45 protein-coding genes, 1 tRNA gene and 4 pseudogenes (2 of these 50 only partly in view) are annotated in these 57,671 nt (G+C 66.4%); 22 read left to right on the top strand and 28 right to left on the bottom strand.

The window, feature by feature from the left end; translation table 11 throughout:
* The 3 genes from ASF08_RS05395 to ASF08_RS05385 all read right to left on the bottom strand — a co-directional run.
* On the bottom strand, positions 1–1,070 hold the 5' portion of the coding sequence (locus tag ASF08_RS05395; RefSeq protein ID WP_162238942.1) for a protein-disulfide reductase DsbD family protein. The gene continues 952 nt to the left of window position 1, outside the view; 1,070 of the gene's 2,022 nt are visible here — the first part of the coding sequence; it begins with the start codon at positions 1,068–1,070; its stop codon lies beyond the left edge, outside the window.
* A 74-nt stretch (positions 1,071–1,144) separates the two neighbouring features.
* Positions 1,145–1,783: an NrsF family protein gene (locus ASF08_RS05390; RefSeq protein WP_056142305.1), complete on the bottom strand. Its 639-nt coding sequence runs from the start codon at positions 1,781–1,783 to the stop codon at positions 1,145–1,147.
* A gap of 27 nt (positions 1,784–1,810) precedes the next feature.
* Positions 1,811–2,506, bottom strand: a complete 696-nt coding sequence (locus ASF08_RS05385) for a DUF1223 domain-containing protein (RefSeq protein ID WP_056142302.1) — start codon at positions 2,504–2,506, stop codon at positions 1,811–1,813.
* A gap of 325 nt (positions 2,507–2,831) precedes the next feature.
* Between ASF08_RS05385 and ASF08_RS05380 the strand changes: the two genes are divergently transcribed.
* From ASF08_RS05380 to ASF08_RS05345, 8 genes and pseudogenes are all read left to right on the top strand, one after another.
* The gene (locus tag ASF08_RS05380) at positions 2,832–3,398 is read left to right on the top strand and encodes a fasciclin domain-containing protein (protein ID WP_056142522.1); all 567 of its coding nucleotides are present in this window, start codon (positions 2,832–2,834) and stop codon (positions 3,396–3,398) included.
* A gap of 219 nt (positions 3,399–3,617) precedes the next feature.
* Positions 3,618–4,847, top strand: a complete 1,230-nt coding sequence (locus tag ASF08_RS05375) for a DUF3095 domain-containing protein (protein WP_244474461.1) — start codon at positions 3,618–3,620, stop codon at positions 4,845–4,847.
* A complete protein-coding gene (locus ASF08_RS05370; RefSeq protein WP_056142295.1) occupies positions 4,844–6,589 on the top strand; it encodes a patatin-like phospholipase family protein in 1,746 nt (581 codons plus the stop codon). The genes ASF08_RS05375 and ASF08_RS05370 overlap by 4 nt, the downstream gene beginning before the upstream one ends.
* Positions 6,590–6,705: 116 nt before the next feature.
* A complete protein-coding gene (locus tag ASF08_RS05365; protein WP_056142293.1) occupies positions 6,706–7,995 on the top strand; it encodes a nucleotide disphospho-sugar-binding domain-containing protein in 1,290 nt (429 codons plus the stop codon).
* Between the two features lie 258 nt (positions 7,996–8,253).
* Complete coding sequence (locus ASF08_RS05360; RefSeq protein ID WP_056142520.1) at positions 8,254–8,460, top strand: ferredoxin; 207 nt, start codon at positions 8,254–8,256, stop codon at positions 8,458–8,460.
* On the top strand, positions 8,457–9,776 hold the full coding sequence (locus ASF08_RS05355; protein ID WP_056142290.1) for an NAD(P)/FAD-dependent oxidoreductase: 1,320 nt from the start codon (positions 8,457–8,459) through the stop codon (positions 9,774–9,776). Before ASF08_RS05360 ends, ASF08_RS05355 begins: the two co-directional genes overlap by 4 nt.
* Positions 9,769–11,037 carry a cytochrome P450 gene (locus ASF08_RS05350; protein WP_056142288.1) on the top strand — a complete coding sequence of 423 codons (1,269 nt, stop codon included), beginning with the start codon at positions 9,769–9,771 and terminating at the stop codon, positions 11,035–11,037. Before ASF08_RS05355 ends, ASF08_RS05350 begins: the two co-directional genes overlap by 8 nt.
* A 151-nt stretch (positions 11,038–11,188) precedes the next feature.
* Positions 11,189–11,647, top strand: a pseudogene (locus ASF08_RS05345) (IS66 family transposase); the annotation flags it as partial.
* Between the two features lie 130 nt (positions 11,648–11,777).
* Here the strand turns inward: ASF08_RS05345 and ASF08_RS05340 are convergent.
* Positions 11,778–11,853, bottom strand: a tRNA-Lys gene (locus ASF08_RS05340).
* 86 nt (positions 11,854–11,939) lie between these two features.
* Complete coding sequence (tgt, locus tag ASF08_RS05335) at positions 11,940–13,118, bottom strand: tRNA guanosine(34) transglycosylase Tgt (protein WP_018043987.1); 1,179 nt, start codon at positions 13,116–13,118, stop codon at positions 11,940–11,942.
* Positions 13,119–13,401: 283 nt separating this feature from the next.
* Between tgt and ASF08_RS05330 the strand changes: the two genes are divergently transcribed.
* Positions 13,402–14,196, top strand: coding sequence for a bestrophin-like domain (locus tag ASF08_RS05330; protein WP_056142283.1), 795 nt, complete (start codon positions 13,402–13,404; stop codon positions 14,194–14,196).
* A 41-nt stretch (positions 14,197–14,237) separates the two neighbouring features.
* On the opposite strand, the gene queA is transcribed toward ASF08_RS05330, so the two are convergent.
* The gene (gene queA, locus ASF08_RS05325; protein ID WP_056142280.1) at positions 14,238–15,326 is read right to left on the bottom strand and encodes a tRNA preQ1(34) S-adenosylmethionine ribosyltransferase-isomerase QueA; all 1,089 of its coding nucleotides are present in this window, start codon (positions 15,324–15,326) and stop codon (positions 14,238–14,240) included.
* Positions 15,327–15,598: 272 nt separating this feature from the next.
* On the opposite strand from queA, the gene ASF08_RS05320 reads away from it, so the two are divergent.
* The 3 genes from ASF08_RS05320 (at position 15,599) to ASF08_RS05310 (ending at position 18,839) form a co-directional block, all read left to right on the top strand.
* Positions 15,599–15,865, top strand: a complete 267-nt coding sequence (locus ASF08_RS05320) for a hypothetical protein (protein WP_051074403.1) — start codon at positions 15,599–15,601, stop codon at positions 15,863–15,865.
* A gap of 135 nt (positions 15,866–16,000) precedes the next feature.
* A complete protein-coding gene (locus ASF08_RS05315) occupies positions 16,001–16,888 on the top strand; it encodes a cation diffusion facilitator family transporter (RefSeq protein ID WP_056142277.1) in 888 nt (295 codons plus the stop codon).
* 142 nt (positions 16,889–17,030) lie between these two features.
* Positions 17,031–18,839 carry a hypothetical protein gene (locus tag ASF08_RS05310; protein ID WP_056142275.1) on the top strand — a complete coding sequence of 603 codons (1,809 nt, stop codon included), beginning with the start codon at positions 17,031–17,033 and terminating at the stop codon, positions 18,837–18,839.
* Between the two features lie 294 nt (positions 18,840–19,133).
* Here ASF08_RS05310 and ASF08_RS05305 read toward each other — a convergent pair whose 3' ends face one another.
* The 3 genes and pseudogenes from ASF08_RS05305 to ASF08_RS05295 form a co-directional block, all read right to left on the bottom strand.
* Complete coding sequence (locus tag ASF08_RS05305; protein ID WP_338011741.1) at positions 19,134–21,113, bottom strand: methyl-accepting chemotaxis protein; 1,980 nt, start codon at positions 21,111–21,113, stop codon at positions 19,134–19,136.
* A gap of 556 nt (positions 21,114–21,669) precedes the next feature.
* Positions 21,670–21,894 (bottom strand): annotated as a pseudogene (locus ASF08_RS05300) (transposase); the annotation flags it as partial.
* Between the two features lie 19 nt (positions 21,895–21,913).
* Positions 21,914–22,234, bottom strand: a complete 321-nt coding sequence (locus ASF08_RS05295; protein ID WP_056142267.1) for a hypothetical protein — start codon at positions 22,232–22,234, stop codon at positions 21,914–21,916.
* A gap of 310 nt (positions 22,235–22,544) precedes the next feature.
* Here ASF08_RS05295 and ASF08_RS23790 point away from each other — a divergent pair, with 310 nt between their 5' ends.
* Together ASF08_RS23790 and ASF08_RS23785 are read left to right on the top strand one after the other, a co-directional pair.
* Positions 22,545–24,020 (top strand): glycosyltransferase family 61 protein, encoded by a 1,476-nt coding sequence (locus ASF08_RS23790; protein ID WP_156629468.1) that lies wholly within the window; start codon positions 22,545–22,547, stop codon positions 24,018–24,020.
* Between the two features lie 66 nt (positions 24,021–24,086).
* Entirely contained in the window at positions 24,087–25,085 is a 999-nt protein-coding gene (locus ASF08_RS23785; protein WP_082473075.1) for a polysaccharide pyruvyl transferase family protein, read from the top strand.
* 104 nt (positions 25,086–25,189) lie between these two features.
* On the opposite strand, the pseudogene ASF08_RS25680 reads toward ASF08_RS23785, so the two are convergent.
* The 9 genes and pseudogenes from ASF08_RS25680 to dctA all read right to left on the bottom strand — a co-directional run.
* Positions 25,190–25,433: pseudogene (locus tag ASF08_RS25680) on the bottom strand (IS630 family transposase); the annotation flags it as partial.
* A 220-nt stretch (positions 25,434–25,653) separates the two neighbouring features.
* Positions 25,654–25,755, bottom strand: a pseudogene (locus ASF08_RS25675) (IS5/IS1182 family transposase); the annotation flags it as partial.
* A 64-nt stretch (positions 25,756–25,819) separates the two neighbouring features.
* Positions 25,820–26,296, bottom strand: a complete 477-nt coding sequence (locus ASF08_RS05285; RefSeq protein WP_056142264.1) for a RidA family protein — start codon at positions 26,294–26,296, stop codon at positions 25,820–25,822.
* A 16-nt stretch (positions 26,297–26,312) separates the two neighbouring features.
* Positions 26,313–27,383 (bottom strand): NAD(P)/FAD-dependent oxidoreductase, encoded by a 1,071-nt coding sequence (locus tag ASF08_RS05280; protein ID WP_056142262.1) that lies wholly within the window; start codon positions 27,381–27,383, stop codon positions 26,313–26,315.
* A gap of 11 nt (positions 27,384–27,394) precedes the next feature.
* Positions 27,395–29,359, bottom strand: coding sequence for a CTQ-dependent glycine oxidase GoxA (gene goxA, locus ASF08_RS05275; protein ID WP_056142259.1), 1,965 nt, complete (start codon positions 29,357–29,359; stop codon positions 27,395–27,397).
* 305 nt (positions 29,360–29,664) lie between these two features.
* Entirely contained in the window at positions 29,665–30,738 is a 1,074-nt protein-coding gene (locus ASF08_RS05270) for a tartrate dehydrogenase (RefSeq protein WP_056142257.1), read from the bottom strand.
* A gap of 41 nt (positions 30,739–30,779) precedes the next feature.
* Positions 30,780–31,754: a 2-hydroxyacid dehydrogenase gene (locus tag ASF08_RS05265; protein WP_056142255.1), complete on the bottom strand. Its 975-nt coding sequence runs from the start codon at positions 31,752–31,754 to the stop codon at positions 30,780–30,782.
* Between the two features lie 430 nt (positions 31,755–32,184).
* Positions 32,185–33,348 carry a mandelate racemase/muconate lactonizing enzyme family protein gene (locus tag ASF08_RS05255; RefSeq protein WP_018043975.1) on the bottom strand — a complete coding sequence of 388 codons (1,164 nt, stop codon included), beginning with the start codon at positions 33,346–33,348 and terminating at the stop codon, positions 32,185–32,187.
* Between the two features lie 70 nt (positions 33,349–33,418).
* Positions 33,419–34,750, bottom strand: a complete 1,332-nt coding sequence (dctA, locus tag ASF08_RS05250; RefSeq protein WP_056142250.1) for a C4-dicarboxylate transporter DctA — start codon at positions 34,748–34,750, stop codon at positions 33,419–33,421.
* A 172-nt stretch (positions 34,751–34,922) separates the two neighbouring features.
* Between dctA and ASF08_RS05245 the strand changes: the two genes are divergently transcribed.
* A complete protein-coding gene (locus ASF08_RS05245) occupies positions 34,923–35,822 on the top strand; it encodes a LysR family transcriptional regulator (RefSeq protein WP_056142245.1) in 900 nt (299 codons plus the stop codon).
* Between the two features lie 138 nt (positions 35,823–35,960).
* Here the strand turns inward: ASF08_RS05245 and ASF08_RS05240 are convergent, their stop codons facing one another.
* Both ASF08_RS05240 and ASF08_RS05235 read right to left on the bottom strand, forming a co-directional pair.
* On the bottom strand, positions 35,961–37,094 hold the full coding sequence (locus ASF08_RS05240) for an aminomethyltransferase family protein (RefSeq protein WP_056142242.1): 1,134 nt from the start codon (positions 37,092–37,094) through the stop codon (positions 35,961–35,963).
* 200 nt (positions 37,095–37,294) lie between these two features.
* Entirely contained in the window at positions 37,295–39,046 is a 1,752-nt protein-coding gene (locus tag ASF08_RS05235; protein WP_082473073.1) for an APC family permease, read from the bottom strand.
* Positions 39,047–40,036: 990 nt separating this feature from the next.
* Here ASF08_RS05235 and ASF08_RS05230 point away from each other — a divergent pair.
* The 3 genes from ASF08_RS05230 (at position 40,037) to ASF08_RS05220 (ending at position 42,707) form a co-directional block, all read left to right on the top strand.
* Positions 40,037–40,606: a dimethylamine monooxygenase subunit DmmA family protein gene (locus ASF08_RS05230; protein WP_056142239.1), complete on the top strand. Its 570-nt coding sequence runs from the start codon at positions 40,037–40,039 to the stop codon at positions 40,604–40,606.
* Positions 40,603–41,556: a PDR/VanB family oxidoreductase gene (locus tag ASF08_RS05225; RefSeq protein WP_056142235.1), complete on the top strand. Its 954-nt coding sequence runs from the start codon at positions 40,603–40,605 to the stop codon at positions 41,554–41,556. Before ASF08_RS05230 ends, ASF08_RS05225 begins: the two co-directional genes overlap by 4 nt.
* 92 nt (positions 41,557–41,648) lie before the next feature.
* Positions 41,649–42,707 (top strand): heme-dependent oxidative N-demethylase family protein, encoded by a 1,059-nt coding sequence (locus ASF08_RS05220; RefSeq protein ID WP_056142232.1) that lies wholly within the window; start codon positions 41,649–41,651, stop codon positions 42,705–42,707.
* Positions 42,708–42,958: 251 nt separating this feature from the next.
* On the opposite strand, the gene ASF08_RS05215 is transcribed toward ASF08_RS05220, so the two are convergent.
* Positions 42,959–43,837 (bottom strand): SDR family oxidoreductase, encoded by an 879-nt coding sequence (locus ASF08_RS05215; RefSeq protein ID WP_026175962.1) that lies wholly within the window; start codon positions 43,835–43,837, stop codon positions 42,959–42,961.
* A gap of 212 nt (positions 43,838–44,049) precedes the next feature.
* Here ASF08_RS05215 and ASF08_RS05210 point away from each other — a divergent pair, with 212 nt between their 5' ends.
* Positions 44,050–45,081: a LysR family transcriptional regulator gene (locus ASF08_RS05210; protein ID WP_056142229.1), complete on the top strand. Its 1,032-nt coding sequence runs from the start codon at positions 44,050–44,052 to the stop codon at positions 45,079–45,081.
* Between the two features lie 69 nt (positions 45,082–45,150).
* Here the strand turns inward: ASF08_RS05210 and ASF08_RS05205 are convergent, their stop codons facing one another.
* The gene (locus ASF08_RS05205; RefSeq protein WP_056142226.1) at positions 45,151–46,209 is read right to left on the bottom strand and encodes a helix-turn-helix transcriptional regulator; all 1,059 of its coding nucleotides are present in this window, start codon (positions 46,207–46,209) and stop codon (positions 45,151–45,153) included.
* Positions 46,210–46,635: 426 nt separating this feature from the next.
* On the opposite strand from ASF08_RS05205, the gene ASF08_RS05200 reads away from it, so the two are divergent.
* From ASF08_RS05200 to ASF08_RS25975, 3 genes are all read left to right on the top strand, one after another.
* Positions 46,636–47,991: an NAD(P)-binding domain-containing protein gene (locus ASF08_RS05200; RefSeq protein WP_018043964.1), complete on the top strand. Its 1,356-nt coding sequence runs from the start codon at positions 46,636–46,638 to the stop codon at positions 47,989–47,991.
* 366 nt (positions 47,992–48,357) lie between these two features.
* On the top strand, positions 48,358–50,736 hold the full coding sequence (locus tag ASF08_RS05195) for a DUF1989 domain-containing protein (protein ID WP_056142224.1): 2,379 nt from the start codon (positions 48,358–48,360) through the stop codon (positions 50,734–50,736).
* Between the two features lie 188 nt (positions 50,737–50,924).
* Complete coding sequence (locus ASF08_RS25975) at positions 50,925–51,671, top strand: methyl-accepting chemotaxis protein (protein WP_200931833.1); 747 nt, start codon at positions 50,925–50,927, stop codon at positions 51,669–51,671.
* A gap of 119 nt (positions 51,672–51,790) precedes the next feature.
* Here the strand turns inward: ASF08_RS25975 and urtA are convergent, their stop codons facing one another.
* From urtA to ASF08_RS05160, 6 genes are all read right to left on the bottom strand, one after another.
* Positions 51,791–53,041 (bottom strand): urea ABC transporter substrate-binding protein, encoded by a 1,251-nt coding sequence (gene urtA / locus ASF08_RS05185; protein WP_056142219.1) that lies wholly within the window; start codon positions 53,039–53,041, stop codon positions 51,791–51,793.
* A gap of 179 nt (positions 53,042–53,220) precedes the next feature.
* Positions 53,221–54,081 (bottom strand): urease accessory protein UreD, encoded by an 861-nt coding sequence (locus ASF08_RS05180; protein ID WP_056142215.1) that lies wholly within the window; start codon positions 54,079–54,081, stop codon positions 53,221–53,223.
* Positions 54,082–54,086: 5 nt separating this feature from the next.
* Positions 54,087–54,722, bottom strand: coding sequence for an urease accessory protein UreG (gene ureG / locus ASF08_RS05175; protein WP_056142512.1), 636 nt, complete (start codon positions 54,720–54,722; stop codon positions 54,087–54,089).
* Positions 54,723–54,736: 14 nt separating this feature from the next.
* On the bottom strand, positions 54,737–56,449 hold the full coding sequence (gene ureC, locus ASF08_RS05170) for an urease subunit alpha (RefSeq protein WP_056142508.1): 1,713 nt from the start codon (positions 56,447–56,449) through the stop codon (positions 54,737–54,739).
* 144 nt (positions 56,450–56,593) lie between these two features.
* Positions 56,594–57,289, bottom strand: coding sequence for an urease subunit beta (locus tag ASF08_RS05165; protein ID WP_056142213.1), 696 nt, complete (start codon positions 57,287–57,289; stop codon positions 56,594–56,596).
* 59 nt (positions 57,290–57,348) lie between these two features.
* Positions 57,349–57,671 carry the final stretch of an urease accessory protein UreF gene (locus ASF08_RS05160; RefSeq protein WP_056142211.1) on the bottom strand. The gene runs 376 nt beyond the window's last position, so only the last 323 of its 699 coding nucleotides appear in the window; the start codon falls outside the window, past its right edge; its stop codon occupies positions 57,349–57,351.

Here is a 57,671-nt window from a genome sequence, read left to right as displayed (position 1 = left end):
AACAGCACCGTGAGCAGGGCCATGCCGGCGAGAAACCACGGCGCCTGGAACTGGATGCCCCAGCCGATACTGGCGCCCGAGGCCTTCAGGACGATCAGAACCAGGGCGATGGCGAGGAAGGACGCGACGATGCCCGCCGCCGTGGCGAGGAGTTCGGCCCGGACGCCTCGCTGATCCGCTCCGGCTGCCCGCGTCAACGCGAAGACCTTCAGGGACAGGACCGGCAGGACGCAAGGCATCGCATTGAGGACGAGGCCTCCGATCAGGGCCGTCGCCAAGATGGCGAGCCACCCACCCCAGCCGATGCCATCCATGGGCGAAACCGTGAATTCGGCGCTGCGCAGGCCATCGACCAGGGTGACGCGGAGATCGGTATCCGCGACGTCCGGCGACAGATCCAGGGCGAGCCGGGCCGTGTGCCCACCGTCGGACAGGGCAACCGCCGGAGGGGTGGTCACGGCCCCCTTCGGACCCTCGACGAACACGTCCGGCGCCATGAAGGCGCTGCCTTCGCTGGTCACCCGCAGGACCAGGCGCCGATCGTCCGGCGGTCCCTCGCGGGCCTGCCCGACGACGGCGAAACCCGCAGCCTCCGGGGGGCCAGGGATGCGCGCGTGCGCGGCATTGATCAGTCCCGCCTCCGCCGAGGGCCGATCCGTTCCCGCTGGTAGCGCGAGGTCGAGGGTCGCACGATAGGGCACGCAGACCTCGCCGCAGACCGCGTGCACGAGGCGCAGGTGAAGGTGCGCGGCCCCGTCGCCGCGCCGTGCGAACCGGAGGGGCAGGACGGTCCCAGATTCGTACACGAACGTCTGGAGGTCGCCGACGGTGAGGCGTCGCGGTGCGGGCCAGGCGATGGAGTCGAGCACGACCCCTTCCGATCCGCTCCCGTCGAAGGTCGGGGCGAGACCGGCATCGCCCGGGCTACGCCATGCCCCGTGCCAGCCGTCACCGAACCGAAACTCGAGGGCCGCCTCGACGGGCGATCCACGGCTCGCGGCGTCCGTGGCCGTCACGAGCCGCACCGCCGCCCTATCGTCGCCGATCCACGCGGTGGACGCCGCGCGCACCGGGAAAGCTCCGAGAAGGAAGAGGGCGAGGCACGCGAGCAGCCTTCGCCGAACGGGGTCGCGCAGGACCATCGTCAGGCGCTCGCGCGGAGCAGGCGCCGGCCGAAACCGGCACCGGCTCCGGAGAGCAGCGCCACCGCGAGCGCGTGCAGGGCGAGGTCGTTCAGCGCCATGGCGAGGGTGTGGAACAGGCCCAGGATCGACGCCGCGGCGGAGGCCGCCGCTAGACCCGCGAGGCCGCCGCTCAAGGATGGATGGAGGGCGTAGCCGCCTTTCAGGATCGCGGCGAAGAGCAGCGCGAAGGGAACGCCGATCCCCAGGATGAATCCGACGCAGGCGCAGGCTTCCGACAGGGAGATCGGCGCTCCGTGCTCCGCGCCTGAGACACTCGCCCCGATCCAGAGCGCGAGGCTCGGCGCGGGCAGAATGGCCCAGCGCGGATCACGGTCGGGCAGTGTCGCGAGGATCGCGGCGGCCGCCGCCGTCACGGCGGTGGCGATCGATCCGATGGCCGCCAGAACGAGGTCCGGGTCTGCGGCGTGGCGCGAAAGCGCGCCCCGCAGGTCGGCGACCGCCGCGAGGCCGGCGCCCGGGAAGGCGACGACGAGGAGCCAGCCGAGCACGCGCCGGAGCGGTGAGCCCAGAGGCCGTACCGGGACGAGCCCTCCGGCCAGCCTGTCGATCAAGCGCGTATGCGGCGAGCCGGCGGGCATTGGCGCCTCGTCCCGAAAGGCCATCGCTTAAGCGCCCGGCACAAGGCGTGCGGCTCCGAGGATGCGGCCGTCCGATTGCTGGACGATCACGGCAGCATCCTGCCCGGCCGGCAGCGCCTCGCTGAACTCCAGTGGCTCGCCCGACCAAGTGCCGAGGGTGCGCAGCGAGCGCACGACGTTGGCCTGCACGAGGGTGCGTCCGCTGTTCTCGCCCCGTGCCACGGGGGTGCGTAGGGACCGGTCGAAGCCGACGAGGAACACCTTGGCGCTACCCTTACCGGCCCCAACCGTCACGGCAAAGCGGCCGTTCCGGCGCACGATCGCGATCTCGGTTTCGGCGCCCATCTCGGCCCGGGCTGCCGCGACCGCCGAGGTAGCCTCCGTGCGGCGCGAACCCACAACGCTCCTGCGTCCGTCGATCACGAGCTGCGGCGTGAAGTTTCCCTCGCCAAGATGCCCCGCATAGGTCGCCTGCCGCTCGGTCGCGCCCTCAAAGGACGCGGTGTCCTTCCAGCCGAGATCGTCCCAGTAAGTGACGTGGAATCCCAGCGCCAAGAGGTCGTCGCGGCCAGCGAGCTCGCCGAGCAGCGCTTCCGCCGGCGGGCAGGACGAGCACCCTTGCGACGTGAAAAGTTCAACCACCACTGGCCGGGCCAGCGCAGGGCCGGACACGAGCAGGACCGGTCCCAGCGCGAGGAGTAGAGGAATGAGGCGGGACGACATGGCGTGCTCCGGGACGATGCGGGATACAAGTCATTCGTCGGAGGCGAAGCCTGGTTACAGGCCTTTTATGACGAGGGAAATCTTAGACCCATCGTCCGTCCACTTCCCCAAGTCACGCTTTGTGTCTCATCGCTCCTCGGCCGCGACGAGCCTCGCTCACGGCAGGGACATCACTTCGAAGAACAAGAAACTTTCCCTCTTCAAGGCGGCCAGGATGAAATCATTCTCCCCAGCAAGGCTTGCCTGAAACTTCTCCGTACCTCCGGCCGTAACGATCGACGACCCCGCACGACGGGGCCGACAATCGGAGTTACGCATGACACGCATGTTCAAGGTCGCAAGCCTCACCGTCGCCATGGCACTCACCGGCGCCGGCGCATTCGGCACGGCGGCCCAGGCGGCGGAAGAGAAGACGGTGATGGTCGGTGGCGCGCCGATGTACCCGTCGAAGACCATCGTCGAGAACGCGGTCAACTCGAAGGACCACACCACCCTCGTCGCCGCGGTCAAGGCCGCCGGTCTCGTCGAGACGCTCTCGGGCAAGGGTCCGTTCACGGTGTTCGCGCCCACGAACGCCGCCTTCGCCAAGCTGCCGGCCGGCACGGTCGATACGCTGGTGAAGCCCGAGAACAAGGCGACGCTCACCAAGATCCTGACCTACCACGTGGTGGCCGGCACCATGACGGCGGCCGATCTCCAGAAGGCGATCAAGGCCGGCGGTGGCAAGGCCATGCTGAAGACGGTCGAGGGTGGCAGCCTCACCGCCGAGGAGAAGGCCGGCAAGATCGAACTCGTCGATGGCAAGGGCGGCATGTCGACCGTCACGATCGCCGACGTGATGCAGTCGAACGGCGTCATCCACGTGGTCGATACCGTCCTGATGCCGAAGTAAATTTCGCGTTTCACCGCCTTTCGAGGCTGTCCGGATCTCGTCCGGGCAGCTTTTTTTGTGTCGATTGCGTGAATTCCAGTAATGCGGAACGAGGTGCTCCGACCGAAAGATTCATGGTGGCCGCGTAACCGAGTCGGGTAACGTGGCGAAACCCAATGGCGGCCGCTCGCCAAAAATCTTGCCCCGCGGAAGATGTCGAAGGCGAAAGGATGCTCGGCGATGCCTGCGCGCCACGCCCTAACGGACGTCGAAGCCGGGCCGGGCTCGCCTACATGCCCGCAGATGGGTCAGGCCGAGGCGAGCGTGTCGGTTCCTTTTCGCTACGCCGACGTGCCACGTTTCACACGATTTTCCGACGTCCTCGACGAAACCCGTTACGTCCCGGTGCCGGACACATGGTGGATCGCCCTGTGCGACGTGGTGATGTCGACCCGGGCCATCGAGGATGGGCGCTATCGATCGGTCAACATCGCCGGCGCCGCCCTGATCACGGCCGTGAAGAACGCCCTTCCTGGCGCCGACCTGCCGTTCGTCTTCGGCGGTGACGGTGCGACCCTTCTCGTCCCACCCGAACATCGCGCCACGGTCGAGGCGGTGCTGGCCGAGACGGTGACGTGGGTGCGCGAGGCCCTCGGGCTCGATCTGCGGGCCGCGCTGATCCCGGTCGCGGCGGTGCGCGAGGCTGGCCGGGACCTCCGTGTCGCGCGCTACGCGGCCTCCGCCCATGTCGACTACGCGATGTTCTTGGGCGGCGGCCTCGCCTACGCGGATGCCGCGATGAAGCGCGGGCTCGACGCGATCCCGGCGGCTCCGGCCGGTGCGAAGCCTGATCTCACCGGCCTGTCCTGCCGGTTCGAGGCCGTGCCCGCGCGGGATGGGCTGGTCCTGTCCCTGATCGTCGTGCCCGGAGAGGGCGCGGATCGAGAAGCCCTCCTTGCCACCCTCGGCGCCATCCTGGCCGAGGTCGATGCGAGCCCCGGCATGGGGCGCCCTCTGCCGGAATCGGGACCACCGATGCGACCGCCCTGGTCAGGCCTCGTCGCTGACGCGCGGGCGGAAGGGACGCTGGCGGGCTCGGGGCTCCTGCGCGGGGCAGCGATGTTCGTGACGCGCGGCGCCGCCTTCGCGCTGTTCAGTCTCGGCCTGCCGTTCGGACGCTTCTCGCCACGTCGCTATCGACGGCGGCTCGCCGCCAATGCCGATTTCCGGAAATACGACGACGGGCTCCGCCTCACCGTGGCCTGTCCCGTCGCCACGGCGGATCGGATCGAGACCCGCCTCGCCCTCGCGCAAGAGGCGGGGTTGGTGCGCTACGGCATCCACCGACAGGATGCCGCCGTCGTGACCTGTGTCAGCCCCTCGGTCCTGCACGACGACCACGTCCATTTCGTCGATGGTGCCGATGGCGGTTACGCGCGGGCGGCCGCCATGCTCAAGCGACGGCCATGACGGGACCGGAGATTCCGTTCCTTGGCGGATTGGACGTCGAGGCCGCTGCCGCGGTGCGCGCGCGCATGGTCCCGGTCTCGGTGGCCGGAGGCAGCACGCTGTTCGCGCAGGGCGAGGCCGGGGATGCGCTCTACACCCTGGTCTCCGGTGCCATCGGGATTTCCGCCGATGCCACCATGGGCTCGCCACGCCGGATCGCCCGCCTGCGTCCACCCGAAAGTTTCGGCGAGATGGCGCTGCTGTCGCCGGCCCCTCGGTCGGCCACGGCCACGGCCCTTCGCGATTCGTGTCTGCTGCGGCTGACGCGGGCGGATTTCGAGGAGGTGGTCGAGCACCATCCCCGGATGCTGCTCTATTTCGCCCGGCTGCTCGCCGAGCGCATGCGCGCGACGCAGATGGGCGAGGCGGTTCGCCACGCATCGCGCAGCGTCGCCGTGCTCGCCGTCACCGAAGGGCTCGATGCGGCCGCCTTCGGGCAGGCCCTGGCCAGCGCCTTTGACGACACCATGACCGGGACCACGGGATGCCTCACCTGCTGGCCGGATGGGGCCGACGAGGCATGGTTCCACGACTACGAAAACCGTCACGCCCGCACGATCTTTGTGGCCCACGAGGTCGGCTGTCCGTGGTGCCGCCTGTGCCTGCGCCACGCGGACCATGTCCTGCTGCTGGCCGAGCCCGGCCGGCCACCGCGACCCGGGGCCGCCGCCTGGCTCGGGAGCCTCAGATCGGACTGGATCCGGATGGATCTCGCCGTCCCGCAGACGGCAGACGCAATCCTGCCCCGTGCCCTTCACCCGGACGTCGCCGCGTTGCCTGCGGCTCTCCGCATTCCGGTGCGGGCAGGCAACGCGGACGATCTCCGCCGGCTCGCGCGTCTCGCGAGCGGCACGGCGCGCGGCCTCGTCCTCGGCGGCGGCGGTGCGCGCGGGCTCGCCCATCTCGGCGTGCTGCAGGCCCTGGACGAGGCCGGCTGCGCTCCCGACTTCGTCGGCGGCACCAGCATGGGGGCCGTCGTCGCCGCGAGCCTCGCCATGGGGTGGAGCATCGAGCGGATCCGCGCGCGGACCCTCGACTTCTTCGTCGGGCACAATCCCCTCAACGACTACACGCTGCCCTATCACGCGCTGACCCGCGGGGCGAAGGTCGATGCGGGCTTGGCCGCATGGTTCGGCGGCGCGCGGATCGAGGATCTCTGGCTCCCTTTCCTGTGCGTCTCCTCGAACCTGACGACGGGCTCGGCGATGGTCCATCGCTCCGGCGACCTGCCGGGGGCGTTGCGCGCCAGCATCGCGATTCCGGGCCTGCTCCCGCCGGTCTGCACCGAGGAGGGTGTGCTGGTGGACGGTGGGATGATGAACAACCTGCCGGCCGACGTGATGGCCGGCCTGGAGCGGGGGCCGGTGCTCGCCATCGATGTCGGCAGCGACCGCGCCTTCGGCGACATGCCGGCGCGCTCCTGGCGCGGCCGCATGATCCGGCGGATGCTCGGTGTCCCCGATGCCATGCCGGGCATCGCGCCCCTGCTGTTGCGGGCGGCGACGGTCTCGGGGGACGCGCAATCGATGATGGCGGTGGGCCACGCCGCCGCCCTGCTCAAGCCGCCCCTCGCCGGCATCGACCTGCGGGCCTGGTCGAGCTTCGAGGCGATCGCCGAGATCGGCTACCGGCACACCAGGGAGGCGATCGCAGAGGGCCGGCTGCGGGCATGGACGGAGGGCGTCGGCCTGCGGCGGACATGAGCGCCGCTGGGAAGAACGGTGCGCAGGCGCACGCGCCCGGAGGCTCGGCATGTAACCCTTGGGTGCGCCGCAGCGATTGCCTTGCATCGCAACCGACGCATCGAGGACGTACCGCCATGAAGGTACTGATCGCCGCCACGGCCCTCACAGGGCACATTACCCCGCTCCTCGCCGCCGGCCGGCTTCTCGCCGCACGCGGGGACAGCGTCGTCATGACCACCGCAGAGGAGTTCCGCGATAAGATCGAGTCCGCTGGCCTGCGCTTCGCGCCCATCGACGACGGCCATGCCGCGGAATACCGCGAGACCGGCCTGCCCGCAGGGCCCGAGCGCTACCGGCGCGAGTTCGCGCGGCGCTTCATCGACCCGATCCCAGTCCAGTTCGAGGCCCTGAGCCGGCTCGTCGAGGCGGAGCGGCCTGACGTGATCGTCGCCGGAAGCCTGTTCCTCGGCGTGCTGCCCCTGCTGCTCGGCTCCCGGCCGCGTCCGCCCATCGTCGTCCTGAACGTCAGCTTCCTGTTCCTCGACAGGCCCGACGACGCACCGGTCGGCCTCGGTTTGCCGCCGGCCCGAACGGAAACGGAGCGCGCCCATTACGCCTTACTGAAGGCCGGCATGGACGCCGCCTTCGTCGATCCCGTGCGTGCCTATGCGGATGCGCAACTGGCTCGGCTCGGCCTGCCGCCCCTGCCGGCATCGCTTCCGCATTCCATCGCCATTCTCCCGGACCTGTTCCTCCAGCCGACCGTCCCCGAGTTCGAGTACGATTACGGGACGCTGCCGCCCAATCTTCGCTTCACCGGCCTGCTGCCGGTTCCCCCGACACATGCGCCGCTTCCGGATTGGTGGCGTGCCCGCGACGTGACCAAGCGTGTCGTCCTGGTCACCCAAGGGACCCTGGCCAACGCGGATTTCGGCGAACTGATCGAGCCGACCTTGGCGGCCCTGGCGGATCGCGACGACCTTCTCGTGGTCGCGACCACCGGCGGTCGCCCGGTCGAAGCCCTGAGCGGGCCTCTGCCCGGCAATGCCCGGGTCGCGCCGTTCCTTCCGTTCGACGCGATGCTTCCGGACATCAGCCTCCTCGTCACGAACGGAGGATACGGCAGCGTCTCGCAGGCGCTCGCGGACGGGGTGCCCATCGTCTCGGCGGGACTGACCGAGGACAAGGCGGAGATCGGAGGGCGCATCGGCTGGTCGGGCGCTGGCTTCAACCTCGCGACCAATAATCCGACGGCCCGCGCACTCCGCGAGGCGATCGATACGGTGCTCGGGCAACCCCACTTCCGGGCGCGGGCCGCGTCCCTCGCGCGGGCCTTCGCGGGACTGGATTCGGGTCGGGCCGTTCTCGCCGGGATCGACGACGTAGTTCGGGGCGGGCCGATCGTCCGGGGGATCGCCGCATGACCGCGATATCGATTTCCGGCCGCCCCCGGACCGCATCGGTCCAAGATCGCCCGCACGATGCCAGGGCACGAACGCCCCGGATGATCGCGTTCGCCGCCAACCTCATGCTCGCCGCGACGACCGGCCTGCCCATGAGATCCGTCGCCACCCTGATGCCGCAGGCGGACGACCGCGACGATCCGTTCCTCGGCATCTGACGAGCAGCGAGGCATCGCCATGACCCATCCCACCGAGACCGCTTCGAGCAGGACGACTCCCCTGCGCGTCGTGGTCGATCTCAACCGATGCCAGGGCTACGCGCAATGCTGCTACGCGGCGCCCAGCGCCTTCGAGGTCCGGGGACACGAGATCCTGTTCTACGACCCCGCGCCACCCCGCGCCCGACGAGGCGAGATCGAGCGGGCGGTGCAGGCCTGCCCCGTCCGCGCCATCAGCCTGCAGGCCGATGACGGAGAGACGCCGTGAGTGCCGCCGCAGATGCCGGCATCGTCGTCGTCGGCGCGTCGCTGGCCGGCCTTCGCGGGGCGGAGGCCCTGCGCCGAAACGGCTATGCGGGTCGGCTCACCCTCATCGGCGACGAGCCGCATCGCCCCTACGACCGGCCGCCGCTGTCGAAGCACGTCCTGTCCGGCGAATTGGCGCTAGACGCGACGGAACTGCCACTGCTCGTCGCCCTCGACGCAGATTGGCGATTGGGCCACGCGGCAGTCGGTCTCGATCGCGTCGCGCGGACCATCCGCCTCGCGGACGGGGCGGTGCTCGCCTACGACAGGCTGCTCATCACCACGGGCGCCCAGGCGCGCCCCTGGCCGGCCGCGTCGGGCGGCGCCCTCGCCAATATCTTCACCCTGCGCGGCCGGGACGATGCCGCGCACTTGCGGGCAGCGTTGGCCCGGGGCCCGCGCCGTGTCCTCATCGTCGGTGCCGGCCTAATCGGCTGCGAGGCGGCCTCCTGCTGCCGCGATCTCGGTCTGCCCGTCACCCTGCTCGATCCCAATCCGACGCCGCTCGCCCGATCCCTCGGCACCTGGATCGGCGGCATGATCGCAGAATGCCTGAAGGATTCCGGCGTTGCGTTTCATCCGAGCGCACGGGTGCTCCGCTTCGAGGGCGATGCGTCAGGACGCGTGGTTCGCGCCGATCTCGCGGACGGGCGTACCATCGAGGCCGACCTCGTCATCGTGGCGCTCGGCGCGACCCGGGCCACGGACTGGCTGCGTGATGCGGGCCTGATGGCGGATGCCGGCGGGGTGACCTGCGACGGCGCCTGCCGCGTCCTCGCCGCCGATGGCACGACCTGCCCCGACATCTACGCCGCCGGCGACGTGGCACGCTGGCCGAACCCGCTCTATGGCGGCCGGCTGGTCTCGGTGGAGCATTGGGGCAATGCCGTCGCGCAGGGCGCGCATGCGGCGCGCAACATGGTGGCGCCGGCCGAAGACCAGCATGGCTACGACCATCTCCCGGCGTTCTGGTCGAGCCAGTTCGGGATCAACATCAAGGCCGTGGGCCTGAGCGAGGGCGCGGATTCGGTGGCGATCGTACAGGGTTCGCGCGCATCGCGACGCTTCCTCGCCGTCTACGGCCGTGCCGGCCGCAGCATCGCCGCCGTGTCGTTCGACCAGGCCCGCTGGCTCCCGGCCTATGCCGAGGCGATCATGGCCGGCAGCCCCTACCCACCGATCCGCGATGCCAGCGACCAGGGCCGGTTCGCCACCAGGGAGCCCGGCTTCCCGCCACCGCGCGCCGCTTCCCACGCCGACGAGGCCCGTCATGTCTGAAAACACGCTGTTTTCCGAGGTGCTGGACCCGGCCAACCGGGCCGATCCCTATCCGATCTACGCGCGTCTGCGCGAGAACCCGGTCTCGCCTCAGCGCGACGGCAGCGTCGTGGTGAGCACGCATGCAGCGATCCGCAGCCTGATCTTCGATCCGCGCCTCAGCTCCGAGGATCTGCCTCCGTCCCACCGCCCCCGCACCGGCAATCCCCTGAAGGACTGGCTCCTCAATCCGATCAAGGACCGCATCGCCACCGCGCACCGCCCGCTGATCTTCCGCGATCCGCCCGATCACGACACCCTGCGCAGCGTCGTCATGCGGGAATTCACGGTGGCGCGGGTGCTGGCGCTGAAGCAGCGCGTCGTCCGCGACGTGGACGCGCTGATCGATGCCTGCCGGGGACGCGACGAAGTCTGCCTCGTGGAGGACCTGTCCTACCCACTGCCCGTCGCGGTGATCTGCGACATGCTGGGCGTACCCGAGGTGGACGAACCGCAATTCCAGCGCTGGGCGACGCAACTCGCCACCGCCCTGGAGCCCGATGCCCGCCATGACGAGGCCAGCCGCCACGAAACGGTCGCCGCTTTCGATGCGATCTCCGGCTACATGCGCGCCTTGATCCGCGAGAAGCGCCGGCGGCCGGGGCCCGACATGCTCAGTGCTCTCGCCAATCCGATCACCACCAAGCCCGGCCCCGGCGGCAAGGCCGCGATGGGCGATTTCGACCTCATCTCGACGGCGATCCTGCTGCTGGTGGCGGGCCATGAGACGACGGTGAACCTGATCACCAACGGTATGCTCACCTTGCTGCGCCACCCCCATGAACTGGACCGGCTGCGCGCCGATCCCGAGCGCGCGCCGCGTGTCATCGAGGAGCTGCTCCGCTACGAGCCGCCCGTGCACTTTAGGACCCGCAAGGCGCTGGGTACCATCGAGATCGCGGGGCACACCATCCGCAAGGGCGCGCCGGTCATCCTGCTCTTCGCCGCGGCGAACCGCGACCCCGCCCGTTTCGCCGATCCGGACCGCTTCGATCCGGATCGGGAGGACGTCCAGCATTTCGGTTTCGGCGGCGGTCTGCACTATTGTATGGGGGCGCCGCTCGCCCGTATCGAGGCCGAGATCGCCCTGGTGGCCCTCAGCCGCCGACTGATCGCGCCGCGATTACTGGCCGATCCGCCGCCCTACCGGCCAGGCGCCTCGCTACGTGGTCCCGAGAGGCTCGGCATCGGGATCAACGGAATTGCCGCTCGTTCAACATAGAAAATTCGGCCGAAACCAAATTTTTCATCGTCTGCTTCTTCAAATAATCTACCGGAAGCAGACCGTTGCAAAACCACCCAACCAGGACATTGCCATCGCTGAAAACAGTCGGTCGGTCTGGCCTCTCTGATCACCCGATACACCTGCATACGAGATCGCCGGACAGCCACCCGATCGACGACACCGACAGCGCCAGGACCGATCCCGGCCGCGCGCCGATGCCTTGAGAACCTGGGCCGAGGCGATCCTGCCCCAGCTCTCCGGCCCCTCGGATCTGGCCAAGGCGTTCCGCTACGTGCTGAGCCGCTGGCGGGCGCTGACCCGGGTGTTCGACGACGGGCGTATCGGGCTCGACAACAACCCGGCCGAGCGGGCGCTGCGCGGCGTCGCGGTCGGGCGCAAGAACTACCTCTTCGCTGGCTCGGATCGGGGCGCCGAGCGGGCGGCCGCCTTTTACACCCTGATCGAAACGGCCAAGCTGAACGGCCTCGACACCGAAGCCTACCTGCGGGACGTCCTCACCCGCATCGCCGAATATCCGGCCCGACGCCTCGGCGACCTGCTGCCGTGGAATTGGGGCCCGTTTACGGCCCTCGATCAGGCCGCCTGACCCAAAAGCCCTCCCACCGAGCGCTTACACTACAACGCAAGCGGGGAAATGACTGCAACACCCTGGTAGCTATGTGGTTGCTAGCCTTTTTCTGAAGGCTAGCAACCGGCAGCTAAATCGTTGTGATTGTTGGTGAGCGCGCTGGGACTCGAACCCAGGACCTACAGATTAAAAGTCCGTTGCTCTACCAGCTGAGCTACGCGCTCGCTTGCTCAGAAGGGCCTGGCTCGATGACGATCGGGCCGGCTGTCGTGAGAAGCGTGGCTCGCAATAGGGGGTTGGGTCGAAGGGGTCAACCGGCCAGATTCGCGCTGGCGCGCTCGGCCTCTGCGCGAGCCCAGGCCTCGCGAGTCTCGCCGGCGAAATCCGCAAGGCGGCCCGCCGCGATCGCCCCCCGCATTCCGGACATCAGATCCTGGTAATAGGACAGATTGTTCCAAGTGAGCAGCATCATGCCCAGGATCTCGTCGGTGCGCACGAGATGGTGGAGGTAGGCGCGGGAATAGTCGCGCGCCGCCGGGCAGGCGGAGGTCTCGTCGAGGGGGCGGGTATCCTCGGCGAACCGGGCATTGCGCAGGTTGATCCGTCCAAAGCGGGTATAGGCGAGGCCGTGGCGGCCGGCGCGGGTCGGCATCACGCAGTCGAACATGTCGATGCCGCGTGCCACCGATCGCATGAGATCGTCGGGCGTGCCGACGCCCATGAGGTAGCGCGGCTTGTCCCTGGGCAGATGCGGCTCCACCGTCTCGATCATCGCCAGCATCACCGCCTGTGGCTCGCCCACGGCGAGGCCACCGATGGCGTAGCCCTTGAGGTCGAGATCGACGAGGCCCCTGGCGCTCTCGACGCGCAGGTCCGCCAAGTCGCCGCCCTGGACGATGCCGAACATCGCCTTGCCCGGCTGCTCGCCGAACTGAAGCCGGCAGCGCTCGGCCCAGCGCAGGGACAATCGCATCGCGCTCTCGATGGCCGGCCGCTCGGCGGGGAGCCGCACGCATTCATCGAGCTGCATCTGGATGTCGGAGCCGAGGAGCCCCTGGATCTCGATGCTGCGCTCCGGGCTCATGTGGTGGGCCGAGCCGTCCACATGCGAGCGGAAAGTGACGCCCTGCTCGTCGAGTTTCCTCAAGGCGGAGAGAGACATCACCTGGAAACCGCCGGAATCGGTGAGGATCGGGTGCGGCCAGTTCATGAAATGGTGGAGGCCGCCGAGTCGCTCCATGCGCTCGGGGCCGGGACGCAGCATCAGGTGGTAGGTGTTGCCGAGCACCACGTCGGCGCCGAGGTCGCGAACCTGGCCCGGATACATCGCCTTGACGGTGGCCGCCGTCCCAACCGGCATGAAGGCCGGTGTACGGATCGTCCCGCGCGGCATCGAGATCGCCCCGGTGCGGGCCTGCCCGTCGGTGGCGTCGACGCGGAAGGTGAAATGCTCGGAAGCGTTGCTGCGAAGGGAGGGAGTCTCGGACATGGGCATGGTGTTTAGAGCATCGGCCGGAAAAGTGGATGCCGGTTCTCGGCAAAAGCCGATGCGGGAGGACGTGCGCTCGTGACCGGAAGTATCGGCGCCAGACGGGGCGACCCGTGCCGGGGCGGTGGTCGTCGATCCGGGCACTGGCCCACAGCACATTCAAGGAGTATCGGAGATCCGCCAACCACCCGGACATTCCGACTAGGTTTCCTCAAAACGAGGACTCTTCCAGAAGAGGGCTCTTCCGCGCGGCCGGCTCACCATATGATCGCGAGGTCTATCGATGCTCCTAGGACTCTGGCTCGATCAGCCGATCTGGCTGATGATCGTCATTCTCGCCTCACTATTTGCGACAGTCTCGATTGTCCTGGTCGTCCTGACGAACGTCCCCTACACCCGGACCCATCTGCTCAACAACGTCGGCGGCATCGTCGCGTCGTTCTTCAGCTCGATCGGAATTCTCCTCGCCCTGCTGACCGGTTTCGTGGCGAACGATGCCTGGGAGCGGCAGGGCAAGGCGTCGCGCATCGTTCAGACGGAGCGGGCCAACCTGATCGCCGCCTACGATCTCAGCGAGGCCACGGTCTCGGACATGTCCGACATTCAGAAGGCGCTGCTCGCCTATGCGGATGCGGTCATCGCCGACGAGTTCCCCAAGATGGGAACGAAGACGCCCTATTCCAGCGAGGCGGGGGCGGCGCTCAGCAGGCTCATGAAGATGGTGGCCGACCCGGTTCAGACCAGCGCATCCGGTGTCGTCGCTCATACCGCCCTGATGACCACGGTCATGAACCTGCGGGAGGCGCGCGGCGAGCGGCTGGCCCTGAGCGCGAGCGAGAGCGACGATTCGAAGTGGATGACGTTGCTGTTTCTCTGCACTCTGACGCTGATCTCAATCGGCATCGTCCACGTCGACAAGCCGCGCGCTCAGGTCATCACGCTCGTCATCTTCTCCACGGCGATGGTCGGGACGCTGTCGGTCATCGCGCTCCACGAGCGCCCCTTCGACGGCCCTTTCGCCCTCGGTCCCGCGGCCTTCGAGCGCGCCAAGAGCATGATGACGACCCATATGGAATGACCCTCCGATCGATGGGGGAGGCGGGGCGCCGCCAGGGACGTTCACTTGGATGGTGCGGGAAACAGCAGGCTCGAATCCCCATACGAGTAGAACCGATAGCCGCCCTCGACGGCATGCGCATAGGCCGCCCGCATCGTCTCCAAGCCCGAGAAGGCAGAGACCAGCATGAACAGGGTCGAGCGCGGCAGGTGGAAGTTGGTCATCAGCGCGTCCACGGCACGGATTCGGGTGCCCGGCGTGATGAAGATGTCGGTGGGGCCGGCAAAGGCGCGAAGCCGGCCGTCTCCGTCCGCCGCGCTTTCGAGAAGGCGCAGGGCCGTGGTCCCGACCGCGACGATGCGACCGCCCGCGGCACGCATGGCATTGAGCGCCTCGGCTGTCGCCTGATCGAGGAGGCCGATCTCGGCATGCATGCGGTGGTCGTCGGTGTCATCGGCCTTAACGGGGAGGAAGGTGCCCGCGCCCACATGCAGGGTCACGCTGTGACGCGCGATCCCGGCGGCGTCGATGCGGGCGAGGAGGTCGTCGGTAAAGTGCAGGCCCGCGGTGGGGGCGGCCACGGCTCCGGCCTCGCGGGCGTACACCGTCTGGTAATCCACCGTGTCCCGCGCGTCGGTGCTACGCTTGCCCGCGATGTAGGGCGGCAGCGGCAGCTCGCCGACAAGCGCGATGGCCTCGTCTAGGGCAGGGCCGGAGAGCTCGAAGCGCAGCACGATCTCGCCCCCCGCCCCCTTCTCCGCGATGGTGGCGTCGAGGAGGCCGAGGGTGCAGGCGTCGCCTTCGCCATCCCGTCCGAAGCGGACCCTGTCGCCGACGGCGAGGCGCTTGCCCGGCCGGGCGAAGGCGCGCCAGCATTCGGGTGCTTCGCGTAGGTGGAGCATCGCCTCCATGCGAAGGCCCGGCGAACCGGGGCGATGGCGGATGCCGCGAAGCCGGGCCGGGATCACGCGAGTGTCGTTGAAGACGAGGGCATCGCCCGGTCTCAGCAGATCGGCGAGGTCGCGCACGGCGCGGTCCTCCAGCGCCTCGCCGGGACGGACCACGAGCAGTCGCCCGGCATCGCGAGGCTGCGGCGGCCTGAGGGCGATGCTCGCTTCGGGCAGATCGAAATCGAAGAGGTCGACGCGCATCGCGCGCCAACAGCACGGTTCCTGGCCCGGGATCAATGGCCGATGACAGCCTTCCAGCCCGATGACGGTGCGAAGGAATGTTGTGGCGCAGGCGGAAGCCGCAGGACGGAGAGGGGCCAACAATGCGTGGCCTGCATGGCTCGTGCTTCTTTGCGTGCCAACAACCTTCACACGCGCCGCATTGTTACAGATCTACGTTGAAAACAACCTTGACCACCCCGAGGCAAATCGGCGTGGTCTCCAAGCAATCTTGCTCCAATGCGGTTCGTTTGATGATTGAAAACCTCAAGAATGGCGCGACCAACATCAAGGTTCCGCGCCGTCGGGTCACGTTGGACTCGCAGTTGATGTCCTATTGGGAGCGCGAAGCCCGGCGTCTCGACGTGATGGCGGCCAATGCCCGCTGGGGGTGGATGGCCCGGACTTATGCGCGCAAGGCCGAGCGGGCACGAGCCCAGGGCGCACGCAGCGCCGCGCGCGAAGCGGAGCGTCGGGCGGGTGCGGCGCCCGGTCCGCAGGAGGGTGAGCCCCAGACATAGCCACGACTAAACCCTTCACCGGTGGGTTCAACCTTTGCCGTGGCCTTCCCGGCGGGGATGATCGTATGGGCGGGGCCGCCTAGCGCCACGCCCTGCTCCTTTACCCGGCGGGCCCGTCACGGATCGGCACCGGAAATGGACCGCACCCAGAAAGCCGCCCTCGCGAGCGCCGGAATCGGCGCTTTCGTGATGGCGCTCAAATTCGCCGCCTATTGGCTCACCGGCAGTCTCGCGCTCTATTCCGACGCGCTGGAGAGCATCATCAACGTGGCGGCGGCGGCCTTCGCCTTCATTGCCTTGCGTGTGGCCGCTGCGCCCGCCGATGACGACCACCAGTTCGGGCACCACAAGGCCGAGTATTTCTCGGCGGTGATCGAGGGCGCCCTCATCATCGTGGCGGCGATCCTCATCCTGCGTGAATCCTATTACGGCCTCCTCGCCCCGAAGCCCCTCGATGCGCCGATTCTGGGCCTGGCCGTCAGCGCGATTGGCACGGCCATCAACGGCGCCTGGGCCGTCGCGCTTCTGAGTCGCGGCAGGGCGTGGCGGTCGCCCGCCCTGGTCGCCGATGCGCGTCATGTGATGTCGGACGTGGTCACTTCGGGCGGGGTCCTGATCGGCGTCGCCCTGGTGGCCGTCACCGGAACCCTGATCCTCGACCCGCTCATCGCCGGCCTCGTCGCCCTGAACATCCTGTGGTCGGGCTGGACCATGGTGCGCGATTCCGTGAGCGGCCTCCTCGACAAGGCGGCGCCCGCCGAGATGGTGACCCAGATCCGCACGTTGATCTCGGATCACGGGGAGGGCGCCCTGGAGGCGCACGACGTGCGCACGCGCCATGCAGGGCAGGCGACCTTCATCGACTTCCACCTCGTGGTGCCCGGCGAGATGACCGTGAAGGACTCGCACGACATCTGCGACCGTCTGGAAAGTGCCATCGAGAGCGCCATCGAGGGGGCCGTCGTCGTCATCCACGTGGAGCCGGCCGAGCATGCCAAGGGACGCGGCGTGCCGGTGGTGTAGGGTCGAGCCCCCCGGAATCCGGCAGGAATCCAACGCCACGCGCACCGTCGTTCGAGCGTCATCCGCCCCCCCTAATGTCCGCCACGCCCGGTGATTTGACGTCCGCCCGTCCGCGGACGCGTCCGGCCGAGGATGAGACCGCATGACCGCCCATTCCGTCGCGAACGGCACCACGCAGACGGGCCGTATCACCCTGGCCGGCGCGGACACCCTGCAGGTGGACGGAACCCTTTCTGTCTCCGCAAACGCTCAGTCCGTGCGCTTCACCTCCGCCCCCGACGGCGCCGAGATCCACAATGACGGCCTGATCGAGAACACCACCGACGGCGGCCGGGCGATCCGCTTCGAGAGCGGAATCGGCGCGACCCTGACCGCGACGATCGACAATGGCGGCACCATCCGCTCCGACGACGACGCCGTGCAGATCCAGTCCGGCACCGTCGCCGCCGGCACGCTCACGATCGTCACGGAAGCCGACTCCACCATCGTCTCCGCCGAAGGCCAGGCCCTCGACCTCGCCGCGACCACGGGCGAATTCCTCGCCGAGATCGACAATGCGGGATCGCTGCTGGCGCTGGCAGCCGACGGCGTGAAGATCGGCGCGACCCTCGATCTCGTCAACAGCGGCACCATCCAGGGCGGCTCCGCCACCGGCTATGTTCAGGGCGCCGACGGCATCCAGTTCGAGGACGGGGCGAGCGGGACGATCCGCAACACGGCCGGCGGCGCCATCCTCGGCGACCGCCACGGAATCAATATGGGCGAGGACAGCCTCGTCACGGTGACGAACGAGGCCGGAGCCCGCATCCTCGGCGGCAACGGCTCCGGCATCGGCTCCGACGGCACCGCGACCGTGATCAATCACGGGATCATCACGGGCTCCTTTGCCGATGCGGCCAATTCCGACGTCAACGGCGCGACGCCCGGTGCCGAGGATGGCGGCGGCCCGGACGGCATCAACGATGGCGACGGCGACGGGATCGACATCGATTTCCGTGCGACGATCGAGAACCACGGAACCATTCGCGGCCTCGGTGCCGGCGGCACGGGCTCCGACGGCCTGCCCAACACGGCGGAGGGCATCGCGGCGGGCGGCGGCGACATCGTCAACCTCGCCGGCGCGCGGATCTACGGCGCCGGCCTCGGCATCCTGATCGACGACTCGTCGCAGGGGGACGCGCCCTTCGTGACGAGCATCGACAATGCGGGGCTCATCCAGGGCGGCTCGGGCATCGCGATCAGAATCGTCAGCGCGCTCGACGACGTGGTCGTCAATGCGGGCCGCATCCTCGGCGGGGGCGGCACCGCGATCCAGTTCGGCTCCGGCGACAACACCCTGGCCATCGAGACGGGCTCGGCCATCCGCGGCCTGAGCCTGGGCGGCGACGGCACCGACACCCTCGACTATTCGGAGTTCGGCGCGTCGGCGCGCGCGCTGTTCGAGAGCGGCCGGGCCACGGGCACCGGCGGCGTCTCCGGCTTCGAGATCGTGAAAGGCTCGGCCTTCGCCGATTCCATGAGGGGCGATGCCGGGGCCAACCAGTTCCTCGGCGGCGCGGGCGACGACCGCCTGTTCGGCGGCGATGGTGACGATATCCTGACCGGCGGCACGGGGACGGATGTCCTGCGCGGCGATGCCGGGGCCGACGCCTTCGTGTTCGATGTCGTGCCGCCGGCCGGCGAAAAGGACCGGATCGTCGATTTCAGCCACGGCGAGGACAGGCTCGTCCTCGATGCGGGCGTCTTCACGGCCCTGACCGCTGGCCAGCTGACGGACGAGGCCTTCGCCCTCGGCGCCGCGACCACGGAAGACCACCGCATCGTCTACGACGCGGCCAAGGGCCATCTCTACTACGACGCGGACGGCTCCGGCGGCGCCCAGGATGCCATCCTGCTGGCGACCCTCCTCGACAAGCCGGCGCTCACCGCCTCGGACGTGCTGGTGGTCTGACACGGGCAGCGGGCGCGGGGTTCGAGGAATCTTCCCCAAAGCGGGCCTTGGCCACAGGCCCGTCGGCCTCTGCGCCCGGCGCGCGCCCGCGGCTCCACCGGGCGGGAGGGATCGGCGATCGCGCCGAACGGCCTTCCCGAACGCGCGGCCGGGACGCGACACCGGGTGAATGGGTGCAGCACGCGTTGCCGTAGGGGTGCCTCACGACCTTCCGATCACGGTCGGTTCCCGCTCCGAGCATGACGGCGCAGCGGGAGTTTCGTGAGGCACTTTCGGTCGCCGGGGACGCAAGCTCTAAACGGCGACGGAACGCACTGGCTTCGCATCTGAAGATTGAAGGAACTGCACGTTCATGCTCGCGCCGGAGCGATGCCGTACGAGGCAGTCGAACCGGCGTCCGTCCGCATCGGCGATGAGGACGAACCGTTCCGGCACCGAGGCATGCAGGCGCACATGCAACCGTGCGCCGCCGTCCGACAGGTCGCGGATCGAGCAGGCGATGCGGCCGCCGTCCGAGACATGAATGTGAGCAGGCAGCAGGATACGCGTTCGGCGATCGGCGCGCCGTTCCTCCATCCCAACGGTCCAATTGTCCAAGCCCGTGCTGATGCTCGACACACCGTCGGCAGCCTGCTGCATGCTGGCCAGGATCTCACCCGTGGCATGCGCCTGCTGATCCATCGAAGCAGCAACGCCATCGACATGCTGACTGATCGTACCGATCGCCGCAGTGATCGAGGCCAGGGTGGCCGCGACCTCGCTCGAGACAGCCTGCATGCCCGTGATTTCGCTGCTGATCCGGTTCGTGGCCGCTGCGGCCTGACCAGCCAGGTTCTTCACTTCGGTCGCGACCACAGCAAAGCCGCGCCCTGCCTCGCCGGCCCGTGCCGCCTCGATCGTCGCGTTCAACGCCAGCAGATTGATCTGTTGCGCAATGTCCGTGATCAGGGTGGCAACGCCGCTCATCGAATGCGCTGCCGAACGCAGCCGCTCGGTGGCGGCATCCGCCTCGCCGGCTCGACCATGGATGTCGTCCACGACGGTCTTGGACTGAATCATGCTGCGAGAGATCGAGAGCGCCGACGCATTCATGGCGTCCGCCGCATCCGTGACCGCCTGAACGTTATCGAGAGTGCGCTCGGCGGCCTCCACCGCGACCGACCGCGCCTCCATGTTGGCGGTGACGTCGGAAGCGTACTTGACGATCTTGATCAATCGGCCGCTCGGGTCGAAGATCGGGTTGTAGCTGGCCTGGATCCAGACGGCACGGTCGCCCTTGCCGAAGCGCTGGAACATGCCCGATGAGAAACTGCCGCCTCTCAGGCGGTCCCAGAACGCGGCGTAGTCCGCCGTCTGTGCGTAGCCTGGCTCCACGAAGATGGCGTGCGGTCGCCCCCTGATCTCCTCGATCCCGTAGCCGAGCGACTTCAGGAAATTCGCATTGGCATCGAGGACCGTCGTGTCGGGAGCGAACTCGATGACGGCCTGTGAGCGATTGACCGCCGCCAGCTGAGCCATGGCATCCGCGACCTGCAGTTTCTGCCCGGTAATGTCGGTGGCGAACTTCACGACCTTGATCGGAACACCATCCCGATCACGGATCGGATTGTAGGTTGCCTGGATCCAGACTTCGCGACCGCCCTTGGCAATCCGCTTGAACTCCCCTGAGCTGAACTCGCCTTTGCCCAGAGCGGACCAGAACTCACGATAGGCCTCACCCTCGCGCTCGGCCGGTTCCACGAACATGCTGTGATGACGACCTTGGACCTCGTCGAGCGCGTAGCCCACGGCTGAAAGGAAGTTGGCGTTGGCATCCAGGATCGTGCCATCGAGTGCGAACGCGATGACGGCCTGTGAGCGCTGCAGAGCTCCGAGCTGTCCGTCATTGTCGATGTTGCGCAAGACCTGCTTCGTCACATCTGTCGCGAACTTGACCACTCGGATCACCCGTCCGGCACGGTCGAGGACGGGATTGTATGTGGCCTGGATCCAGACCTCGCGACCATCCCTCGCGAAACGCTTGAACTCGCGCGTCTGCGGCTCGCCATGACGCAGCGCTTCCCAGAACGCTCGATAAGCCTCACTGCCTTGCTCCGCGGCAGAGACGAATCGAGCGTGGTTCTGCCCCTTCAGGTCGGAAAGGGTATAGCCCATCAGCTCGAGAAAGAGAGTGTTGGCAGTGAGCACGGTGCCGTCAGGAGCAAACTCGATCCGAGCTGTTGACGTGTCGACCGCGGCCATGAGCGCACGCAGATCAGTATCAAAAAACGGCACGTCGCTGTCCCCACGATGCCTCGTTCGCATTCCCTTCTGGTTGGCAGCCTTTCGTTAAACAAAACTGAAACAACTTTTATGCGCGCTACGATTTTTTTAATATCAGCAACAAATACCAGTCAAACAATAACACTAAAATACAAACAGTGAAGCGAACGACTGCGACTTCCGACATTGAGCATCGCTGATGCTTGCCTTGGCATATCGAAGAGGAAGCGATCTGTATTAAATTGCATTTTTATTTGTGATGACTTCGTGAGATTACACCAAATATATCTCATCGAGACCCCGGCATGTATTTAAATGCATTTTCTCCAGCCGTCGCAGGGGCATATCGGTTTGATTGAGTCGACGCATGGACCGGCCGATGTCGATTCAATTTTCCATTTTGTTCCACCCCACTGTCTGCCGGTAAGCCGATCCTCGATCACCGTACCGACTATTCCTCACGGCCATGCAATGTCCGGCTCATACCAATCGGCACGGATCATCACCGATAGGCCCAGTCGCGCAGTCCGAGGGACATGCAGCATCAATCGGGAATGTCCTCGTGGGAGCCGCAGCCCATCTCGGCCGGCAGCATCTCCCACGGCAGACCCGAGCGCAGTACGAACAGGATGCCCGTCAATGCGGCCCGGTTCGCGATCGGACGACGCCCGCCCTTGGGACGGGGCCGAGGCGGCGGGAGGAGCGGAGCGATCTCATCCCAGAGATCATCGGGGAGAAGCGTCTGGCCATGCCAAACCCATGCTCGACATCCGACTCGATGCCGTTCTGTCAGGCGCTCTAAGCTGCCGAGCCTAACATGCCCGTTTTGGGATGGCCGCTACCCAAGCTTCCGCAAAGCCGGGATCTATAATGTAGGCCTCGCTGGCATAGGCGTGCTGATACCAGCCGCCTTCCCGAGGGACTTTGCCCTTCCCGTGAACCGCCGTCGTGACGTGGCCCAGGATGGTTGCAACGAAATCGGGTGACCCGTAGCTCTGCATCTCGGCCTTCGTTGTGGCACCCTTTTGAGCGAAAGAATCGATCAGCTTCAGGGACTCGTCGACCGTGAACTTCCGCTTTCGAGCTCCAAAATGGTCAAGCACAGCCTGAACTCTTGCGTTCCAATCCATCATATCAATTTCCTAGCTCCCCGCCTGCTTGCGGGTTCCTGGAAAAGGGGGCCACAATGTCTCACGGCGGCGGCACCGGCGATACTGCCATGACATCCGATCGCCATCACAGGTCCTTGTAGGCCAGAACAGAACCAGCAGAAAACTAATATTGATGATTATTAAACACACTTTAACGATGCCATGCTATTATCGATATAATGCACTCCTTCTATAGGCGTTTACATAATAATTAATTTTGACCGTGAGACCAGATTGAACGATTTCGCCTGTGCTATATGCGACCGCAATCCTCTGCATCTGGGAAATTGAGATGACTGCCCATGGAACGGACAACAAGATCTCATCGGAAGACAAGCGCCTACTTAAAAAATGTCGCGCGGACATGGAGAGACTCAGGTGGGAAGACATCATTGAGAAAACATCCAATAAGAACTTTAATGATTCTAACTGTCAAATTCTAATGATCAGACTCCATGCGGCGATCGAATTGAAAGCCCTGGACATAATTGAGGACACAGTAAGAGTTGCAATCAATTCTGACATAAGAAACAATGTAAAATTTGCTATCGTAAGAATATTAGCGAACAAGCACCATGGAGATGCAGCGGCATTAATTTTAACATCAGACGTAAAATTGCCCGGGGACGTCTTATTTTTAAGGCTTATCATTCGGTATCTTCCATTTGTCACAGACAAGTTGCTCAGGCATAAAGTCAGGGTATTGATTAACAAGGTCAGTCTCGGGGGATATAAGATCAAGCCCAATCCGTCGGAGTTTCATTTTGCCTCCCAGCCTCAAAGTAACGTTTGGGGCAGTCTTGTTATTGCCTCGTCATCAGAAGCAGATAAGCATCACACCAGGGGTATTAGAAAAGAAATCGCACTTTTGAGAAGGCTAGTTGAAAAACCGGATCAGCCACAAATATCACAATTAAAGAATGTCTTTATAGACTCTTATGGTCAGATATGGAACGAGCGAGGTCAGATAATCACCACATGCGGAATGCCGATTGGCACGATTGATAAAAAAGATGTCACTTTAGTAAAAACCGCATTTGCTTCGACCAGGATAACGCGCGGGATATATCATTGGATTATCGATAGACTTCCAGGATTAGCGTGGATTGAGAAGAGCGGTGTTCTAAATGATGATGGTTTTGCCATTTTGTTGAGTGGAGATCGCAAATTTGAACGCGAATCGCTTGAACTTCTCGATCTTCAGCACGCTGCCATGCATCTTGATAGGCCGATATTCGTTGAAAAGCTCTTATTATCCCGCCCAGAGTTCCCCAATATGGCGGGCTGGACGCATCTAGACGATGTTTTTGAGAAGCTTGGCCGACGCGCAGATGAGATCGCGCGTAAAAACAAAGCAGCACTTCCTGATAAAGTTTACGTGACTAGGCGAGATGCGACAAGGCGTCGACTTATTAATGAATCCGAAATCGAGAAAGAAGCTAATGAGTTTGGATTTATCGTTCAAGAATTATCATCAATACCATTGTGGCATCAAATAGCTATTGCGCGTCATGCTCATACGATCATGGGCCCTCATGGAGCAGGACTATCGCATTCAGTATTTGCGAAACCCGGATCGAAGATTGTGGAGCTTCTACCTATTAGGGATGGTACTTATCAGCCACGCCTGAACTTTATTCGCCTCTCTCATATAAAGGGTCATCAGCACGTGGTTTGGTATGAAAATCAAAAGATCGGAATTGACCCTTGGTCAATCAACTTAGACGAATGGAAGCAGTTTATGAAAAAGCAAAATATATTCCGCTAATGTTCACCGAACAAATGCGGCAGCCTTACATTACGGCATGTTGTTGCGAAAACACAAGGTGAGATTATGTCTAAGATTGAGATAAACAGAGATAAACTGAAGATAGTCACGAAAAGTTTCATAAACCATGTAAGCAATGGCGATTGGGCGGAATCTAAACGTTTAGAGAACGATCTCATTTTGGAGTCGCCTGAGGTATGGACCCCACTAGTTTCGGCATTCCGTTCCCTCCGCATGCATGAAGAAATCGCAGCAGAAGCCGATTTAGCCGAAGCATACCGGCCGAGAATGTGGTGGATGCGCAGCCCCTATCCGGGCAACTTTGGGGACATCCTGACTCCCTACGTACTGTGGCATGCCTTCGGCGTGATGCCGCGTTGGGTATTGAGCAAACATGCTGAAGGCCTGTGCATTGGCAGCATTGCAAAGTTTGCTCGACCAGGTATGCGCCTCTGGGGCACTGGAATGCCGCGGAGCACGGATGCGCTTTGTCCTACAGCTGTCTACTCTGCAGTGCGCGGTCCGCTTTCACGCGATGCAATCATCGCGGCGGGCGGTTCCTGCCCTAAGATCTACGGCGACCCCGCGATCCTCTTGCCGGAACTGTATCGTCCGGATGTCGCCAAGTCCCATAGCATTGGCATTATCCCCCATGTTTCCCATGAATCGATGTTCAGAGCAGCGATTAATAGCACGGAGTCAAAGAACATAAAGATTATATCGCTGCTATCAGTTTCGTTCGATGATATTGAATGCGTAATTAGAGAAATATCAAGCTGCAAAGAAATAGTTACCACCTCTCTTCATGGACTTATAGTGGCGCATGCCTATGGCATCCCGAGCCAATCGGCGTCAATTGAGGATGAGGTCGGCAACGCACACGACTCATTCAAGATGCAGGATTACAAACTATCTGTTGGGCTTGCCGATCTAGCTTTGCGTGTCCCACAAAATTTTACTGATTTGGCATGGCTTGAACGGCGCGAATGCGTGCTGCCCCCATCACAGATTGACTCAAAAGCGCTTCGAGCTGCGTTTCCTTTTCCCTCTCGCTCTATCGTCTAAAATCCTGCCGGCAACCTGGCAGCACACCCAGCGTATGGTCCCGCAGGTGATGGGTTCTGGCCATCGGCAACGCATCTTGCACTCATACCAATCGGCACGGATCATCACCGATAGGCCCAGTTGCGCAGTCCGAGGGAACATGATGCGCCGAGGCTGGGCAACGAGCTTGTTCCAGGCCGCGCAGCATCGATCGGGAACGTCCTCGTGGGAGGCGAAGATCATGTCGCCGAGCCGGTTGTCGCGCATGAACTGCCAGACAGTCTCGACCGGCTTGAGTTCGGGCGCATGAGACCGCAGCGGCGATACGGTGACGGTGTCGGGGACCACGAGGTCGCCGGCGATGTGCCAGCGGCTCAGGCCCGCATCCCGGCTCGCGCGCGCCAACCATCGTAGAGCCTCGGCATCAAAATCCCCGCGCGGTTCCAAGGCCTTCGACATGGCAAACCTCCGGCTTGCCAAAGCGAATCACGTCGCCCCCGACCGCGCGAACCCGTCAGTCCTCACCCGCCTTCATCCTTACGTTGCACTGATGACGTCGCGCGACATCTGCAATTCCCTGTCGCGTACCTCGACTCACCATGACGGTGTCGTGCCGCTTGGCCCCGCTCAGGCAGAAGCGGAGCGGCGCGCAGCGCGCGTCGGTGCCGAGGTGGCGCTTGGTGCCCGGTCGGCGATCTTTTTCATGGGCTTGATCGAGATGGACGACCGCGTCTTACGGCAACCACCGCAATCTTTCATTTGACTGTGGGCCTGTAGAAGGTGCCGTCGATCTCGGCGATGTCATTCTGATCGAGGCGGGGAACCTCGAGCACGGTGCGTGGTGGATACGGACCGTCGCCCCAGATGTCCTTCTGCACTGTGTTGACGATCGGCCGCAGCCGGGCGACGTCCGTGACGAACACGGTCAGGCGAACGGCATCGGACTTCGTGGCCCCGGCCACGGCGGCGGCGGCGAGCATGTTGTCGAACATGCGGCGGATGCGGGCCTCCTCGCCCTCGATGAGCTGACCGGTGGCCCGGTCGACCCCGCGCATCCCGCCGATGAACACGAAATCTCCCGCCCGTGCGCCGATGCTCCAGGTGCCGCTGGGGGTGATCGTCTCTGCGTTCGGAGCGAGGATCTCGACACGGCTCGTCTCGTCGGCGCAAGCCGCGGCGGGGACGAGCACCGCGAGAAGCGCGGCGAGCAGGGAGGGAAAACCGGGTCTCATGGGATCGTCCTCGGAGTCAGGGGAAAGCATGCCGCCGGGTCCAGAAGGGGGCGTCGGCAAAGCGCCGTTCGGCGGTGTAGAGGCTCCGCTGCGCGGAGAGGTGATGCGCGATGCCTTCGAGAAAGGCGCCCTCGTAGGCGAGTGCCGGGGCCGGATCGTCGGCGGCGAGGGCCAGCGCGGCGTCCGCGGCCCGGATGCCGCTCCAGAGCGCCGTAGCAATACCGTTCGCCCCGAGCGGATCGAGGGAGGCCGCCGCATCGCCGCAGCGCAGGATGCGCCCCTCGACCAGGCATGTCGGCACGACCGAGGCGGCCGGCGCAACTTGGGGAGACAGCGAGGCACAGGCAGTGTCGAGGCCGAGGCTGTCCAGGCGGGCGGCGATGGCGAGGGTTTGCCCGGCCGCATCCGCCCAGAGCCTCCCATCCTTCGCCGCCCCTGCGGGCAGGAGATCGGAATCGGTGAACAGGCCGATCATCATGCGCCGGCCCGGCATCGGCGCCATGTACCACCAGCCCGGCTCCACCGCCTCGACCAGGGTCGCGGCGGCAAGCTCGGCATCGTCGGGCACGTCGTGCACCTGGTAGGCGCAGACGAGCCGGTCGAGGCGCCGCCGATGGGCGGTCGGTCCGCCGGAGAGCGCGGCCCGGCCGCTCGCATCGATCACCGCCGCCGCATCCAGCCATCGCCCGTCGGCCAAGCCGATGCGGACGCCGCGGGGAAGATGCTCCAGGCCGACTACGGCGTCCGCGAGGCGCTCGAACCCGCTGTCGGCCAGAGACGCCGCCATCCGTGCTTCGAGCAGGGAGCGGTCGATATGGGCGCCGTTCTCGTGCCCGGCCGCCCTGCGCAAGGCGCTGTCGCCCCAGATCGAGAAGCGCCCTTGGCTGGCCATGGCGGTGTCGCCGTCGATCAGGGCGGACCAGCCGAGCCCGTCCATAAACGACGCTGCCGTGGCGGAGAGCGTTTCCCCCCGGCTGGGCACGACGCGATCCGGCGCGACGAGGACGGGAGAATGTCCGGCGAGGGTCAGGCGCCGGGCGGCGGACAGGCCGGCGACTCCCGCCCCGACGACCACGATACGGTCCACGCGCGTCGCGCTCAGCGGCGGGGGAACGGTGCTGCGATGTCCATGGAGCCGCGCTGGGTCTCCACGTAGATCGTCTCCGGCACGCCGGCCAGGCCCTTGGGGCCGGGGCGGCGGACGAGGACACCCATGCGGGTCCACAGCTCGATCATGCGGCGCAGGCCATCGGTGTAGCCGGCCTCCACGTGAAGGCCGATACCGGCCGCGCCCCGCGCCCACGGCACCCGCGCATGGTAGAAGCGCAGGCGCTCCTCGTCGCTGAGATCGGTGCGCATGACCTGCTCGTAGAATGGCTCCGGCAGGACATCCACCGGCAGCAGCGCGGGCCACCAGACCGGGGTGGGGAAGCCCGAGGCCGTCAGGACCGCCTGACAGCTGAAGGCGTCGCCCTGCCAGGGCACGCCCATCCAGCGGGTCAGGTCGCCGGGGGCCTGCGGGCCGATGGGAGCCCCGTCGCGCGGCTTGGCGGGGTTGCCCGCGAAAACGTTCGTGGCATTGAGCTGCAGGCCGAGATCCTGGATCAGGCCCGGTCGATCCGACATCTTGATGCGGAAGGGCAGCTTCGTCTCGTCACGGCCGCGATAGAGGGCGGCATGACGGATCGGCCACGTGATCTCGACCCCGGGGTGGAAGGCTCCCCCCGAGCAGGCATCGAGCGCGGCACGGGTGAGGGCCTCCGGCCGGAGGGCGAGGGGCAGGTCGTCGAGGCGCGTGACGGAATCGGCCGCCGCGTCGTCGTAATCGTCGGCGAATTTTCCGTCCGCCCAGAGTTCGAGCTGACGGTACTGGGTCGGCGTGAGGGTGAGCCAGGTGCGCTGGCTCTCGGGATAATTCACCCCGTCGCCGAGCATGATCGGCATGGCGGCGGCTCGCTGGTCCTCGCCGCCCGGACGGCGGAAGGCCTGGAGAACGTTCTGCCGCGTCGCGCGGCTTTCTTCATGCGGGCGCGCCAGCGTGGCGATGAGCGCCGGACTGGAGAGATCGCCGATCTGGTTCCAGGCCGCGCCGAGGAACGAGGAGGTGGCCACCCATTGCATGGTGCCGGCCCGGCGCAGGATCGGCAGCACGTCGCGCCGGAACGAGACGGTGTCGGAGGGGGCCTTCAGATGGCCGAGCTCGACCATCGCCTCGCGGGCGGCGTCGTAGAGGGTGACGATGGGTTCGAGTTGGGGCGCGAATTTCGGACCGCAGCAGACGATCCAGGCCGGTTCGCAGGGCACGGAGGCTCCGTCGATCTCGACCCTGGCCTGCACCCAGCCGTCGCACCAATCGTCGTGCCAGCCGTCGTTGTTGGTGAAGTCGCGCACCGGGTTCTGCGGCAGGGCCGTGCGCGAGATGCCGTTTGCGGCAAAGACCAGCAGGCGCCCGTTCTCGTCGGTGCGCAGGTGGCCGAGATCGACATCGAGGGTGTTCCAGAACCGGCCCTGCATGCGGCAGGCCGGATCCTTGCCCGCCGCATTGGCGGAGACGCCGCCGATCTGGATGACGCCTGGGTCGATCACCAGGAGATCGTCGCGCCGGTCGGCCTGGACCAGGGGATTGCGCTGGGTGCCGGGGATGCCGGGCGCCGCCGGCCCCTGGTCGAGCGCGTTGATGAACCCGTACCAGGCGGCCTTGGTGTTGGCCACGTGGACGCTCCAGCGGACGCCCTTCGACGCGTCGAGTTCGCGCACCACGCGGCCCTCCTCGTCGTAGCCGTAGAGGCGGAACCGCTGAACCTGCTTCTTGATGCGGCCTTCGGAATCCTTGAAGCCGCCCGCCGGCTCGTCGAGGAGGCCCGGCACCTCGGGCGCGGGAAACCATGCGTCGGAATTGCCGACCCGGGAAAAGCCGATCGCCGGGTGTATGGCGACCCGCGCGATCCGGGCGCCCGCGGGCGCAGCCGCCGGCGCCTGGAGCGGTGAGACGGCGGCCTTCGCGAAAGACGAGGAGGCCAAGCCAAGGGCGGATGCCCCAATGAGGAAATCCCGACGCTTCATGGCGCGCTCTAGCTCATCCTAACTGCGAACTGGTCTCGGCCAGACTGTGTACCGGCCGGACCTAGCCTGAACGCTGTTAAGATAGAGTTCCCTTTAGCTTGTCTTCGTGCTCGGGGGGCGCGGGCGTGCGGAGCCCTTCTTGCGCTATCTAAGTATAAAGCCGCATCGCTGTTTCCCGAACATGCACCGATGCGCCTACCGTCGAAGCCCGCGCTCGTCCCTCTCCGGATCCATGTGCTCGGGATCGCGGTGCCAGGTCGGCAGTGCCAGGTCGGCCGCGTCCCGGTATTCCCGGAAAGACGCCCTTATCCGAGGGCTTCTTCCACCGCCCTGCCGCAGGCTTCGGTATCGGCGTTGCCGCCGAGATCGCGGGTGCGCAGGGTTCGCTCGGAGAGGACGCGCTCGATCCCGGTGACGATCTCCCGGGCGGCCTCGTGCTCGCCGAGATGCTCCAGCATCATCGAGCCGGACCATATCTGGCCGATGGGATTGGCGATGCCCTGGCCGGCGATGTCGGGGGCCGAGCCGTGCACCGGCTCGAACACCGAGGGGAAGAGCCGCTCCGGGTTGATGTTGCCGGAGGGTGCGATGCCGATCGTGCCCGTGCAGGCGGGGCCGAGATCGGAGAGGATGTCACCGAACAGGTTCGAGGCGACGACCACGTCGAACCGGTCCGGGTTCAGCACGAAATGGGCGGTCAGGATGTCGATATGGTACTGGTCCCAGGCCACGTCCGGGTAGGCCTTGGCCATCTCCTTCACCCGCTCGTCCCAATAGGGCATCGTGATCGAGATGCCGTTGGACTTGGTGGCCGAGGTCAGGTGCTTCTTCGGCCGGCTCTGGGCCAGTTCGAAGGCGAATTTCAGGATGCGGTCGACGCCGTGGCGCGTCATGATCGTCTCCTGCAGGGCGAATTCGCGGTCGGTGCCGGCGAACATGCGCCCACCCGCATTCGAGTATTCGCCCTCCGTGTTCTCGCGGACCACCCAGAAATCGATGTCGCCGGGCTTGCGGTCGGCGAGCGGGCTCTTCACCCCCGGCATCAGGCGCACCGGGCGCAGGTTGGCGTATTGGTCGAATTCCCGCCGGAACAGGATCAGCGAGCCCCAGAGCGAGACGTGATCGGGCACCCGGTCCGGCATGCCGACCGCGCCGAAGAAGATCGCGTCGTGGCCCCCGATCTGCGCCTTCCAGTCTTCCGGCATCATCCGGTTGTGCCGCTCGTAATAATCGCAGCTGGCGAAGTCGAACCAGTCGAACTCGAGGCTGAAGCCGTGGCGCTTGGCGGCCTTTTCGAGGACGCGCACGCCCTCCGGCACGACCTCCTTGCCGATCCCGTCGCCCGGAATGACGGCGATGCGATAGCTGCGTGATGTCATGGGATCGGCTCTCCGCGGATGGGACGGCTGGGTTCGGGAGTTCAGGCGGCGCTCGACGGCCAGGGCGTCTCGGCGACGGGGGTCACCGGCCCCCGACCCTCGAACCAGGAAACGAGGTTGTCCACGAGGAGGTTTCCCATGGCACGGCGGGTGTGGTGGGTGGCCGAGCCCACATGCGGCAGCAGGACGACGTTGTCCAAGGCGATGAGGGCGTCGGGAACCCGGGGTTCGTCGGCGAACACGTCGAGGCCGGCCGAGTGGATCGCGCCCCGCTGCAGGGCCACGATCAGGGCGTCCTCGTCGACGAGGCTGCCGCGGGCCACGTTGATGAGGATGCCCTCCGGACCGAGGGCGCCCAGCACCTCCGCGTTGACGAGGGGGCCGGCTCCGCCGCCGGGAGCCACGACCACGAGGACGTCGCAGGCCCGCGCCAGCTCGACCACGCTCGGGTGGTAGTCGTAGGCCACTTCGGGTTGCCGGCGGCGGCCGTGATAGGCGATGGCGCAGCCGAACCCGTCGAGGCGCGTGGCGATGGCGTGCCCGATCCGCCCGAGGCCGAGGATGCCGATGCGGCGCCCGCGCAGGGAGGGCGAGAGGGGAAACGGGGCTTTCGGCCAGGCGCCCGCGCGGAGATAGCGGTCGGCCTGGGGGAGGCGGCGGACGGTGGCCAGGAGCAGGCCGAGGGCGAGGTCGGCCACCTCCTCGGTGAGCACGTCCGGGGTGTTGGTGACGACGGCGCCCCGCCCCTTGGCGTCCGCGACGTCGATCGTGTCGTAGCCGACACCGAAATTGGCGACGATCTCCAGGGCGGGAAGGCGCGCGAACAGATCGGCTCCCGCCGGCGCCTGACCTCCCACCACCACGCCGCGGATGGCCGGGCCGACCTCCGCCAGGAACGCGTCCCGGTCCGTGGCCCGATCCAGGCGGTGGAGGACGAAGCGCTCGTCGAGGGCTCGGATCGTATCGGGAAGGATCGCCTTCAGCAGCAGGATCTCCGCCTTCGCATGCGCTGTCATGGGGCCTCTTCGCAGTTGCGTGTTCCGTGGAGGTGGCGCTCCCGCTCCGGGGCGAAGGCACCTCGTGCTTTCCGCCAACGGAGGGTGGACCGCAACCCGGAGCCGGCCCGCTCGGCAAGACCGCGTTGCGCCAATCCCATACAGGCCGCGAGGACTGTCTCGTTCCTCTGGCCGCGCGGAAGGCCGGACCTGACCTTGACCACCGTGGCGCTGACGAAGTCTTCGGTCAGAGCGGATAGAACGGCTCGCTCGTCATCGCTGAGCGGACGCATCGTACGGATTTCCTCGTCACGTCGATTCCGGTTTGCCGTCCCCGGGGCCGGCCCGTCTCGGCTGACCGGCTCGCAGGAACGGCTGTCGCCCGAGGCCAGGCGGCAGGGGGAGGGGCCGTGCCGGGCTCGATGAACCCCGCACGGCGATCGATCGGCGCTTACTCCGCGAGCTCGCGCATGACCTTGATGAGGTCCGACTTGCCCTCGAAGCCGATGCCCGGCAGTTCGGGCATGACGATGTGGCCGTCCTCGACCTTCACCCCGTCCGGGAAGCCGCCATAGGGCTGGAACAGGTCCGGGTAGCTCTCGTTGCCGCCCAGCCCCAGGCCGGCCGCGATGTTGAGCGACATCTGGTGACCGCCATGCGGGATGCAGCGCTTGGGCGACCAGCCGAACTGCTCCAGCACGTCGAGGGTGCGGAGATACTCGACGAGGCCGTAGGAGAGGGCGCAGTCGAACTGCAGGTAGTCGCGGTCGGGCCGCATGCCGCCGTAGCGCAGAAGGTTGCGGGCATCCTGGTGCGAGAACAGGTTCTCGCCGGTCGCCATCGGGCCGGGATAGAACTCGGAGATCGCGGCCTGCAGGGCGTAGTCGAGGGGATCGCCGATCTCCTCGTACCAGAACAGCGGGTACTGGCGCAGCATCTTGGCGTAGGCGATGCCCTGTTCGAGGTTGAAGCGGCCGTTCACGTCGACGGCGAGCTGCGCCTGGGAGCCGATCTCCTTCAGCACGGCCTCGATGCGGCGCTGGTCCTCCTCGATCGGCACGCCGCCGATCTTCATCTTCACGACGTTGTAGCCCCGGTCGAGGTAGCCGCGCATCTCGGCGCGCAGCTGGGTGTCGTCCTTGCCGGGATAGTAATAGCCGCCGGCCGCGTAGACGAAGACGCGCGGATTGGCCTCGACGCCCTTCTGCTCGGCGAGCATCCGGAACAGCGGCTTGCCGGCGATCTTGGCGGTGGCGTCCCAGATCGCCATGTCGAGGGTGCCCACCGCCACCGAGCGCTCGCCGTGGCCGCCGGGCTTCTCGTTGGTCATCATCGCCGCCCAGAGCTTGTGCGGGTCGAGGTTGTCGCCGGCCTCGTTGAGGACGCTCTTGGGGTCGGCCTCGAGGATGCGGTTCTTGAAGCGCTCGCGGATCAGGCCGCCCTGGCCGTAGCGGCCGTTGGAATTGAAGCCGTAGCCCACCACCCGGCGGCCGTCGCGCTCCACGTCCGTGACCACGGCCACGAGGCTGGCGGTCATCTTCGAGAAGTCGATATAGGCGTTGCGGATGGGCGAGGAGATCGGCTTGGTGACCTCGCAGACGTCGACGATACGCATGGTGGCTCTCCTTGAGATGCGAAGAATTTCGCGTGAGGGGAACGGGATGGAAGGGGGTCGGTCGGAAGGTCTAGTGGGCGGCCGCCACGGGGCGGGGCAGGGCATGCCCGGCTTCCGTGTCGGGAACGACGTTCTCGGAGGCGACGGCGGCCCGGTCGCGGTAGGCTTCTTCCGCCTTGTTCAGGTCGAAGGCGCCTTCCCACTTGGCGACCGCGATGGTGGCGACCGCGTTGCCGATCAGGTTCGTGACCGCCCGTGCCTCGTTCATGAAGCGATCGACGCCCAGCAGAAGGACGAGGCCGGCGACCGGGACGGTGTGGATGCTCGACAGGGTGGCGGCGAGGGTGACGAACCCGGCCCCGGCGACACCCGCCGACCCTTTCGAGGTCAAGAGCAGCACGCCCAGGACGACGAGCTGGTCGCCGATGCCGAGAGGCGTGTTGGTGGCCTGGGCGACGAAGATCGCCGCCATGGTCAGGTAGATGCAGGTGCCGTCGGCGTTGAAGGTGTAGCCCGTGGGCAGCACGAGGCCGACCACCGACTTCTCGCAGCCCACCCGCTCCAGCTTGGCCATCATCCGGGGCATCACGGCCTCGGTGGAGCAGGTGCCGAAGGTTATGAGGATCTCGTCCTTGAAGAAGCCGAGGACCTTGACCAGGGAGAACCCGGTCCAGGCGCAGACGGAGCCGAGCACGACCACGACGAACAGGATCGACGTGACGTAGACACCGAGCATGAGGTAGGCGAGGGACCAGACGGTGCCGAAGCCGTACTTGCCGATGGTGAAGGCGACACCGGCACCCGCACCGATGGGGGCCAGGCGCATCACCATGGCGACGATGCGGAACAGCGCGTCCAGCAGGCTGTCGATGACGACCACCACCGGCTTGCCGCGTTCGCCCGCCTGAACCAGCGCGACGCCGAAGAGCAGCGAGATCAGAATGATCTGCAGCATCGCGCCCTTGGCGAAGGCATCCACCATCGTCGAGGGGATGATGTCCATGAAGAAGCCGACGATGCCGGGCTGCGCTTCCGCCCGCTTGGCGTAGGAGGCGATGGCGCTGCCGTCGATCTGCGTGGCGTCGATGTTCATGCCGACGCCCGGCTGCATCACGTTGACCACGACGAGGCCGATGACGAGGGCCAGCGTGGAGACGACCTCGAAGTAGATCAGCGCGCGCACACCGATGCGGCCGACCTCCTTCAAGTTGCCCATCTTGGCGATGCCGACCACGATGGTGCCGAAGATGACCGGCGCGAGCAGCATCTTGATCAGCTTGATGAAGCCGTCCGCCAGGGGCTGCAGCGTGACGGCGACGTCGGGCAGGAAATACCCGACGAGCCCGCCGATGACGATTGCTATGAAGACTTGAACATAGAGTCGGCTTAGCCATGACTTCATGATCTGTTTCCTCCTGATCTGCCACTTAGCGGGCAGCTTGATTAGTGATCCCTCTTGCGGGGCTTGATGCCGTCCTTACGCCTGGACACCGTCGCTCGGCCAATGCCATGTTCGGTGCGCGCTATGCGCGGTCGGCATCGGGCTGGACGGGCTGACGGACACTGGCTGATCGATGGATCTGGACTGGCTGAAGGACTTCCTCGCCCTGGCGGAGCAGAAGACGTTCTCGCGCGCGGCCGAGGCGCGGAGCGTGACGCAGCCGGCCTTCAGCCGGCGCATCCGTGCCCTCGAGGATTGGGTCGGCACGCCCCTGTTCGCCCGTGGTCCGCAGGGGGCGGTGCTCACGCCGGCCGGGCTCGCCTTCCAGCCGGCGGCCCAGGACATGATGCGCAGCCTGGAGCGGGCACGACGCGACGCGCGGGAGGTGGGCGCCCGGGACACGGCGACGCTCTCCATCGCGGCGACCCACGCCCTGTCGTTCACGTTCTTTCCGAACTGGATCCGCGGCCTGATGCACCATCAGACGCTGGGCACCCTCAACCTGATCTCCGACAGCATGGAGGCCTGCGAAGCCATCATGCTCGCCGGCGAGGTCCACTTCCTCCTGTGCCACCATCACCCGGATGCACGGACGCGCTTCGAAGCGGAGCGGTTTCCGAGCCTGTCCCTGGGCGACGACCTGCTGGTTCCCCTCTGCGCCCCCACCTCGGACGGCGAGCCGACATGGTCGCTGCCGGGAACGCCGGAGGCGCCTCTGCCCTATCTGAGATACAGCCAGGCCTCGGGGCTCGGGCGCATCATCGCGGCCTTCCCGGATCGCGAGCCGGCCCATTCGGCCACAGCGCTCACCTCTCATCTGGCGGCGGCGCTCATGACGATGGCGCGGAACGGACACGGCATCGCCTGGCTGCCGCAGACGCTGGCGGCCGAAGATCAGGCGCGCGGCAGGCTCGTGCGCGCCGGTCCGGACCGGTTCGACATCCCCATCGACATCAGGCTGTTCCGCTCCCTCGACTGCCGCAACGATGCGGCCGACCGGCTCTGGGACGACCTCACCGAAGCCCGTGCGTGACCGGCGCCGGTCTCCGTCCGCGGAAGGGTGCCGCGTGAGCGCGAGCCTCTGGAAGCGGGACCGCCGATTTCGCCGGTACCGCGGGTTCCCCGTCCGTCCAGGCCGTAGCCACAGGGGGGAGGGGGACGCCGCCCGGTATCAGGCGGTCCGTTCGTCGGCCGGATGGGTGCGCAGGCGCATCGGGTCGTAGAACGGCGTCCGCACCACGTTGGCGACCAGCGGGCCGGTCTCGGTCCGGACCTCGACCTCCGTGCCGAGGGCGGCGAGCTCCGGCGGCAGGTGGGCGAGGCCCAGCGACTTCATCAGGTGCCGGCTGTAGGTGGTGCTGTTGACGGTGCCGACCTCGAGTCCGTCCTTGAAGATCTTGGCGCCGGGCGTCACCGCCTCATGGTGCAGGATTTCGAGGCCGACCTGGCTGAAACGCTCGGTGCCCCTCCTCGCCAGCAGGGCGGCCTTGCCGCGGAAATCCGGCTTGTCGAGGTCGACGGTCCAGGCCAGGCCCATTTCCCACGGCGTGGTGTCGGGTTTGGGCATGTCGAAGGGGAAGAACAGCAGGCCGCCCTCCACGCGCACGATGTCGAGGCAGTCCCAGGAGGCCGCCACGATGCCGAAGGGCTCGCCGGCCTGCATGATCGCGTCCCAGATGGCGACGGCGTCCTTGGCGGCGCAGAACACCTCGTAGCCGCGCTCGGCCGAGTAGCCGCCCCGCGCCAGGGATACGTCGCGGCCGAACAGCGTCGTGCGCACATGCTCGAAATACTTCAGCGTCGGCAGGTCGAAGGGCGTGTGCGGCGCGAGGATAGCGAGCGCCAGCGGTCCCTGCAGCGACAGGATGTGGACGTCGTCGTCGCGGGCCGCCTCCACGGCGCGGCCTTCTGTGAATTCGGGAAGAACGTCTTCGAGGCTGCCGCCGCCATGCGAGACGCGGAAGGCCTGCGGCCCGTCGCGGTAGACCAGCACGTCGTCGATCAGGGAGCCGTTCTCGTCGACGATGTTGCTGATGGCCGATCGGCCCTGCGCGATCTTGCCGACGTCGCTGGTGAGCATCGCGTTCAGCATCGCTTCCGCGTCCGGACCGGAGACGTTGACGATGCGAAGGCCGGAGACGTCGAACAGGCCCGCCCGCGAGCGGACGATGGTGGTCTCCTCGTAGCGGTCGGTGCGGTAGGATTGGGGGATGGGCATCCCGTTCCACTCGGCGTCGAGTGTCGAGCCCAGGGCCAGGTGGCGTTCGTTGAGGGCCGACTGGCGGGGAAGGTCTGTGTAGCTCATGGCGGCTGTCCCTTAGAGCGCTCTCCGCCGAAGCGGATGCCGGTTCGGCGAAAAAGAGCGCGGCAAAACAAAGGCCTAGAGATGTGCCCCGACCCAACGTGGTCGGGCGCAGCTCTAGCGTTCCGTTTTTTGATTGGGCGGACCCTGTCTCGTCCCACGCGCGGGCTGCCGGAGCCCAGGGGCCCGGCAGCCCGGTTCGATCACAGCTGGAAGAACCAGTTCGAGAGGAGGAGCACCACGACGCCGGCGGCCAGCGTCAGGTAGGGCAGGATTCCCGCCCGGCGGCGGCTCACCGCACCGTCGGGGCCGACATGCAGGTCCTCGTACATCTCGGCCGGGAACTTGCCGCCGTCCTGGACATAGTGGCGGTAGCAGAAGACCGGGATGATCAGGGCGGCGGTGATCAGGCCGGCCCAGAGGGCGATCGGGTTCCAGACCTTCGCGCCCGCGCCCATGAAGATCACGTTCACGAAGGCGAAGACGCCGCCGAGCACCAGGACGAAGGTCGGTGCGCGGTAGGGGCGCGGGATATGCGCCGAGTCGATGCGGTGGATCCAGGCTGAGTTGAGGTTGAGGAAGTTGAAGATGATGTAGCCGCAATTCGACACGGCCAGGATGAAGAAGAAGCTCGTCGCATCGGCACAGGCGATCGCCAGGATCGCGAGATTGAAGACGAGATCGGTCCACATCGCCCGCGTCGGCGCGCCATGTTCGTTGACGTGGCTGAGGTAGCGCGGCAGCCAGCCGTCGGCCGAGCCCTGGTAGAGGGTGCGCGAGGACCCCGCCATCGCCGTCATGATGCAGAGCACGAGGGCCAGGATCATCAGCATGACGAGGAAGTTCTCGACGATGGGACCGCCGCCGACCATGTGCGCCAGTGCGGCCGCCACACCCGACCCGTCGACGATGGAGGCCTCCAGCATCCCCTCGACGCCGAGCATGCTCTGGAAGGTGAAGGGCACGAGGGTGAACAGCAGGAGGCAGAGCAGGCCCGAATAGAAGATCGCCTTGAACGTATCCTTGGCGGGATCACGGAACTCGCTGGTGTAGCAGATCGCCGTCTCGAACCCGTAGGTCGACCAGGCCGCGATGAACATGCTGCCGAGGACCAGCGTCCAGCCCGTGATGTTCCAGGCACCCGGCGCGGGAGCGGCCGGCGCCGCGAGGGGGACGAGGGGAGAGAAGTTCTCCCAGTTCACGCCGTGGATCAGCAGCGGAACCACGCCGACGATGAACATCGGGATGATGACGAGGAGACCGATATACTTCTGGACGTTCGCCGTTCCGAGAATACCGCGGTGCTGCACGGCGAAGACCGCGAGCATGAGGGCGGCGCCGATGAAGAAGGCCAGGTTGAGGGAGAGCGAGACCGGGCCGAGGGTGGTGGTGAACAGGGTCCAGGTGCGGATGCCGGGCGCCACGGCCGCGATGGCCGCCGTCACCTTGTCGGCATCGGCCATCTGCAGGGCGGCACCGTTGGTGGCGAGCCATTGCACCACGGCCGGCGACGTGGCCGTGGGCTGCGGCGCCACCGCGTTGATGATGTAGGAGGCCGCGATGGAACAGCCCAGCGACAGGACCGGCGACCAGGCGAACCAGTTGCACCAGACCGAGAGGGGCGCCACCAGCTTGGTGTAGCGGACCCAGGCCGCGGCCCCGTAGACCGACGCGCCCCCCGACTTGTTCGGGAACAGGCCGGCGATCTCCGCATAGGTGAAGGACTGGATGAAGCCCATGATCATGGAGAGCGTCCAGATCAGGAAGGCGAGCTTGCCCGTATTGCCGGCAATGCCGCCCACCGAGAACAGGACGAGGGCGGGAACGCCGCTCGCGACCCAGAACGCGCCCGTCCAGTTGATGCTGCGATGCAGCTTCCCGTCTTCGGCCGTCCCGGTGGCGGGGGAGGTGAAGCCCGCCACGGGCTTTGCCGAGGATGCCAGTCCGGTGCTCATGATTCAGCTCTCCATTGGTCGTATCGAGGGTTCGGTCCGGATCGACCCGTGCCCTCGCCGAAGGTGTGATCCCGGGGCGATGCGTGTCCGCACGGTCTCGGCGGGGTCGAGGCGCATCCGGAGTGTCGTCTGGCTCGGGGCGCCGCTCCGCCAAATGGATCGGCGCCGCAGAAGGGTGTTCCGAAGGAGGTTTCGAGTGTCCCTCACGAAACTTCCGCCGCACCGGCGTGCCCGGAGCGAGGATCGATGCCGACCGGACGTTTCGTGATGAATTCTAAGCTAGGGATGTGCGTGTCGATGTATCGTCAGCGACATGGATATTTCCCGTCCTTGCGGAGAGGGTCACACGAAGTCTTTCCGGATAGCCGGGGCGCCGCGACCGCCGGTGCGCACGTTTCATGCGAGCCCGACACATCACGTCAGTGGAAGACTGCCGGTCGAACTCCTGAAATTCTCTACAGGAATAATCATTTCTCTTCGGTTGAGCCGCTGTCAAGCGCTATTGCGGCTCCCCCTCGAGCGAACAGTGGAATTGCATCGAAATTTTCCATAAGATTTGATTTTCGGGCAGATGTGACCAGTAAATGGGCATGGATGTCTGCCGATCGCGGGCATGACGAGAGATCCGACCGCGATGGACCTTCTCGATTCGAGCGGATCGTCGACATGGCCTCTCGCTTTCGGGCGCGCGCCCTGCGACCCTGCGCATCCCGCACGGGAGTGCGGACCATGACGGCAGCGGGTTCCGAAACAATGGTCCGCCGCCCATCGAACCGGCATCCGACCCATTAGCCGAAACTCCTTGGCCGGGACTTCGGTCGAAAACGGCGATTGACATTGTTGTTCTCTTGGAGAAAATGAAATTCTCTTAAAGAACCAGATCGCCGCGCAAGCAAGACGGAGCCGGCTTTGTCGACGGGACTGAATTGGTCCTCTGGTTCGGCGCCCTCCGCTCCGGCCGCCGCCCCGCCCATTGTCGAGTCGAGGTCGATGTCAGATCAGTCCATCAAGAGCCGACCGGTCTATCAATCGCTGGCGATGGATCTGTCCGGGTTGCGCCACCTGTTGGTGTCGGATTCGCCCGCCTACCGCTTCGAGGCCCCGCCCGACAGGGAGGTGGAGGTCTGGTTCGTCGCAGGCCCCGACCAGGAGGGCCGGATCCCACCCTCCGAGACCGTTCACGAACGAGGGTTCCGTTCGCCGAGACACCTCATCGATCGCCTCGACCATCGCCTCGCGCGGGAGCGCATGGGTCTGCGGCTCTACGTGAGCGGGACCGAGGATTTCCTGTGGGACGTCTTCAACACGGCGCAGCGCGCGGGGATGACCAAGCAGGAGATCTTCCAGTGCCATTCCGGCACACGAGCGCGGCGCGTGGCCTGCGTCCATTGCCGGACCTTCAATCACGGCGTGACGACCACCATCGTCCGATGCGACGGCTGCGGCGCCAACCTGTTCGTGCGGGATCATTTCTCGCGGCGCCTGTCGGCCTTCATGGGGGTCAAGATCGATGCCGAGGTCGCCGGCGAAGTCCCTCCGGCAGAGCAGGCCTATTCATGATCCTCGACGGCAAGCTGTCGGCGCGCGTCGCCGAGATCGAACGCCTGAACCCGACGCTGAAGCGGTTCCGCTTCGTTCCCGAGAAGGGCGGGGCGTTTCCCACATCGCCGCCGGGGGCGCATGTCCTCGTCACCCTGCGGGGGCCGGACCGGGTCTGGCAGAACGCCTATTCGCTGGTGACGCCGCCCGATCAGCGCGATCACTACGCGATCGTCGTCCGCCGGGTTCCGGACTCGCGCGGCGGCTCCCACTTCCTGCACGACAGGCTCGAGATCGGTGACGCCGTCGAGCTGAGCGCGCCGGCCAGCCTGTTCCCGATCGCGTCGCTCGCCCGCAAGCACATCCTGATCGCCGGCGGCATCGGGCTGACGCCGTTCCTGTCCTACCGGCCGGTCCTGGCGTCGCGCGGCGCCGCCTACGAACTGCATCAGTTCTGCGCCCCCGACGAGGTCGAGACCTTCCGGGGCCTGCTCGGCTCGGACGCGGCCGGCATCCACGTCCATGGCGTCGGACGGGGAGAGCGGCCGGATCTCGCCGCCCTCCTCGCCGATCAGCCGCTGGGAACCCATGTCTATACCTGCGGGCCTCAGGGCCTGATGGACGCGGTCGAGGAGACGGCGCGCGGCCTCGGCTGGACGCCGCACGCGATCCACCGCGAGAGTTTCGGCGGGGACAAGGGCGGCGAGCCGTTCACCGTCACCCTGGCGCGGTCCGGCCGGTCGATCGCGGTCGGGGCCTCGCAGACCCTGCTCGAAGCGCTGGAGGGCGAAGGCATCGAGGCTCCGTGCCTCTGCCGGGGGGGCGCCTGCGGCGTCTGCCTCCTGCCCCTCGTGGAGGGCATCCCCGATCACCGGGATCACGTCCTGTCCGATGCCGAGAAGGCGGAGGGCCGCCTCATCGCGACCTGCGTCTCGCGGGCCAGATCCGAGACCCTGGTGCTCGATTTTTAAGACCGGACGACCGCGCGGCGGCGGGCATCCGCCGAACGCATCGATGCCGGCCGTCGGCCGGGATCGGCGCCGCTTGGTAAAGGGAAGCTGAGATGGGTATTCAGTTCAAGACCGACGAGACGTTCCGGGACGACTTCTCCTACCGGAACAGCGACGCGGCAGTGCTCCGCTTCCCGTTTCCGTTCGGCGAAGACACATACATGTACTCGGTCAACATCGAGCCGCATGTGAAGGCGGGCACGTCGCCGGCCTTCGAACACGCGTTCGACGTGGACGAACATTACGTCGCCGAATGCCGCGAGCGCGCGATCGTCCTCGATCACGACCCGAAGCGATGCCAGGTGCTGGCGCACATGATGCCGGCGCAATGGGACACGCTCGAACTCCTGATGGAGAGCCTGTCGGCGGATTACCCCGAGCATTTCAGCCTGACGCGGGACGGCACCGCCTGGCACTGGATCAACCGCCCCCTGGGCCTCGACCAGCGCTTCGTCTTCGGCGACGCGTCCACCCTGCCCTGCGAGCCGTTCGAGTACATCACCCGGCAGGCTCAGGGGGACTTCACCCTGCAGGACCATCGGGACGACAACCTCTACGTCGATGGCGGCATGGTCACCACGCAGGCGGATTGGTCGCTCGAATTCGATATCGGCATGAGCTTCCACGAGTGGCACGGGCCGGTGCCGCTGGCGCACGAGATCGGGGTGTTCGACCGGGCGCTGCAATATCTGCTGCGGCTGCAGTACGGGCATCCCGTCCGCCGGCTGAACTGGACGATGACGATCAACCCGCGCCTCGACACCTCGCCCGAGAACTATCCCGATTGGGGGCCGGACCGCACCACCGTGACCCCGGAGAACATCGCGGGCAAGCTCCACCTGCGCGTGGAACTGCAGACCCTGTTCCGCCTGCCGCGCTCCAACGCGATCCTGTTCGGCATCCGCTGCTACCTGATCAGCCTGCAGGACATCGAGCGGGTGGAGAAGTGGCGCAAGCGCCTTCACCGGGTCCTGGCGAGCCTCCCGCCCGAACTCGTCGAGTACAAGGGCCTGACCCGGTTCCACGGCATGGCGGTCTCGCGCCTGGCCGCCCTGGACGACGGGGCGCCCCTGTCCCTCGGCATCCAGCCGGACCAGGCCCGCCTCGAATAAGACCCCCTCATCCTGAGGGACCCTTTGCTCGAGCAAAGGGTCTCGAAGGAGCCCTCCAGTGATCGCGCGATCCCTAGAGCTGTGCCCGACCACGTTGGGTCGGGACACAGCTCTAGGCCTTTGACTGCCGCGCTCTTTTTCGCCGAACCGGCATCCACTTCGGCGGAGAGCGCTCTAACGGGCTCCTTCGAGGCCGCTACGCGGAACCTCAGGATGAGGTAAATCCTTGGAAAGACGACTTAAACAGGCTTTTAGATCATGTGCGCCATGCCCATGGCCCTGAGCACGTCGTTCTGAATGGGAGCGACCGCCTCGTTGATGCGCGCGACGCCGAAATCCATGCCCTCGGGCATCACGACCGTGCGCAGGGGACGCCGCTCCGTTGCCTCGACCAGCCCTGCGATCGCATCGGCGACCCGTTGCGGGCGCGGCGGATGGGCGGGATCGTAGGGCTGTTCGGCATGGGCCTTGATCTGACCCGGGATCGCCGCGACCTCGCCATAAGAGGCCAGGACCCCCGCATCGGACGGTTCGGGGCTCGACGAGATGAGGTTGCTCGGGAACTGGCCCGGCTCGACGATGACCGAATCGATCCCGAATCCGCCGAGCTCGTAGCGATAGGTCTCCGCCAGTGCCTCGAGCGCGAACTTGCTCGCCGCATAGACACCGAAGAAGGGAATGACGAATCGCCCCATCAACGACGTGATCTGCACGAGAAGTCCGCTGCCGGCAGCGCGCATATGCGGCAGGACGGCCCGATTGGTGCGAATGGCCCCGAAGACATTGACCGCGAACAGCCGTTCGACATCGGCGATCGTATAGGCTTCCGTCACACCGATCGGCATCAGGCCGGCGTTGTTGACCAGAACGTCGATCCTGCCGTGCTGGGCAATGACGTGACCGATGGCGGCCTCGACCGACTCGTCGCTGGCCACATCCATTTCGAGAACCTGCAGCGGATTCCCGTCCGCCTTCGCGGCGTCGATCAATTCGCTCCGGACCGCGCTATTCCGGCCCTCGACGTCACGCATGGTCGCGATGACGGTATGACCCCGCCTCGCGAGTTCTAGGACCGTGAGCTTTCCGAAACCACTGCTCGCGCCGGTCACGACAACGACTTTACCGCTCATCACTCAACCCTTCCGATTGTCGTCCCAGCCGTGCCTTCGGTCAGGAACCGCGTCGGCTGCCCATGGGGCGGAGCCGTTCCTGTCCGGGCCGCGCTGTACGCCCGCCACTCCTCTAGCGTAGATTGCCATTCGGCTTTAGACCCAGTTATTCGCTTCTTTGTTGCCTGTAGCGCTACAATCCACGTGGCAGGCCGTGCGGGACCGGGCGACCGATGCGAGACAAGTTCGATGGCGTGCAGATCTTCGTGGAGGCGGTGGAGGCCGGAGGGTTCGCGCGGGCGGCCGACCGGCTGGCCCTGTCACGCTCCGCCGTCGGCAAGGCCGTGGCGCGCCTCGAAGAGCGGCTCGGCGTGCGGCTGTTCCAACGGACCACGCGAACGCAGAGCCTGACGGAAGCCGGGCAGCAATTCTACGAACATTGCCTGCGGGCCGTCGAAGAAATGCGCACCGGCGAGGCGCTCCTCGAATCGGGCCGCCGGGAAGTCGCGGGGTGCTTGAGGATTTCGATGCCCGTTCTCCTCGGTCGGCGCTGCGCGGCGCCGATCCTGCTCGACTACGCCAAGGCGCATCCGAAGCTGGAACTCGAGCTGAACTTCAGCGACCGGGTCGTCGATCTGATCGCCGGCGGCTTCGATCTCGGATTGCGCTTCGGCGCGCTCGGCAACAACAGCTCCCTGCGTGCCCGGCGGCTGGTGACGGAACGCATGGTGCTGTGCGCTGCCCCGTCCTACCTCGCCGCGCGCGGACGGCCGGACGACATTGCCGATCTAGCCGGGCACGACACGCTGGTCTATGCGCGCGGCGACCGCGGCTATGTCTGGCGCCTGCCGGATGCCGGCGGGGTCCTCGTCCCCGTTTCCCCCCATGCCAGGCTTCGGTTCGACGACGTCGAAGTCATCCTGGCCGCCGCCAAGGCCGGGCTCGGCCTCTGCTGGCTCCAGCATTGGCTGATCCGCGACAGCCTGCAGGCGGGCGAACTCGTCCAGCTCTGGGCGAACCGCCCCTACGCGACCATGGATTGCTACGCCGTCTGGCCCGCGGCACGGTATCTGCCGCTGCGGTCGCGCCTCGCCATCGACGCGCTCGCCAGCCGGATGCCGAGGGACGACATCCTCCATCGCGCATCACGCAACGGCGACGAGGAGGACGCCGATGCCGATGGCGGCGACGTCCTCACCGTCGACCCCGCCGCCGGCACACCGCCAAAGGCTGCAAAACTCAAGACACCCGAATCGTTTCCGTGAAGGGCGCAGCCACGAGGGGAAGGAGGGCAGGGCGGCGCAGCCGGCGAACCATGTGAACGTCGTCCTCCCTCAGGCCGAGGGGAAGAACGGGCTGAACTTCTTGATGAGATCGCGCTCGGAGGTGACCTCCGCCTTCCGGTAGATGCGGATCTTGCAGTTCTTGACGGTGCCCTTGCCGATCCCCAGACTCTGCGCGATCTGGCCCGTGGCCTGGCCTTTCATCGTCAAGGTCAGGATGTCCCGCTCACGCGGGGTCAACGCCACCAGCACCTCCGCCGCCGCCGGGTAGCCCACCGATTCGTCCTGCGGCGCGGGCTTCGGCCCGAGCATGAAGATCCGGCCGCCCGGCGCCAGGGCGAAGTCCCGGTCGAAGACCTCCGATGTGATCACGTGATCGCGCGCATGGACCGTGCGGATGGCGTCCGATGGCGCCAGGGTCTCGAGCATCGGCAGGATCGAGGCATCCGACTGGACGGCCCGCTTCCAGGATTCGTTGGCGAACACCTCCACGTCGTGCCGGTCGCGGATCAGGGTCGGCCGGTTGAGGAGCCCCTCCGCCTGCGTCCCGTCGGTGTAGCGCAGGTTGCTGAACAGATGGCCGAGATGGCTCCGGTGGCATCCCTCCAGGGCGGGAAAGACCAGCTTGGCCCGCCGGATGTCCTCCTGCGAGAACACGCCGCGCTCGCGTTCGAGGAACAACCCGAAGCAGCAATGCCCCACCGTCGAGAAGAACATGCCGAGCTCGTCGGAAATGTTCGCGGCCGGCCTGAATATCTTGCCGTAGAGGATCGATTCCGGGCTGCTGTTCCCGATCTCCGAGAGGGTCAGGATGCCCGGCTTGCCGCCGTTCTTCCAGTAGAGGGAGAACGGATCGATGCGAAGGCACTTCTTGTTGTAGAACTCCACGATCTCGCTCGGAACCCCGGTCGTGTAGAGCACGTCGGGCGGGGCCACCCGCGAGTACCGGATGATCCATCCCGAATCGCTTTTCACGCAGAGGGCGAACAGGGACAGCAGGTTCCGGTGAAAGTGCTCGGTCCCGATGGATGCGGCGACGTCGCCCAACCGGCTGTACCATTCGGCGGTGGCCAGCGGATCGGGTCCGCTCCGGATCGGTTCGTCCTTCATCCTGAAACGGTGCCATTCCCCATGAAGCAGGCGCGTCGTCGCGGCGCCCGGCCTCGGACCCGCGCTGCCCGCGAGATGTGTGAATACCGTAGCCCCGCCGGGAAAGGGATAGGCCCGCGCCGGACGTCCAGGACGTGCCACCCGGTTCGACCGGGATGCCTGGCATGGTTCTCGCTTATCAGTAACCCCCCTTTTCGTTTGCAATGCACAACTGAGCGACGACAGTAGTGCCAACAGTCACTATTGCACGGCCATTTCTCCGAGGCGTATAAATTTTCTCAGCAGGAATGTTCCGCCGAGGTTTCGCCCTCGCCGGATCTGTCCTCGGGGGAGAATGGTCTTTGGCGGGCGTCCGGCACCGATCGGGAACCGCCATCGGGAGACCCGGACCGCCCGGCTCACGAGACATAGAACGGGGATCTGATCATGAAGAAGCGGGTTGCGATCATCGGCGCGGGTCCGAGCGGCCTCGCCCAGCTGCGCGCCTTCGAGGCGGCGCGGCGCGCGGGCGAGGAGATCCCCGAGCTCGTCTGTTTCGAGAAGCAATCCGATTGGGGCGGCCAGTGGAACTACTCGTGGCGCACCGGCCTCGACGAGAACGGCGAGCCGGTCCACAGCAGCATGTATCGCTACCTCTGGTCGAACGGCCCGAAGGAGTGCCTCGAATTCGCGGATTACTCCTTCGAGGAGCATTTCGGCCGGCCGATCCCGTCCTATCCGCCGCGCGCCGTGCTGCATGATTACATCGCCGGCCGCGTCGCGCGCAGCGACGTACGCAAGTACATCCGTTTCTGCACCCCCGTCCGCTGGGTGAGCTATTCGGAGGAGACCGGCCGGTTCACCGTGACGGCGAAGGACCTGATCAAGGACGAGCATCAGGTCGAGGACTTCGACTACGTCGTGGTGGCCAACGGCCACTTCTCGGTGCCCAACGTTCCGAGCTTCGAGGGGCTCGAATTCTTCCCCGGCCGCGTGATGCACGCGCACGATTTCCGCGTCGCCGACGAGTTCGCCGGCAAGCGCCTGCTGATGATCGGTGCGAGCTACTCGGCGGAGGATATCGGCACGCAGTGCATCAAGTACGGCGCCACGTCGATCACCTTCAGCTACCGCACCAAGCCCATGGGCTTCGACTGGCCGGCGGGGTTCGAGGAGAGGCCGCTTCTGGAGAAGCTCGTCGGCAACACGGCCTATTTCAAGGATGGCAGCGACACCGAGGTCGACGCGATCATCTTCTGTACGGGCTACAAGCACACCTATCCGTTCCTGCCGGACGACCTGCGGCTGAAATCCCACAACTGCCTCTACCCGGCGGGGATCTACAAGGGCATCTTCTGGCAGTCCAACCCGAACCTGATCTATCTCGGGATGCAGGACCAGTATTACACCTTCAACATGTTCGACGCCCAGGCCTGGTATGCCCGCGACTACATGATGGGCAAGCTGGCGCTGCCGGGTCCGGAGGAGCAGGAAGCCGACATCGCCAAATGGCTGGCCTATCAGGACACGCTCACCAACCCGTTCGAGGCGATCGACTTCCAGACGGAATACGTCCGCGAACTCCTGGCGGCGACCGACTATCCGCGTCTCGACGTCGACAAGGTCGCCGAGCTGTTCAAGGAGTGGGAGCACCACAAGATGGAGGGCATCCTCACCTATCGCGACCGGTCCTACCGCTCGACCATCACCGGAACTCTGTCGCCGGCCCATCACACCACATGGATGAAGGCGATGGACGATTCGCTCCAGGCCTTCATGGGCCTGCCCCAGGCCGCGGAATGAGCGCGGAGCTGTATTGGAGCCTGTTTGAGGTGTTTATCCAAGACTTGACCTCATCCTGAGGTGCCGCGTAGCGGCCTCGAAGGAGGGTTCCAGGGATCGCGCGACAACTGGAGGCCTCCTTCGAGGCCCGCTGACGCGGGCACCTCAGGATGAGGAGGTCGGCCTGGATGATCGACTTTGGCAGCCGATTTACTTTGGCATGAGCATCCGCTGCAAAATCCGATCAAGCAGGCTCTTCGCGCGTAACCGTGTTGGAATCACGCCGTTCCCCGGCCTCACCGGGGAGCGGCCTCCGATGGCGATGACGGCCCCGAGCGGGGCGCGTCGGCCCGCATCCGTTGCGACCCGTTCACCCTGGATAGACGAATGAACCAGATCTGGATGCAGCCCGAGGGCGCGTGGGGGGCAAGGTCGCCGCGCACGCTCTCGTTCTCGGCGAGGGGAGGGGCCTGTGCCTTCTTCGAGGTCGAGGCCGGGGATCGCCTGCGCATCGTCGACCCGGAGGGGCGCCAGCCCGCCCGGCTCTATGCCGGCCCCGGCGCGTTCGGGGAGGCGACACCGGGCGCCCCGCCCCTCTTGGATACCCTGCGGACACGAGGAGACGGGGCTGGCGGCGGATCGGTGGAGGCCGCCCTCGCGGCGCGCGGCGTTGCGCCGTTCGATCTCGAAGCCCATGCGCTGTTCCATGCGGAATCCCCGCCGGGATCGACCTTCCACGCCACGGCGGCGGCGAGCTCCGTCTGCGTTCTCGTCATTCCCGGCGGCCCGATGGCGCCGGACGCGCAGGATCCCCCGACCGATCTGCGGGTGGAGATCGAGCCCGCCACATCCCTCGAAGGGAGGGCGCCGCCGCCGCTGGCTCCGCCCCTCCTCGACCTGCGCGTGAAGGCCGCCACCGCCGAGGCTTTTTCCGTCAAGGCCGGCCAGTACATCCAGATCATCGACGTGGACGGGCGCCAATGCGCGGATTTCCTGGCCTTCGATGCCGTCGCCCTCGAAGCGGGTGACGAATACGGTCTCGACGCCACCACCACGCATACCCTGATGGGATCGACGGCGCCGAAACCCGGCCTGCTGTCGAAGTATTTCGACGCGCGCATGGTCCCCCTGGTGGAGATCGTCCAGGATACGGTCGGGCGCCACGACACGTTCATGCTCGCCTGCTCGGCCAAGTATTACGAGGATATGGGATATCCCGGCCATTCGAACTGCACCGACAACTTCAACGCGGTGCTGCGCCCGCATGGAATCCGGCCCAAGAAAGGCTGGCCGGCGATCAACTTCTTCTACAACACCGTGGCGGGGCCGGACGACAGGATCACCATGGACGAGCCCTGGTCACGCCCGGGCGATTACGTCCTCCTCCGGGCGCTGACCGACCTCGTCTGCGCCACCTCGTCCTGTGCCGACGACATCGATCCCGCCAATGGCTGGTGCCCCACCGACATCCACGTCCGGGTCTATGATTCCCAGAGCGCCTTCTCCAAGGGTATGAGCCACCGCATGACCCCCGATGCCGAACCGCGCCTCACCCGCGAATCCGGGTTTCACCCGCGCACCGCCGCCCTGACCCGGAAGATGGAGGATTATCGCGGGTTCTGGGTGCCGACCTGCTTCAACGCGGCCGGCCCGCTGGAGGAATACTGGGCCTGCCGCGAGCGGGCCACGATCATGGACCTCTCGGTGCTGCGCAAGTTCGAGGTGATCGGACCCGATGCCGAGGATCTGATGCAGCTGGCGGTGACGCGCAACGTGCGCAAGCTCGCCGTCAACCAGATCGTCTATACCGCCATGTGCAACCCGCATGGCGGGATGATCGACGACGGCACGCTGTTCCGTCTCGGCCAGAACAACTTCCGCTGGATCTGCGGAGACGAGTATTCCGGCATCTGGCTGCGCAAGCTCGCCGAGGACCACAAGCTGAAGGTCTGGGTGAAGAGCTCCACCGACCAGCTCCACAACGTCTCCGTCCAGGGGCCGAGATCGCGGGCGATCCTGTCCGGCCTCGTGGTCAGCCCGCCCCAGGAACCCACCGTCGACGAGTTGAAATGGTTCCGGTTCACCGTCGGGCGCATCGACGGCGTGCCGGTCCTGGTGTCGCGGACGGGATATACCGGCGAACTCGGCTACGAGGTCTGGTGCCACCCGAGCCAGGCGACCGCGATCTGGGACTCGATCATGACGGCCGGCGAGCCGCATGGTCTGACGCCGATGGGGCTCGCCGCCCTCGACATGCTGCGGATCGAGGCCGGCCTCGTCTTCGCCGGATACGATTTCTGCGACCAGACCGACCCGTTCGAGGCGGGCATCGGCTTCACGGTGCCCAAGGACAAGCCGGACGCCTCCATCGGGTCGGAGGCCGTGGCGCGGCGGCGGGACAACCCGCACAAGCGGATGGTCGGCCTCGACGTCACGGGCAACGAGCCCGTCGGGCACGGCGACCCCGTCTATGACGGCCGGACCCAGGTCGGGATCGTCACCAGCGCCACGAAATCGCCGATCCTCGGCAAGACCATCGCCCTGGCGCGCCTCGACGTCTCGGCGGCGGCCATCGGTGGGTCGGTGGAGATCGGCAAGCTCGACGGCCATCAGAAGCGGCTTCCCGCGACCATCGTGGCGTTTCCCCATTTCGACCCCAAGAAGACGCGCGTCCGGGCGGAATCGCCCACACGCGGCGATCAGGGACAGGCCAGCCTCGCCGAGCCCTCGCCGGAGAGCGTGGCAACGGCCGGAATCCCCGCTTAGGGCAGAATGAGCAATGGCTCGCCGCGAGGCTCGCTCGACGATGCCTCAGGCGAGCCTCGCGAGAACCGATGACCTGATATCGGACGGGCGTCGGGTCGAAGGCCGCTTGCGCCCCGTGAGCGATGCGATTGCATGTCTTCAGGATTCCGGGCGACCCTCGACGATCGAACGACGCCGCCTGAACCGTGATGCGGTCGCGCCCATGGGGACGATGCGCAAGATTCCAGACCTCGGAATGGCCTGAACCATGCTTGCACGACGAACAACGGGAACGCGAAACACGTCAGGGATCGGTTGAAGAAATGCTCGATGCCGATGCCTTCCTGCAGAATTTATCGAGCAGAATAGATGGCTTTATGTATAGCGGCCTCAACAATGCCGATTACAATATGACCTATCTATCGGATGGCTTCGAGAGATTGCTGGGATACGACGTCGCCTCGTTTTTGAGGAACGGGACGAGCTTCTCGAGCCTGATCCATGCGGACGACCTGCCTGCGGTCGATGCGGCCGTTGGGGCCGCCCTGAGCGCGAGTTCGCGCTGGCAGATCAGCTACCGGGTCAAGACGGCCGGCGGCACGTGGAAACACGTGCTCGAAACCGGCGGTGGCCGCGCCGATGCCTCGGGCGAGATCGCCTATCTCGACGGCATCGTCATCGACTTCGGTCGCGCCAACGACCTGGCGGATCGAATCCAGTCCGGTCAGACTGCGCTGGATGCGATCGGCCAGGCCTCGGATCGGATGATCGAGATGCTGCGATCCCTGAAGATGCTCTCGCTGAACGCCCGGATCGAAGCGGCGCGCTCCGCCGAGGCCGGGGCCGGATTCGGCGTCGTCGCCAAGGAGATGGGCCAACTCGCCGCGCTCGGTGAGCATGTGACGAAGGCCGTCGGAACCGAACTCGGTCATTTGAAGAGCGCCCTGCGATTGTAGGACCCCGCCGGCAGGCCGGCTCCGCGCACCGAGCGATGCCGCTCGATCCAACGAGCAGCACGTCCAGGCCAATGTCCGGGCGGCACGACCCTCTCGTGAAGGACCGCCCTCGTTCGGGCCTATTGATACCCTTTGGGGAAGGGGTCCGGCTTGATCAGCTCCGGGCTCGTATAGACGATCTCGAACTGGCCATCGGCCTTGGCCTTGCCGACGCGGGTCTTGGACCAGAGGTGGTGATTGGGATCGACGCGCACGTAGCCTTCCGGCGCGGCCTTGAATTCCAGGCCCGGAGAGGCCGCGACGACCTTGTCCACATCGAAGGAACCGGCCTTCTCGCAGGCCATCTTCCATAGGAACGGGCCGAGATAGGCGGCCTGGGTCACGTCGCCGATGACGGTCTTCTCGCCCCACATCTTGTGGAAGGCGGCGACGAAGGCCTTGTTGTTCTCGTTCTCGATGGACTGGAAGTACTTCATGCAGGAATAGGCGCCCGCGATGTTGTCGCCGCCGATGCCCTCGACCTCGTCCTCCGTGACGGAGAGGGTGAGCAGGATCTGTTTCGACAGGTCGATGCCGGAGGCCTTGAGCTGCTTGTAGAACGCCACGTTCGAGCCGCCGACCACGGTGACGAAGATCACCTTCGGCTTGGTGAGCTTGATCTTGTTGATTACCGAGTTGAACTGAGTGTGACCGAAGGGGAAATACTCCTCGCCGACGACTTTGCCCTTGAGCACGCTCTCGATATGCTTGCGGGCGATCTTGTTCGAGGTGCGCGGCCAGATGTAATCCGAACCGATGAAGAAGAACGTGTCGCCGCCCTTCTCCTTGTTGACCCAATCGAGACTGGCGAGGATCTGCTGCGTCGCCTCCTGGCCGGTATAGATGACGTTCTTGGACTGCTCCAATCCCTCGTAGAAAGTCGGGTAGTACAGGAGGCCGTTATACTGCTCGATCACCGGCAGGGCCGCCTTGCGCGAGGCCGAGGTGAAGCAGCCGAAGATCGCCGCGCAATGGTCGTTGACGAGGAGCTTCTTGGCCTTTTCGGCGAAGGTCGGCCAGTCGGAGGCGCCGTCCTCCTGGATCACCTTGATCTTGCGGCCGAGGATGCCGCCGGCGGCGTTGATCTCATCGAAAGCGAGCTTCTCGGCCTGCGTGGCGCCGGTCTCGGAGATCGCCATGGTGCCGGTGACGGAGTGGAGGATGCCGACGGTCACCTCGCTGTCGGTGACGGCGAGGCCCGTGGTGTTCACGGCATCGGCCGCAAGGACGGACGAACTTCTCGTGGCGGCGACGAAGGGTGCGGCTGCCAGACCGAGCAGCAACCGGCGACGAAGCCGAAGATGAGCGGTGCCTTCGTCTTTTGACGCCATCGGTTCATTCCCCACTCGTCATTGTGGAGGACACACCCCTGTCCATCCACGGTTGTTCCCCGGAGCCGGATCACTCCAACTCGTGTGAGGCCCACTGTCGGGAAGAAAATTCGTTTCTTAAAGGGCAAATTGGCTGCACGCTGCATCATTGCTGGGCAGGCGCAGATCCGGTCCCGTCCTCACTTGCGACGGCGCGCGGGGGCGACACCGAACAGCGCCGCGAAGGCGACCGCGAAGACCGCATCCATCGCCGTCGACAGGGCGCCCCCGCTGGGCGCGAGGACCCGCACGGCCAGTCCGGCGGCGTTCGGCAGCGGGCTCGCTCCGCACAGGCACCCCACCGCATCGGCGGCGCCCTGCAGCGCGGCGATGTCGGGATGGCCCTCGACGCCCCCGAGGATCGCCATCGAGCCATAGGCCGCATACGTGCCGAGGGGGGAGGCGGGGCCGGCGAGACTCGCGCCGTCGAGCGTCGAGCGCTCGTTGACGAGGATGCGTCCCTCCTCGGTCTCGATCCGCAGGGACAGCCCGATCCGGGCGAACGGCCGGCCCATGCCGGTGGGATCGTGGCTGGCGAAGCCTTCGCTGACGATGGCGCGCGCATCCGGGCCGACGACGATGCGGGTGTCGAGATCGAGCGCGGCGCCGGGAAACAGGATCATCGGATCGGGATGCAGCGCCAGGCCCGCGTCGCCGGCGATGGCCAGACGCGTGTCCTGGCGTGCCGCGAAGGCGCCGGTGTCATGCACGACGGTGGCCGATTGCGTGGTGACATGGGCCCGGCTTCCGGGCCTCGCCGTGATGTCGAGGCCCAGGCGGTCGGCCCGGTAGAGCCCGCCGGAGGCCGATTGGAGATACAGCGTCGCGATGTCGGGATGGTCCGGATACATCCGGAACGGCCGCGTGATGTGGAACGGATAGGGCACGACCTGCCGCGACAGCACCGTGGTGCCGCCGCCGCGCACGAAGACGAGGCGCGCCTGAGAATGGCGCGAGCGGCCCGCTCCCTCCGGCGAGATGCCCCGGACCTCCTCTCCCACGTCACTCAAGGCGCGAAGAGCACGGCGCGGCAGATCGCATCCGCCACGGCCTCGATCCCGTCGCCCGAGCGGGCATTGGTGGCGATCATCGCCTTGCCGCCGCGCACGGCGGTGGCCTCGGCGAGCATGGCGGGGAGGTCGATGCCCACATGGGGGGCGAGGTCGGTCTTGTTCACCACGAGAAGGTCGCAGCGCAGCACGCCGGGGCCGCGCTTCCTCGGGATGTCGTCGCCCCCCGCCACGTCGATGACGAAGATCCACCAATCCACCAGATCGAGGGAGAAGGTGGAGGCGAGGTTGTCGCCGCCGGATTCGAAGATGAGGAGGTCGAGGCCGGGAAAGGCCGCCTCCAGGGCGTCGCCCGCCGCGATGTTGAGGGTCGGGTCCTCGCGGATCACCGTGTGCGGACAGGCGCCGGCCTCCACCGCCGAGACCCGGGCCGGGTCGATCAGCCCGGACCGGCGCAAGCGCTCCGCGTCCTCCTTGGTGACGAGGTCGTTGGTGACGATGGCCAGATCGACGCCGCGCCCCGCCAGGACCGGGATCAGACGCTCGATCAGCGCCGTCTTCCCCGAGCCGACCGGTCCGCCGATGCCGATCCGCGCGGCGCTGGCGCGGGACGGGGAGGGAGTGAGGATCATCGCGGTGTCGGGCATCATCGTAGCATGTAGCGTTGGGCGAGGGGGAGGACCTTGGCCGGTTCGCAGGTGGCGATGGTCCCGTCGACGAAGACGTCGAAGGTCTGGGGGTCGACGCGGATATCGGGGCAGGCGTCGTTCCAGAGCATGTCGGCCTTGCTGAGCGTCCGGGTGCCGTGGGCCGGCAGCAGCGCCTTGCGCAGGCCGAGTTCGTCGCGCAGGCCCCGCTCGATCGCCAGCGGATGGACGAAACAGGCCGAGAGCCCCTGCTTGGCGAGGCCGAACGCGCCCCATTGCGGGCGCAGCAGCATCGGTTCGCAGGTCATCAGCGAGGCGGCGGAATCGCCCATGGCGCCCCAGGCGATGAAGCCGCCCTTGATGACGAGTTCCGGCTTGATGCCGAAGAAGGCGGGCCGCCACAGGACGATGTCGGCCATCTTGCCCTCTTCGAGGGAGCCGATGTGCTCGGCGATGCCGAAGGTGCGCGCGGCGTTGATGGTGTATTTGGCGATGTAGCGCTTGATCCGGGCATTGTCGCCGAAGCCGGCCCGGTCCTCGGGCAGGCTGCCGCGCTGGTCCTTCATCTTGGAGGCGAGCTGCCAGGTCCGGCAGATCACCTCGTGGATGCGGCCCATGCCCTGGCTGTCGGAGCCGAGCATCGAGATCGCGCCGATATCGTGCAGCACGTCCTCGGCGGCGATGGTCTGGGCGCGGATGCGGCTCTCGGCGAAGGCCACGTCCTCCGGCAGGGCCGGGTTGAGGTGGTGGCACACCATCGTCATGTCGAGGTGCTCGTCGAACGTGTTCACCGTGTAGGGATTGGTCGGGTTCGTCGACGAAGGCAGGCAATGGGGCAGGCCGGCGACGCGGATGATGTCCGGCGCGTGCCCGCCGCCGGCCCCTTCCGTGTGATACATGTGGATCACCCGGCCGCCGATGGCGGCGAGCGTGTCCTCGACGAAGCCGGATTCGTTGAGCGTGTCGGTGTGGAGCTGGACCTGGAAGTCGTGCTCGTCGGCGAATCCCAGGCAGGCATCGATGGCCGAGGGCATCGCCCCCCAATCCTCGTGGATCTTCAGGCCGAGCACACCGGTCTCCAACTGCTCCTTGAGGGCTGCCGGCTCGTGGGTGTTGCCACGGCCGAGGAACCCGAAATTCACCGGCCACTGCTCGGCCGCCTGGAGCATCTTGCCCGTGTTGAACGGCCCCCCGGAATCGATGCCCACGGTGATCGGCCCGAGCGACCCGCCGAGCAGCGTCGTGATGCCCGACGCGATGGCGTGATCGGGCAGGGCGGCGGAATCGAAATGCACGTGGACGTCGATGGCGCCCGGCGTCGCGATCAGCCCCTCGCAATCGCGCACCGTGGTGCCGGCGGACACGATGAGCCGGGGATCGACCCCGTCCATGATCGCCGGGTTGCCGGCCTTGCCGATGCCGACGATCTTGCCGTGGCGGATACCGAGATCGCCCTTCACGATGCCGAGCACCGGATCGATGACGAGGACGTTGCAGAGCAGGAAATCGAGGGCGCCCTCGGCCGAGGTGACGCCCGGCGCCATGCCGATCCCGTCGCGCAGGGTCTTGCCGCCGCCATGCAGGCATTCGTCGCCGTAGACGGCGTAATCCTTCTCGACGACGGCGACGAGGGAGGTGTCGGCGAGGCGCACGCCGTCCCCCGTGGTGGGACCGTAGAGGGCGGCGTAGTCGCGGCGGGGGATCGTCACCATGATGATATCCTTCATACCAAGCGGCACTGATCCCGGCCGATGGCCGGAATCAGTGCGTTCGGCGGACGCCCGCCGCCGCGCCGTCGCGCGGGCGGACGACGATGAGGTCTCCTCATCGTCGTCCGGTCTGACGCGCCCGGACTTCTAGGCACCCTTGAAGCCGCCGGCTTTGGCCCGCGCCAGGGCGGCGGCGCGGTCCGCCGGCGTGTCGATCGTCCCCCGGGTCAGGTCGTTCAGGCCGGTGAGCCGGCGCTCGCCGCCGAATCCCACGAGGGTCACGGTCTTGCGCTGGCCCGGCTCGAACCGCACCGCCGTGCCGGCCGGGATGTCGAGGCGCAGGCCCAGAGCCGCCTCGCGGTCGAAATCGAGGGCGCGATTGACCTCGAAGAAGTGGTAATGCGATCCGATCTGCACCGGCCGGTCGCCGGTATTGACCACCTCGATGGTGGTGCGCGGGCGCCCCGCCGCGAGCTCGATCTCCCCCTCGGCGGGCAGGATCGCGCCGGGCTCCAGCGTATCGGCCGGCGCCCCCTCGGCGGGCCGGATAGGCTCGTGCACGGTGACGAGCTTGGTCCCGTCGGGGAACACGCCCTCGACCTGCAGGATCGGCAGCATGGCGGCGATGCCGGGCATGACGTCCCCGGTGGTGAGGATGGTCGAGCCCCACCCGATCAGGTCGGCGACGCTGCGCCCGTCGCGCGCCCCCTCCAGGATCTCGTCGGAGATGATGGCGACGGCCTCCGGGTAGTTGAGCTTGAGGCCGCGCGCGCGGCGCTTTCGCGCCAGTTCCGCCGCCGTGAAGATGGTCAGCCGTTCGAGTTCGGTCGGTGTCAGCAGCATTGGTGGTCCCTACGGCCTCGTCCGTTCCCGGAACCGGGTTTCACCGTCCGGCGGCGGTTTCAATTCGCGAACAGGCGCAGATCGGCGCGGGCGTGACGCATGGTGGCGATCTCGATGAGCGGCGTGAAGGCGACGAGCATGATGTCGGCGTGGTCGGTGTCGTCCTCTTCGCCCCCTTGCACAGGCCGGGCCGCGATCTCCGCCAGCACCGGCATCAGGGCGGAGAGGATGCGCTGCGCCTCGATGGCGCCGACCCGCCCGAGCCTCACGGCGGCGGTGACGAGGGCCGCCGCACATTGGTAGCCGGCGATCTCGGTGACCGTGGTCTCGTCGAGGCCGAGGGAGCGCCACAGGGCGCCCTGCATCACCGCAAGGTGGCCGA

It is taken from the genome of Methylobacterium sp. Leaf85, from assembly GCF_001422125.1.
Lineage (GTDB): Bacteria > Pseudomonadota > Alphaproteobacteria > Rhizobiales > Beijerinckiaceae > Methylobacterium > Methylobacterium bullatum.
The sequence above is the reverse complement of the archived record's forward strand: the minus strand, read 5'-3'. Positions and strand labels throughout refer to the sequence as shown.

Coding starts and splice junctions, on each gene's coding strand:
- ASF08_RS05390 (WP_056142305.1), bottom strand. CDS start 1,783: ATGCCCGCCGGCTCGCCGCATACGCGCTTGATCGACAGGCTGGCCGGA.
- ASF08_RS05385 (WP_056142302.1), bottom strand. CDS start 2,506: ATGTCGTCCCGCCTCATTCCTCTACTCCTCGCGCTGGGACCGGTCCTG.
- ASF08_RS05380 (WP_056142522.1), top strand. CDS start 2,832: ATGTTCAAGGTCGCAAGCCTCACCGTCGCCATGGCACTCACCGGCGCC.
- ASF08_RS05375 (WP_244474461.1), top strand. CDS start 3,618: ATGCCTGCGCGCCACGCCCTAACGGACGTCGAAGCCGGGCCGGGCTCG.
- ASF08_RS05370 (WP_056142295.1), top strand. CDS start 4,844: ATGACGGGACCGGAGATTCCGTTCCTTGGCGGATTGGACGTCGAGGCC.
- ASF08_RS05365 (WP_056142293.1), top strand. CDS start 6,706: ATGAAGGTACTGATCGCCGCCACGGCCCTCACAGGGCACATTACCCCG.
- ASF08_RS05350 (WP_056142288.1), top strand. CDS start 9,769: ATGTCTGAAAACACGCTGTTTTCCGAGGTGCTGGACCCGGCCAACCGG.
- tgt (WP_018043987.1), bottom strand. CDS start 13,118: ATGTCCGAGACTCCCTCCCTTCGCAGCAACGCTTCCGAGCATTTCACC.
- ASF08_RS05330 (WP_056142283.1), top strand. CDS start 13,402: ATGCTCCTAGGACTCTGGCTCGATCAGCCGATCTGGCTGATGATCGTC.
- queA (WP_056142280.1), bottom strand. CDS start 15,326: ATGCGCGTCGACCTCTTCGATTTCGATCTGCCCGAAGCGAGCATCGCC.
- ASF08_RS05320 (WP_051074403.1), top strand. CDS start 15,599: ATGATTGAAAACCTCAAGAATGGCGCGACCAACATCAAGGTTCCGCGC.
- ASF08_RS05315 (WP_056142277.1), top strand. CDS start 16,001: ATGGACCGCACCCAGAAAGCCGCCCTCGCGAGCGCCGGAATCGGCGCT.
- ASF08_RS05310 (WP_056142275.1), top strand. CDS start 17,031: ATGACCGCCCATTCCGTCGCGAACGGCACCACGCAGACGGGCCGTATC.
- ASF08_RS05295 (WP_056142267.1), bottom strand. CDS start 22,234: ATGATGGATTGGAACGCAAGAGTTCAGGCTGTGCTTGACCATTTTGGA.
- ASF08_RS23790 (WP_156629468.1), top strand. CDS start 22,545: ATGACTGCCCATGGAACGGACAACAAGATCTCATCGGAAGACAAGCGC.
- ASF08_RS23785 (WP_082473075.1), top strand. CDS start 24,087: ATGTCTAAGATTGAGATAAACAGAGATAAACTGAAGATAGTCACGAAA.
- ASF08_RS05285 (WP_056142264.1), bottom strand. CDS start 26,296: ATGAGACCCGGTTTTCCCTCCCTGCTCGCCGCGCTTCTCGCGGTGCTC.
- goxA (WP_056142259.1), bottom strand. CDS start 29,359: ATGAAGCGTCGGGATTTCCTCATTGGGGCATCCGCCCTTGGCTTGGCC.
- ASF08_RS05270 (WP_056142257.1), bottom strand. CDS start 30,738: ATGACATCACGCAGCTATCGCATCGCCGTCATTCCGGGCGACGGGATC.
- ASF08_RS05265 (WP_056142255.1), bottom strand. CDS start 31,754: ATGACAGCGCATGCGAAGGCGGAGATCCTGCTGCTGAAGGCGATCCTT.
- ASF08_RS05255 (WP_018043975.1), bottom strand. CDS start 33,348: ATGCGTATCGTCGACGTCTGCGAGGTCACCAAGCCGATCTCCTCGCCC.
- dctA (WP_056142250.1), bottom strand. CDS start 34,750: ATGAAGTCATGGCTAAGCCGACTCTATGTTCAAGTCTTCATAGCAATC.
- ASF08_RS05245 (WP_056142245.1), top strand. CDS start 34,923: ATGGATCTGGACTGGCTGAAGGACTTCCTCGCCCTGGCGGAGCAGAAG.
- ASF08_RS05240 (WP_056142242.1), bottom strand. CDS start 37,094: ATGAGCTACACAGACCTTCCCCGCCAGTCGGCCCTCAACGAACGCCAC.
- ASF08_RS05235 (WP_082473073.1), bottom strand. CDS start 39,046: ATGAGCACCGGACTGGCATCCTCGGCAAAGCCCGTGGCGGGCTTCACC.
- ASF08_RS05230 (WP_056142239.1), top strand. CDS start 40,037: ATGTCAGATCAGTCCATCAAGAGCCGACCGGTCTATCAATCGCTGGCG.
- ASF08_RS05225 (WP_056142235.1), top strand. CDS start 40,603: ATGATCCTCGACGGCAAGCTGTCGGCGCGCGTCGCCGAGATCGAACGC.
- ASF08_RS05220 (WP_056142232.1), top strand. CDS start 41,649: ATGGGTATTCAGTTCAAGACCGACGAGACGTTCCGGGACGACTTCTCC.
- ASF08_RS05215 (WP_026175962.1), bottom strand. CDS start 43,837: ATGAGCGGTAAAGTCGTTGTCGTGACCGGCGCGAGCAGTGGTTTCGGA.
- ASF08_RS05210 (WP_056142229.1), top strand. CDS start 44,050: ATGCGAGACAAGTTCGATGGCGTGCAGATCTTCGTGGAGGCGGTGGAG.
- ASF08_RS05205 (WP_056142226.1), bottom strand. CDS start 46,209: ATGAAGGACGAACCGATCCGGAGCGGACCCGATCCGCTGGCCACCGCC.
- ASF08_RS05200 (WP_018043964.1), top strand. CDS start 46,636: ATGAAGAAGCGGGTTGCGATCATCGGCGCGGGTCCGAGCGGCCTCGCC.
- ASF08_RS05195 (WP_056142224.1), top strand. CDS start 48,358: ATGAACCAGATCTGGATGCAGCCCGAGGGCGCGTGGGGGGCAAGGTCG.
- ASF08_RS25975 (WP_200931833.1), top strand. CDS start 50,925: ATGCGGTCGCGCCCATGGGGACGATGCGCAAGATTCCAGACCTCGGAA.
- urtA (WP_056142219.1), bottom strand. CDS start 53,041: ATGGCGTCAAAAGACGAAGGCACCGCTCATCTTCGGCTTCGTCGCCGG.
- ureG (WP_056142512.1), bottom strand. CDS start 54,722: ATGATCCTCACTCCCTCCCCGTCCCGCGCCAGCGCCGCGCGGATCGGC.
- ureC (WP_056142508.1), bottom strand. CDS start 56,449: ATGGTGACGATCCCCCGCCGCGACTACGCCGCCCTCTACGGTCCCACC.
- ASF08_RS05165 (WP_056142213.1), bottom strand. CDS start 57,289: ATGCTGCTGACACCGACCGAACTCGAACGGCTGACCATCTTCACGGCG.